Origin of the sequence: Arthrobacter sp. 179, assembly GCF_052379645.1 — a bacterium.
Lineage (GTDB): Bacteria > Actinomycetota > Actinomycetes > Actinomycetales > Micrococcaceae > Arthrobacter_H.
This window is the reverse complement of record NZ_JBQSYU010000008.1, coordinates 56104-111309: the sequence shown is the minus strand read 5'-3', so window position 1 is coordinate 111309 and position 55206 is coordinate 56104. Positions and strand designations below refer to the sequence as shown.

Sequence of the window (55206 nt, the reverse complement as noted above, 5' to 3'; positions counted from 1 at the left end):
CCTATGATGTGCCAGACGCTTATGTTCCGGAAAAAGCACCAACTAAAGCCAAGCGTCCAGCAGGCCAAAAACAAATACAGTCTGAGCCCACGAGTGATGCCACTTCGATCAACGGCTTCAGACCAACCGAGGGGCCTCGGATTGAATACCTTGGAGGCCAAGAAAATAGTGCTTCCTACACGAATGGAAAGCGCCAAGTTAAGTTCGGAGATAAACAACGAAGGTTTTCTCCAGGCACCTACTCCACTGCAGCCTGGATGGTGCTCATCGCCTGCTGCCTTCTCGGTTTGATCAGCTTGGCCGGTGCGCCTATTGGACTTGTCTTTACTGCGCTCTTCGTCGGGGTCGGAGTGCTTATTTTTAGAGGGCAGAAGTTTGTTGCTGAAGCTCTTGAATCTGAGCAGGCGCAGCAGTCCTGGTCGTAGCTCCGCTCCTGGCGCACAGTCGACCGCGGGCGACCTCAGCAGGCAGCGCGACGTAGGTGCCGAAGTCCGAGACGGTGGAAGCTGCCCAGAATCGGACGAACGGCGCATGGTGGGGCAAACGGCCGGGCCCGCGTACCGCACTCATGGTTTCGAGGCTACTGCAGGGACCATCGCCCCACTCCTGAACCCCTTCAGCCCACCGGCCATCACCCGAGGCAACACCCCGGCCACCGCTGCCCTAAACCCTGCCCCTGCCTGGGTCTCGGGTTCAGTCGTGGTGGCCGATGAATCATCGTCCACCACCACGGTCGCGACGGTCCGGGGTGTCAACGAGGCGCAACCTGCCGTCGTCAGGACGCCGCCGGCAGCCGAGAACATGGGTGCGAGTTGCATGTCAGTCTCCGTGGAGACTTGGCTGCTGCGTTGGCGTCTGCCCTGCCACCACGCTAAAACGCCGCCACCTCCTGAACCAGCGAGGCGTCCTCCTGCCTTTCGGAGCAGAAACACGTGTCTGTCGAACTCGGGCACTTAGATCAGGGGTCCGGCCGGTCGACTTTTTGCTCATCAGGAGGCGAGCTCCTTAGCTGCCGAACCCGGGCTCGTATTGCCAGCCTTCGGCGAAGAAGTGTCGTTCACCCAGCGGGTGGTTCGGATGCTTCTCCAACCAGTTCTCCTGGGCGGCGAGCAATTCGGCGGTCGCCTCCCAGGTTTCACCGGTTGAGGGAGGATGCACTCCGGCGTCCCGGGCAATGGAGCGCAGTTCCTGATCCGTGTATTGGGCCAGTTCCTCGGGCCCCAGATGCCGATCCCAGAGGAATCGGGCGAGCTTCTTGGCCTTGGTCGCACGATTATTCATCGCGCGCGCACTCCTCCGGAAGGTACTGGGGTCCTGACTCATACCGTCTTCCTCTCACCGGGGCGCAAAGGATGCAGCCTACCAAGCGAAGGTAGGTAGGCCGTGCAGAGCCCGACTCCCGGTCTACTCCCAGAGAGCGGAGTACCCTCTGATCCACCCACCCGTGACACCCAGACCGAGCACCACAGCTAAAACGGTGAGCACGCCCAGAGCCATGATCCAGTCGGCTCGTTGAAGCCTGATGGGCTTCCAGATCGTTCGTGGAGCCAGCCCCAGGCCACGGGACTCCATCGACTGGGCCATGCGCTCACCCCGGCGGAGGGAGACCACCATCAGGGAGAAGCCAGCCTGGCCGAACTCCCGGATCTTGGGTCGCCGCACCCCCGGTGCCGACTCGGGAGCCCGTACGGCATGGGCCTGGCGGATCGTCTGCCAGGTGCCCGGCATGTCTTGGAGCATCTGGTAGCCGGCCAGGACGGCATGGGAGAGCCTCGGACCCAGTCTGGCCTGTTGATGCAGGCTGTCGGTCAGGGCCACGGCATCGGTGGAGAGGACGAAACCGATCGACAACACCCCCAGAACGAACGTGCGCAGGGCCAGGGAAGTCCCCAGGTTCACTCCCTCGACGCTGACCTGAAGGCCCAGAACCGTGAAGAGTTCCTCCCCCGGCCGGGTGATGGCATTGATCATGAGCATCCCGAGTGCAAACCCCAGGAACGGGATATGGGCCAGCAGCAGCATCCGGGGCGAGGGCCGGCCCCAGATCAGTACGGCGGCCAGCGCCAACGGATAGAGCAGGGCCGGGGTCAGCGGGTCGAAGACGAAGAGCAAGGCGAAGGAGACCACGAAGAGCAGGGCGAGCTTCATGGTGGGGTTGCGACGGCCCAAGGGCGTGGTCGTGACGACCCACGGAAAGGGGGCCGCGCTCACGAGGGCACCGGCATCCGTGCCGCAGCAGCCACTTCTTGATCCAGACCAGCCAGGATGTTCTTGATCTGCTCCGGACTCTTCCCGAGGCCCAGCAGCCAGTCCAGCAGCGGGGGCAGCACGATCCCTGCCCTGGCCAAGACGTCTCGGTCGCCCAGCACGTCAAAAATCGGCCCGTCGGCGATGATGGTTCCCTCGGCGATGACGATTCCCCGGTGGGCCAGGCTCGCGACACTACGCAGATCGTGGCTGGAAAACAGGATCGACTGTCCGTCGGCCGCCGCGTCCCGGAAGGCTCCCATCATCGAGATGGTGGCTTTCCGGTCCAACCCGTAGCCCGGTTCGTCTGCCAACAGGACGTTGCGTGAATGAGCGAGCATGGCCGCGACGCTGAGCCGCCGCTTTTCTCCGCCCGAGAGTCGGAAGGGGTTACTCGCGGCCAGATGCGTCAGCCGGTGTTCGGCCAGCAGGTCATCGATCTTCTCTTGGGCAGGACGCCCGTTGATGAGCGTCGGCAGTCCATGGCCAACTTCTTCTCGGACAGTGGTGGCCACGAATTGGTGTTCGGGGTTTTGGAAGACCAGTCCGGGCCGGTCCCCCGATATCGTGCCGGCTAGTGGTTGCAGCAGCCCGGCGAGCGCGAGCAACAGACTGGTCTTGCCCGTCCCGTTGGCGCCCAACAGGGCGACGATCTCCCCGGAGCGTAGTTCCAAGTCGATGCCTTCAAGTTGGGGGCTGATCATCGCGGGTTCGCGGCGTCGTTTCCGGGCAGGGATTGCCGCCCGGGTGATCGAGAGGCCTCGTGCGGAGAGGACCACGCTGTCGGTGGCCTGCGTCGGCTGCGGAACCGTTGGTTGGCCCTGGGCCCAGTGCAGCAATTCTTCGCGGACGATGGGCGAGGCCAAGCCGCCTTCTGTGCCGAACGCCGCCTGCAGCTCGGTTTCCAACGGTGTCCAGCACCCGGCGTCCACGAGCTGGCGTGCCGATTGTTCCAACACGCTCCGTGTGGGGCCGTCGGCCAGCAGGGCACCGTCGGCGTCGAGCACGATGGCCCGTCCGGGGAGCCCTGCCACGCCGTCGGCTCCCGCATACTCGTCGATGCGGTGTTCCACCAGCACCACGGCGGGGCCACGGTCGTGCACCACCCGGTCGATGGCTCGGCGCACCGATGAGATGCCTTCGGCGTCGAGCATCGAGGTGGGTTCGTCGAGCAGCAGCACCGGTGGCTCCGCGACCAGACTGGCGGCCAAGGCCACCCGTTGTCCTTGGCCGCCGGAGAGTTGCCGTGTTGACCTGTCCTTGAGGCTGGCTCCGTTGACCTGTTCCAGCGCCTCATCGATCAGACTCTCGATTTCTCGTGGGGGGACCGCATGGTTCTCCAGTGGAAGGGCGATTTCCCGCTGCACATCGGGCATGCACATCGCCGATTCGGGGTCTTGGGCCAGGACGCCGACGGTCCGCGATAATTCGGCGACGCCGGTGTGAGCGGTGTCCTGACCAGCGACGAGGACCCGGCCGGTGAACCGTGCCGCCACCGAATGCGGGATGACCCCGGTCATCAGGTTTAAAAGCGTCGACTTTCCGGCCCCCGAGGGCCCCAGGATGATGACCTGTTCGCCTGCTTCTAGACTCAAGGTCACCCGATCCAGGACCGGCGCCGGCCTTCGGGGGTAGGTCACGGTCACGTCCTGAAGCACGACTACCGGCGTACTTTCCGGTTTCATGCTCCCTCGGCGGTTGGCAGGTCCCGGCCGATGGCGTAGTTGTCCACGACGCCGGTTTTGGCCAGCGCGTTAACGGTCTTGCGGGCCAGGAGACCGCCGAGAATGAGCCCGGAGAGCAGTTGAACGATGAGCCGGATGACAAAGAAATCCTGGCCGTACCATCCGAAACGGAAGGCCGAGACGGCGAAGGCCAATCCTGCTCCGAGCAGTCCGGAGCAGGCGTAGGTGAGCCAGCTGAAGGACCGGTAGCGACGCAGGGCGAAGGGAAGTTCGCTGCCCAGACCTTGGATGGCGGCCACCAGGAAGAGCATGGGTCCTGCCGTCGAGCCGAGGAAAACGACCTCCACCCCACCGGCAATGACCTCCGCGAGGATCCCGGCGAAGGGTCGTCTGATGATGGCGACGGCGATCGGGGCGACGATCAGCCACCCGCCGAAGAGCAAGTGCGAGGAGAGGTCCCCGAGCGGGCCCAGGACCAGTGTCAGCCCGGCCGAGGCCTGGACCAGTGCCCAGTAGAGGAAGCCGAAGACGACGCCGAGGACCACGATGAGCATCAGGTCCTTCAGGTCGAAGGAAAAGCGTCGGCGCGTCAGGGACGGCGCCGTTGAAGGCGTGGTTGATGAGTGCACTGTCGTGCCCCTTCTGTTGAGTGAACAGGGCACGGGATTTGGAGTTTTTGCCTCCCTGCGCTGGCATGATCCAGATCAGGTTCGACGGTCGAAGCTTGATCAGCTTCCTCTCAGCCCGGCTCACCGGACTCCCGTGTTCAGCACAGACTGTACACGGGGAAACGAAGTTGTCGAATCGCTGCTGCAGGTGTGTAGGGTGTGAAGCAGTGACACGGGGTGCCAGGATTCCTGGCTGAGAGAACACCCGTTGAACCTGATCTAGTTCGAACTAGCGAAGGGATGTTGCAGGTGCTCATTCGCCTCATGGCCCACCGTGGACGGCCCCGCCGAGTCACGCCCCCACTGCCCGATTCCGCCATGCGTTGCCGGCGTCCACCCTGGCGCTCCGCATCCTGCCGTGGCACCGCCCGGCCAGTTTTTTGATGCCTTCCCGCCAGCTGCCCCGCAGCTGAGGATCCCGCACGAAGCCAGCTATCCGCCGTCGGGCATGCAGACACCTTGCCTCTGCCTTGCGCTGTGTCCGCCGTCTTCTTCACTCATCTCCCCCGGCGATTCTGTCTGCGGGGCTCCCCCCCCTCCAGCACCACCTACCCGCTGCAACCGGCAGCTACGAAAGTGAGACCAGATGAACCTCTCAGACCAGCTTGTCCTCGTCACCGGAGGCGCCCGCGGATTGGGCCGCCACATCGTTGAAGCCTTTGCCGCACAAGGCGCCCGCGTCATCATCAACTACCGCCATTCAGCCCAGGCGGCGGAGGAAATTGCCACAGCCCACGGCCCCGACCAGGCCCTGGCCATCCAGGCGGATGTCACCGACCCGGTACAGGTCGCAACGATGCTCGAAAGCGCACAAGCGCACTTCGGCTCCCCGGTGACCACGGTGGTGAACAACGCCCTGGCCGACTTCTCCTTCAACGGCGATGCCCGCTCGTCGGCCGCGGAGATCGGCTGGGAGGAGTTCGACTCCCAGTTCTCCGGCAGCGTCCGCGGAGCCCTGAACACGACCCAGGCGGCGCTACCGGGAATGCGCGAACACGGCTTCGGGCGGATCATCAACATCGGCACCAACCTGTTCCAGAATCCCGTAGTCCCCTATCACGACTACACGGCAGCCAAGGCGGCCTTGCTGTCCCTGACCCGCACACTGGCCGCAGATCTGGGCCAACACCAGGTCTCGGTGAACATAGTCTCCGGAGGCCTGCTGCGCACCACCGACGCCAGCGCAGCGACCCCCGATGAGGTCTTCGACTTCATTGCCTCCTCCACCCCCCTGCGCAAGGTCACCACCCCGGAGGAATTCGCCGACGCGATCCTGTTCTTCGCCTCCCCCTGGGCGCGTGCGGTCACCGGGCAGAACCTGGTGGTCGACGGCGGATTGGTGAAGAACTAGAGATGAGCGCACATACAACCGACACCGCCGAAACGGCGCCACGCCAACTACATCTCAACGCCTTCCTCAATGCCTGCGGGCACCACCAGGCAGCCTGGCGCCACCCTGACTCTGCGGTCGAACAGCTGGGCAGCATCGAGCATTACGAACGGATGGCCCAAACCGCCGAGGCCGGACTGTTCGACGCCGTGTTCTTCGCCGACGGACACTCGGCGGGGAACCCGTCAGCCGGTCCCCGGTGGTTCTTCGAACCGTTGACCGCGCTGGCCGCCATGGCGCGGAGCACCAGCAGGATCGGGCTGATCTCCACCGTCTCCACCACCTTCTACACCCCGTACCACGCTGCAAGAATGCTCGCCTCACTGGATCACATCAGCGCCGGACGCATCGGTTGGAACGTGGTCACCTCGATGTTCGACGCCGAGGCACGCAACCACTCGATGGATGCCATGCCGCCCAGTCCCGAACGCTATGCCCGGGCTGCCGAGTTCATCGACGTCGCCCTGGCCCTCTGGGATTCCTGGGCCGACGATGCCGTGCTCGCCGACCGCGCCGGGCTCTTCGCCGATCCCGACAAAGTCAGACCCGTAAACCACTCCGGGGAGCACTTCGGGGTGGCCGGAGCCTTGAACGTCCCCCGGGGACCCCAGGGCCGCCCGGTCCTGTTCCAGGCCGGGGCCTCGGAATCCGGTCGCCAGTTGGCGGCACGCCATGCCGAGGGGATCTACGCGGTGGCCTACGATCTGGCCAGCGGGCAGGACTACTACTCGGATATGAAGCGGCGCATTGCCGCCGAGGGCAGGGATCCGGCGAAGGTGGCGATCATGCCCGGCCTAGTCGCCTTCCTGGGATCGACCGAGGGCGAAGCGCTGGCGAAGCAGGCCGAGGTGGATGCACTGCTGCCCACCGAACAGTCACTGGACCAGCTGGGGACGTTCATCGGTCAGGACTGCAGCGACTGGGAGCTCGATGCCCCCGTTCCGGCACTGCCGCCGGCGACGGAATTCAGCGGACCGCAGGGCAGGTACGCCACCATCCTGCGCATCGTCGAGGCCGAAAGCCCCACCGTGCGTCAGTTGCTGGGCCGGATGGCTGCAGGAGGAGGCCACTGCACCATGGTGGGAACCCCCGAGCAGGTCGCCGACTCCATCGAACGCTGGTTCACCTCGGGGGCCGCCGATGGCTTCAACCTGATGCCGCCGATGCTGCCTGATTCGCTGGAGGAGTTCGTGGACCGGGTCGTGCCGGTATTGCAACGTCGTGGGCTCTACCGCACCGAATACCCGACCGAAACGCTGCGCGGGCACTTGGGTCTGGAGCGGCCGGTGGGCTAGATCGTGTTCATGCAGCGAGGCTAGCGACAAGCGTTCAGACCGCCAGCTGAACGGCAACAATCTGCAACACGAATTGCCTCAGTTACTTTTCGAGCCTTATGCGTCCGTGTCACACATAAATACCGGCTGCTGATGGGACGGCATTAGAGCGGCCCCGAGATACAGAGCAAAGCCAATTTCAACGCCAAGGCATGATTCGACCCCCAACTGTCACAAGCGGGAAATATGCTCCACTTATGAAACATCTAACGAGCGCCGTGCGGACGGCCGTAGAACAGAAGAATTGGTACTCCGCGTTGACCCTTGCCCTGACGCTTCCCGACATAGCCAGCAAATTAGCCTGGCCAAATACTAAGCAAGGCACTCGTTTTGTTCGATGGATCGACCAGAACTTCAGTCACAAATACACGTCAAGACTGACCGAATCGTACACAGACAAGGGCACGGTTTGGATCAACGGGATCGATTTCTATGCCTTACGGTGCGCTGTGCTGCACGAAGGATCATTCGACACCGCAGGAAATATGAAGAATGCAGTGGACCGAGTCTTTCGCGAGTTCCAATTCACCAGCCCACTACCAAACGGCAACAGTATTCACTGCAATTCTGTAAACGGAAAACTGCAACTAGAAGTACATAATTTCGCAACAGATGTCGCCGATGCTGTCGACGAATGGACAGACAGCCTCCAACCGGATTCTGAAGTTGTGACTAGAATGAGCGCCCTAATGACGATCACCTCGCTGGCCCGGGAGGACGGATCGTTCGGCTTTTAGGACGTCTATCCCCGCCTCGGTTACTGCTCTCCCCACCTTTCTCACACACGACGGCTTTTCTCCATCCCGCCGAAAGAGGAAGGTGGTGCGACCGTCTCTCAGAACATCGACGGGGTTTTCTAGGAGATCTAGTCGTCATCAACACCACCAACGCAATGACTCATCGGACCAGCTTGGAAACTGGCCCTGATTTGCGTTCTTGTATGCCATCCATCTATCAGTTTTACTGGCTGGCCGATTCAAGACGCACACGGCTCTCAACACGAATGCGGTTCCACGGTCCGCCCTTGGAATCCATTCCTCAAGGCTTTTTAAGCAGCCAGAGCGCGCATTGTTGGATTGATTTCGCTACTTAGGCGTTAGGACGTTCTTGATTGAGGCACCAATACGTGTCAACTACCTATCCGCTCGCTGGCCAGCCGCCCTCGCCAGCGGCAGCATGCGCAACGGGATGGGCGAGTTCAGCACCACCAACGAGGAACTGCGCAACACCGTCCGGGTGGCAATGATCGCGTCCAGGACCCGTTGCAGGTCGTCGTTGGACGTGGCCACGATGGTGGCCATCAGGTCGGACTCGCCCGAGACGGTCTGGAGTTCGAGCACCTCGGGGACCTCGGACAGGGCGGCGGCCACACCGTCGTGACCGGCATCCTGGTGGATCACCAGGGAACAGTAGGCGCGCACCGGGTATCCGAGCCCCTCGGCCGAAAGGTGCGGTCCCCAGCCGGTGACCACCTCTTCACGGGTGAGCTTATCCAGCCGCGACTGCACCGTGGCCCGGGCGACCCCCAGGGTCCGGGAGGCCTCCAGGACCGACATCCGTGGGTCCGAGGAGAACTCCTCCAGGATCCTGGCGTCCAATTCGTCGATCTTCACTAACCCCTCCTAGCTATACAATGTGCACAGTTGATCATTCTTAACTATAGACACTCTGCGCAGATTGTTGGTCCAACCATCGGCGTATTGCGCATGAACTTCCGGGTCATTACGGTCGGAGCAAGTCCACCGAACCACACCCCCAGGGAGTCGAACATGACCGATGCACCCCGGCTTGAGCCGCACGCCGACGAGCTCGGCACCGATGAACTACTGAAGCTGTATTCCCTGATGGTGCGCACGCGGCAGCTCGATGTCGCCGCCATCGCCTGGCAGCGACAGGGCATCCTGCCCGGTTACGCCCCGGAACTGGGCCAGGAAGCAGCCCAGGTGGGCAGCGCCTACGCGCTGGACTTCGCCCGCGACTTCGCCTTCCCCACCTACCGCGAAATGGGCGTCGCCCTGGCCGCCGGGGTCGACATGGTCGAGTACATGTCCACCCATAAGGCCTCCTGGCATGGTGGCCTGTGGAACCCCGCCGAAACCCATGTGGCACCCATCCAGGCCGTCGTCGCCGGTTCGGTGCTGCACGCCGTGGGCTGGGCCCACGGACAGACCGTCGATGGCACCGGCAACGTCGCGCTCACCTACTTCGGTGATGGCGCCAGTTCGCAGGGCGACGTCCACGAGGCCATGAACTTCGCCTCGGTCTACAAGGCCCCGGTGGTCTTCTTCACGCAGAACAACGGCTGGGCCATCTCGGTTCCCACCGAACGCCAGGTCGCCGGCGGCTCCGTTGCCGCGCGCGGGGCCGGCTACGCGATCCCCTCGATCCAGGTCGACGGCAACGACGTCGTCGCCGTGGTCCGCGCCGTACGTGCCGCCGTCGAACACGGCAGGGCAGGCAACGGTCCGGCCATGGTGGAGGCCATGACCTACCGCCGCGGACCGCACTCCACCTCCGATGACCCGGGCCGTTACCGCAGCCTGGACGATGAACGTCGTGACGGCGGCGAGGACCCGCTGAACCGCCTCGAAGCGACCCTGCGTGAAGCAGGCGCCCTCGATGACGCGACGGTAGCCGACATCAGCGAGCAGGCCGGCGAATTCGTCGAGCAGGTCCGCCTCGGAGTCGACGCTCTCGACGCCCGCCCGGGCACGGAGATGTTCGACTTCGTCTTCCAGGAACCCACCGAAGCACTAGCAGCCCAGGCCGCGAACTGGCGAGAGGAATCCGAACATGTCTAACCCGGCCACCGCAACCGTGCAGGAGCGTCCGATGGAGAACACCGTCGTCGAAATGTCCATGCAAAAGGCCCTGAACCGCGGCCTGGACGAACTATTGACCGAAGACCCGCGCTCGATGATCTTCGGCGAGGACGTCGGCGGCCTCGGCGGCGTCTTCCGCATCACCGACGGGCTGCAGGCCAAACACGGCAGCACCCGCGTCTATGACACCCCGCTGGCCGAATCCGGCATCCTGGGCATGTCCATCGGGCTGGCCATGGCCGGCTGGCATCCGATCCCCGAAGTACAGTTCGACGGTTTCGCCTACCCGGCGATCAACCAGATCGTCTGCCAGCTGGGCCGGATGAACTACCGTTCCCGCGGGACGTTGCCGATGCCGGTGACCCTGCGCGTGCCCTCCTTCGGCGGCATCCGCGCCCCCGAAATGCATACCGAGTCCCTCGAGTCGCTCTTCGCCCACGTCCCCGGGCTCAAGGTCGTCTCCCCCTCGACCCCGCACCAGGCGTACCACCTGCTGAAGAAGTCGGTCCTCATGCCCGATCCGGTCATGTTCATGGAGCCGAAGTCCCGCTACTGGCAGAAGGGCGAGGTCGACACCGAGAACCCCGGGGACCTGGAGGGCTCGGTCATCGCCCGCGAAGGCCGCCATCTGACCCTCATTGCCTGGGGCGCCATGGTCGCCCGCTGCCTGCAGGTCGCCGAACTGGCCGAAGAGGACGGGATCAGCATCGAGGTGTTGGACCTGCGCTGGCTCAAGCCCATCGACGCCGCCGGTCTGGCCGCCTCGGTCTCCAAGACCAAACGCGCCGTCGTCGTCCATGAGGGCCCGCGGACCGCGGGGCTGGGCGCCGAAGTCGCCCAGCTGGTCTCCGAGTCCTGCTTCGGGGTGCTCAAGGCACCCGTTGAGCGGGTGACCGGTTTCGACGTACCGTATCCCTCAGGTGACCTGGAGGACGAGTACATCCCCAACATCGACCGCATCCTGTTCGGCATTCAACGAGTATTGGAGTACCGCCGTGGCTGAAATTTCCTTCCCGCTGCCCGATCTGGGTGAAGGCCTCATCGACGCGACCGTGCTCGAATGGCTGGTGGCCGTCGGCGACCAGGTCGAGCGCAACCAGCCGCTCGTCGAGGTCGAAACGACCAAGAGCTCGCTGGAGCTGCCGTCCCCGCAGGCCGGCAAGGTGCTGCGCATCCACGGCGAGCCCGGCGACACGATCAACGTCGGCGAGGACCTGATCGTCTTCGAGGTCCCCGACGACACCGCAGGCATCGTGGGCACCGTACCCAAGGAAGCCGCCCCGAAGCGCCGGGTGCGTCTGAGCGCCAACCTGGACGAGGACTGATCGTGGCCCCGGTCGAAAACACCGGCGCGGACCGGCCGGCCACCGCACATCATGAGGCGGAACACCGGGTGGAGGGCACCGAGAATTCCCTGGCCGTGCGGATCTTCTCCGCCGGGGACGACTCGGCCTCCCGCCCGGTCCTGCTCATCCACGGATTCGCCTCCTCCACCGAACTGAACTGGGTCGCCACCGGGTGGATCACCGCCCTGAACGACGCCGGTCGCAAGGTCATTGCCGTGGATCTGCCGGGTCACGGGCTCAGCCCCGCCCCGGATGACCTCGATGCCTACACCCCCAGCCGGATCCGTGCGGAGCTCCTGCAGATCCTGCAGGACCAGCACGTCAGGCCGTTGGCCGACGGGGATCCAGCCTCGGGGGTGGACGTGTTGGGCTACTCGCTGGGCTCACGTCTGGCCTGGGAGTTCGCCGGGACCCAGGACCAACTGGTGCGCCGGGTGGTGCTCGGCGGGCCGGCCAGCAACGACCCGTTGGCGACCTTCGACCTCGACGCGGCCCGGGAGCACCTCGCCGGCGGTTCCGAGATCGGGGACCCCACGACGGCGGAGCTGGTGCGCATGGCCCAGCTGGTGCCCACGAACAACATGTTCTCGATGCTGTCCCTGATCGAGGCCATCAAATCCGAGCCCTTCGACCCCGCGGAGGCCGTGCCCTCGATGCCGGTGTTGCTGGTGGCCGGCGAACGCGACGAACTGGCGGCGACCTTGCCGACGCTCGTTCAGCTGGCCCAGGAGCACCAGGGTCCCGGGGCCGAGGTCCAGGAGCTGATCCTGCCGGTGCGCACCCACGCCAATGCGGTGACCTCGCGTGCGTATAAGCAGGCGGCCGTGGAGTTCATCAACGGCTAACGCCCCACCCCTGAAGGACAGCAAGGCCGCCCGGCTACCGGGCGGCCTTGCGCCGTCTCCAACAGGTTCATTCCACACCCCTGATCCCCTTGACGTGATGTGGTCCACAGGGCATGATAGATCGTATACGATTTCGTACATCACAGGAGGAACCGTGGCGTTGGAGCAGAATCCCGAAGTAGACACCGGCGAGCAGGGCGCAGTTCGGACCGTACCGGTCGACGAGTCCATGATCGACGCCGTCGGGAAGGTGCTGGCCGTCCATCTGAGCTACGCCTCGCGGGCCGCCCAGCGCGGGCGCACCCCGGAGCATCCCTCCTACTTCATGAAGGCCGCCTCCTCGCTGTCGGTCTCCGGAACACCCGTCGAACGGCCCGCGGGCACCGAGGCCCTGGCCTTCGAAGGCGAGATCGCCCTGGTCATCGGCACCACGGCCCGCCGGGTCTCCCCCGATCAGGCCTGGGCCCACGTCGGCGGGGTCACCGCCTCCAACGACCTGGGCGTCTACGACATGAAGTACGCCGATAAGGGCTCCAACGTCCGCTCCAAATCGGGCGACGGCTTCACCCCCATGGGCCCGGCCATGCTGCCGGCCGCCTCCATCGACCCGGCGAAGCTGCGGATCCGCACCTGGGTCAACCAGGAGCTGGTCCAGGACGACACGACCGCCGGGCTGATCTTCGACTTCGCCCGCATCGTCGCCGACCTCTCCCAGCTGATGACCCTGGAACCCGGGGACGTCATCCTCACCGGCACCCCGGCCGGCTCTTCGGTCATCGTCCCCGGGGACACCGTCGAGGTCGAGGTCGACGACCCGGCCTCGGGGCTGAGCACCGGCCGGCTGACCACCCCGGTCATCCAGGGCACGGCGGCAATGGGCAGCTTCGGGAACCAGCCCCGGCTCTCCGAAACGGATCTGATCGACGCCTACGGCTCCCGCGAGGCCGCCTCCGCGGCCGGCGCCCTCTCCCCGGCCGCCGGCTCCGCCGTCGTCCTCACCGAGGATCTGAAGGCGAAGCTGAACGCGGTGGCCACCGCGACGATCTCGGCCACCTTGCGCAAGCACGGACTGAACAACGTCTCGATCGACGGCCTGCACCCGACCAAGACCGGACACAAGGTCATCGGCACCGCCCGGACCCTGCGCTTCGTCCCCAACCGCGAGGACCTCTTCAAGTCCCACGGCGGCGGTTTCAACGCCCAGAAGCGGGCGATCGATTCGGTGAACGAAGGCGAGATCCTCGTCATGGAGGCCCGCGGCGAAACCGGCTCGGGCACCCTGGGCGACATCCTGGGACTGCGCGCCCAGGTCCGTGGGGCGGCGGCCATCATCACCGACGGCGGCGTCCGCGACCTCACCGCGGTCTCCGAACTGGAGATCCCCGCCTACTACAGCGGTTCGCACCCCGCGGTGCTCGGCCGCAAGCACGTCCCATGGGACACCGACCTCACCATCGCCTGCGGCGGCACCACCGTGCAGCCCGGTGACATCATCGTCGCCGACGACGACGGCATCCTGGTCATCCCCCCGGCACTGGCCGAGCAGGTCGCCGAGGAGGCGATGGAGCAGGAACGCAAGGACGAGTTCACCTTCGAACAGGTCCGCCAGGGCCACCAGGTCGAAGGCCTGTTCCCGATGAACGCCGAATGGAAGAGCACCTACGACGCCTGGCTCGCCTCCGGTGCCTCAACCGTCGGCGTCGACCCGAAGTAGGGGCCCCGTGATCGCCACGAGTAAATCGGAGCAGGCCTACACCCTGCTCAGCGACCGGATCGCCTCCGGTGTCCTGGTGCCGGGCTACCGCCTGGTCCTGGGGACCATCGCCGCGGAACTGGGCTGCAGCGTGGTCCCGGTCCGCGAGGCGATCCGCAAACTCGAGGCCGAGGGCCTGGTCCGTTTCGAACGCAACGTCGGGGCCACCGTCGCCTCCCTGGACACCGACCTGTATCTGCACACCATGCAGACCCTGTCGGTGATCGAGGGGGCGGCCACCGCCCTGGCCGCCCCGCTGCTGAGCAGCCAGGATCTGGCCCGGGCCCGGCAGATCAATGAGTCCCTGCGCCGGACACTCACGGATTTCGATCCGCGCCGCTTCACCGAACTGAACAACCAGTTCCATGCGGTGCTGTACGAGAACTGCCCCAATCCGCACATCCTGGATCTGGTCCACCGCGGCTGGGCCCGTCTGGGCGCCATGCGCTCGACGTCGTTCGGCCATATCCCGGGCCGGGCCCGTCATTCGGTGGCCGAACATGACGCCCTGCTCGATCTGCTCGCCACCGGAGCCCCGGCCGAGCAGATCGAAAAGGCGGCCCGCGCCCACCGCACCAACACCCTCAACGCCTATCTCGAAGCCGCCGGCCAACCGCCGTCGACCCTCTGAACCACCCGTCCACGGAAGGAACACAGCATGAGCAAGCATTTCGTCCCCGAGAACCTGCCGAAGCACCTGCAGCACTACATCGGCGGCCGCTTCGTCGATTCCGCCGGCGGAGAGACCTTCGAAGTCCTCGACCCCGTCACCAACACCACCTATGCCACCGCCGCTTCCGGCCAGCAGGCCGACATCGATGCCGCCGTCGACGCCGCCCGCGAGGCCTTCAACCACGGCCCCTGGCCGACCATGAAGCCCCGGGCCCGCGCCAAGGTCCTGTACGCGATCGCCGACGCCGTTGTCGCCCAGGAGGACCGTCTGGCCGAGATGGAGACCTTCGATACCGGTCTGCCGATCACCCAGGCCCGCGGCCAGGCCCAACGTGCCGCCGAGAACTTCAGGTTCTTCGCGGACCTGATCGTCGCCCAGCACGACAACGCGCTGAAGGTCCCCGGATCGCAGCTGAACTACGTGAACCGCAAGCCGATCGGCGTCGCCGGGCTCATCACCCCGTGGAACACCCCGTTCATGCTCGAATCCTGGAAGCTGGCCCCCGCAATCGCCTCGGGCTGCACCGTGGTGCTGAAGCCGGCGGAGTTCACTCCCCTCTCGGCCTCGCTCTGGGCGAAGATCTTCGAGGAGGCCGGTCTGCCCGAAGGCGTCTTCAACCTGGTCAACGGCTTCGGCGAATCGGCCGGCGACGCCCTGGTGAAGCACCCCCAGGTCCCGCTGATCTCCTTCACCGGCGAATCCACCACCGGCCAGACGATCTTCCGCAACTGCGCCGAATCGCTCAAGGGCATGTCGATGGAACTCGGTGGCAAGTCCCCCGCCATCGTCTTCGACGACGCCGATTTCGACGCGGCCATCGACTCGACCGTCTTCGGGGTCTTCTCGCTCAACGGCGAGCGCTGCACCGCCGGCTCGCGGATCCTGGTCCAGCGCGGCATCTACGACAAGTTCGTCGAGGCCTACGCCGCCCGGGCGAAGAACATCGTGGTGGGCGACCCCCACGACCCCGCCACCGAGGTCGGGGCCCTGGTGCACCCCGAGCACTACGACAAGGTCATGTCCTACGTCGAGATCGGCAAAACCGAAGGCCGGCTCGTCGCCGGCGGCGGCCGCCCCGAGCAGCTGCCCGCAGGCCAGGAGAACGGCTCCTACGTCGCCCCGACGGTCTTCGTGGACGTGGCCCCCGACGCCCGGATCTTCCAGGAGGAGATCTTCGGACCCGTGGTGGCGATCACCCCCTTCGACACCGAGGAGGAGGCCCTGGAACTGGCGAACAACACCAAATACGGGCTCGCCGCCTATGTGTGGACCAACGACCTCAAGCGCAGCCACAACTTCGCCCAGGCGGTCGAGGCCGGCATGGTGTGGCTGAACAGCCACAACGTCCGTGACCTGCGTTCGCCCTTCGGCGGGGTGAAGTCCTCGGGCCTGGGCCATGAGGGCGGCTACCGTTCGATCGATTTCTACACGGACCAGCAGGCCGTGCACATCACGCTCGGCGAGGTCCACACGCCCAAGTTCGGCGCCTGAAAGACAGCAATGACGCTGCCGGGCATCCCACACCCTAAGGAATCATCATGAGCACCAAAACCGTCACCTCTTCGCTTCCGGCCCCCGATATCGTGCGCTGTGCGTACATGGAGATCGTGGTCACCGATCTGGCCAGGTCCCGCCAGTTCTATGTGGACCTGCTGGGGCTGCACGTCACCTACGAGGACGAGCACGCCATCTACCTGCGCTCCTTCGAGGAGTTCATCCACCACAACCTGGTGCTGACCCTGGGCCCGGTGGCCGCGGTGGCCGCCTTCGCCTACCGGGTGAGGTCCCCGGAGGAGGTCGACGCTGCGGAAGCCTACTTCAAGGAACTGGGCTGCCGTACCGAACGCCGCAAGGACGGGTTCGTCCGGGGGATCGGTGACTCGGTCCGGGTGGAGGACCCGTTGGGTTTCCCCTACGAGTTCTTCTACGCCGTCGAGCACGTCGAACGCCTGCACCAGCGCTACGATCTCTACTCCGCCGGCGAGCTGGTCCGTCTGGACCACTTCAACCAGGTCACCCCCGATGTCCCGCGGGGCCGCGAATACCTCGAAGGTCTGGGTTTCCGCGTCTCGGAGGACATCCAGGACTCCGACGGGGTCACCTACGCGGCCTGGATGCACCGCAAGCAGACCGTGCATGACACGGCCCTGACCGGTGGTGACGGGCCGCGGATGCACCACGTCGCCTTCGCCACCCACGAGAAGCACAACATCATCCAGATCTGCGACAAGATGGGCGCCCTGCGCATCTCCGACCGGATCGAGCGCGGCCCCGGCCGCCATGGGGTGTCCAATGCCTTCTACCTGTACATCCTGGATCCGGATGACCACCGGATCGAGATCTACACGCAGGACTACTACACCGGCGATCCGGACAACCCCACGATCACCTGGGATGTGCATGACAACCAGCGTCGTGACTGGTGGGGCAACGCGGTGGTCCCCTCCTGGTACACCGAAGCCTCCCTGGTCCTGGATCTGGACGGGAACCCGCAGCCGGTCACCGTCCGCGAGGACAAGTCCGAGATGGCGGTGACCGTCGGGGCCGACGGCTTCTCCTACACCCGTTCTCCCGGGGACGGAAAGACCGACGAGCCCGGCGAGGACGTCGGGTTCAAGATGGGCCACCAGCTCTAGGAGCGACCGGTCCCGCGGCGGAGCGGCAGGCACAGAGCCTGCCGCGCCGCTTTTCGTCCGCCACGGCCACGGCCAGGGTCACCAGCACGACGAGGCCGATCACCGAGAAGGCCACGGTGAAGGCGGTGGTCCAATCAGTCAGCGCCAGGATCGCGAAGAACACGGCGGTGACCAGTGCCAGGCCCACGGCCGTTCCGATGCGCTGGCCGGTCTGCAGCACTCCCCCGGCACTGCCGGCATATTCCTGCGGAACCTCCGCCAGGGTCAGCGCCTGGTTGGGGGAAATGATCGAGCCCTGCCCCAGCCCCACGAAGCACATGGAGCCCAGCAGCCACCAGATGCTCAGGATGCCGGCGGCTTCGAGTTGGACGACCAGTACCGTGAGCAGCAGCCCCACGAACGCACTGATGATTCCGCCGATGACGATCTTCCGGCCGAAGTCCATGACCCGTTTTCCGGCCCAGTTCGAACTCACCGCCGCCAACAGGGCGGCGGGGAGCCCCAGCAGGCCGGTCTGCAGGGCGCTGAGCCCCAATCCGTCCTGGACATAGAGCGCGATCAGCACCCAGACGCTCGTGACGCCCAAAAAATACAGTCCGGCGATGATGGTCCCCAGGGTGAAGCTGCGGGTCCTGAAGAGTTCCAGATCGACCATCGGGCTGCCGCCGCGTTGCTTATAGGAGCGTTCCCATATGATCCACAGTCCCAGCAGAAGCATTCCGACCGGCAACAGCAGCCAAGCCCAGGCCGAACCCTCCGATTCGACGAAGGGCAACAGCAGGGCCAGCACGCTGAACCCCAACAACAGGGCCCCCACCGGGTCCAGATCGAATTTCTGCATCGGCTGCGGGCTGGTGGGTTCCCTCGTGGCTTCCGCGGCCACGGCACGACGGATGAACAGGGGCCGGGGGAACCACAGCAGCGCCAGGACGACGGCGACGATCCCCACCGGGACGTTGACCAGGAAGGTCCAGCGCCAGCCGGTTTCGGCACCGAAGGTCTCGATGATCAGCCCGCCCATCAGCGGTCCGAAGGCCACCGAGACCCCGACGACGCTGCCCAGCGCCCCGAAGGCGCGTCCGCGTTCACGGCCCCGGAAGTATTGCTGGATCATCCCCACGACCTGGGGGTTCAACAGACCGGAGCCGACGCCTTGGACGAAGCGGGCGATGTTCAGGCTCGTCGGGTCCGGGGCCAGCCCGGCAGCGACCGCCGAGAGCGTGAAGACGGTGACCCCGGCCAGGAACAACGGTCCCCGCCCCAGGATGTCCCCGGTGCGTCCGGCGGCGACCAGGACGATGCCGAAGGTCAAGGCGTAGCCGGACAGCACCCATTGCAGATCCGATTGCGAGGCGTCCAGACCGGATTGGATGGAGGGCAGCGCCACATTGACGATGCTCACGCCCACCAACGACATGAACATCGTGACCAATAGGACGATCAGGATGCGCCACCGGCGTGGATCCGGGACATAGGGGGTCGCGTCGGGGGTGGCGGGGGAAGGGGTCACTGAACCATTCAAGCATTGACCGGCCGCAGACGTCGCCCCTTGCGGTGACCGACCTGCCTGTGGGGCCGGCCCGGAGGCGGATGGCAGCCAACCCTCTGCCGACATGCGGCGACGTCGACCCGCGCCGGCATCGTATCCCGGGATTGTCACCATGGTCCCGTGATGTCTAATAATTGCAGCGGGAAGAGTAATTCCCTAGACTCACCGTGTTGATTCAATCGATGGCAACGGCGACGAGGACGTGATGCGGTCTTGCTGTACTCACGTCGGGTCCGCGACGACACCCAGGAGATGGTGACCGTGAAACACATGAAATTCCTGGTAGGTACCTTATCGATCGGTGCCGTGCTCTTCGGCACCTCGGCCTGCATCCTCGAACCCGACCCCTCACCCTCGAGCTCGGGCGCGGCCCAGTCGGACTCCTCGTCCGCAACCTCCTCCGAAACTGCAGAACCAGCTCCCCCGCCCGAGGCCGCAGAGCTGTATCCGGCCCTGGAACGGACCCCGGACGAGAACGATGAGCTGCCGGTCGAAGCCGACCTGGGAGACATCACGCCGGATAGTGTCCGGTTGTTGGGGTGGTCTTCCTACGCCGCGCAATTCATCGCCACCGACGAGGACGACGACCTGTGCTTCATTGCCTGGGCGACCCCGGGCGACGGGGATGGCACCCCGGTGGACTATGGAACCCCCGGCATCCAATGCCGTCCGGTCCAGGAGGTCCAGGACCAGGGGCTGGCGGTGCGCGTGGACCAGGAGAAGGATTCCGATGGTCTCGTGGCCCACCTGCTCCCGCCGGACATGGAAATGAAGCAGGTCAAGAAGGTCATTCTGGCCATTCCCGGAAACCACGAGGATCTGCGGCCGCCGGTGGAGATCATGGATAATTTCGATCACTCAATCACCCTCGCCATGGGTACCGAGACCGCCGACGATCTGGGGCCCATCGACATCCCGCGCCCGGACGGGTCGACCCTGACCCTGGAACCGACCCCGGAGATGACGAACTAGTTGTACTCGGGGCCGGCGGCGCTTTCAACGCCACGCCCGAGACTGGTCACCCCGTAACTTCCGGGCGATAATGGGGCATGGGACCATTTCGATCAGATTCCCGTCCCTTTTCGGACCGGGACTACGCAGGCCGGCATCTGGCAAGCCATCTCACCGCCTACCGGGACCAACCCGATTCAGTCGTCGTACTGGGCCTGGCCCGGGGAGGCGTACCGATCGCCGCCGCCGTCGCCCGGGCCCTCGACGCCCCCTTCGACGCGCTGGTCGTACGCAAGCTCGGCGTTCCCGACCAGGAGGAACTCGCCTTCGGGGCCCTGGCCGCCCACGGACCGGATCAAGCCGAAGTGCTGATGGACGAGGTCCTGGCGACGCTTCCACCGGAACGACGTCGCAAGGCCGCCCTGGATGAGGTCCGTGAGCGCGAATCCAGGGAACTACGACGCCGCCAGCTTTCCTATCTGCGCCGGCGCGGCATCGACGTCGGAGAGCAGAACGTGATCCTCTGCGATGACGGCCTGGCCACCGGGGCGTCGATGCTCGCGGCCATCAAGGTCATCCGCCAAGGCCACCCCGACCGCGTGATCGTCGCCTCCCCCGTGGGGCCACCGCGGGTGTGTGCGGAACTGGCGGCGATGGCCGATGAACTGGTGTGCCCGTTGCAACCGGAGGAATTCGGTGCGGTCGGTGAGTTCTACGCCAACTTCGCCCAGGTCAGCGACGAGGACGTGCTGCGCCTGCTGGGCGGCTAGTTCAGCACCTCGCAACCACTGACGGCCGCCCCACCCCCCGGACTGGATCCGGGCGGTGGGGCGGCCGTCGTCGTGCCGTGTGTTTCTACTTCTCGACGTAGTCCACGTGGTGTTCAACCATGAGGTCTACCCCGCGGGTTTCCTTCACCAGCGAGACCGCGATCAGGGAGATGATCGAGATGACCACCACGTAGATCCCGATGCTCCACGAGTGCCCGGTCTTCTCCAGCAGCAGCGCCGCGATCAGCGGGGCGAAGGCGCCCCCGAGGATGGCCCCGAGTGCGTAGCCGATGGAGACCCCGGAGTAGCGCACCCGGGCCGGGAACATCTCGGCATACAGTGCCGACTGCGGGCCGTAGGACAGGCCCAGCCCGATGGTCAGGACGAACAGCGCCACGAAGTACCAGTAGATGTTGGCCGTATCGATGAGGAACCACATCGGTACCGCCCAGAGCGCCACCAGGATGTAGCCGATCTGGAACGTCCGCACGCGCCCGATCTTGTCCGAGAGGATGCCCCCGTACATCGTGAAGATCAGCCAACCGAAGGAGGCCAACGCGGTGGCCAGCAGCACCGGGCCGCGGTCCATTTCCAGATTCTTCGAAGCATAGGTGGCGAAGAAGGCGATCAGCAGGTAACCGGCGGCGTTGTTGGCGATGAAGATCAGCGCGGTCAGGACGACTTCACGGGTGTTGTGCTTGAACAGCGTCTTCAGCGGGGCCGAGGACTCCTTCTTGCGTTCCTGCAGGGCGGCGAAGACCGGGGATTCCTCCACCGACCGGCGGATGATGTAGCCCACGAGGATCAGCACGATCGAGAACAGGAACGGCACGCGCCAGCCCCAGGTCAGGAATTCCTTTTCGCCGATCAGGGTGGTGAGCAGCCAGATGGTGCCGGTGGCCAGGATCATGCCGCAGGGGACGCCGATCTGCGGGTAGGCGCCGAAGAATCCACGGCGGTGGTCCGGGGCGTGCTCGACGGACATCAGGGCGGCGCCGCCCCATTCCCCACCTGCGGAGAAGCCCTGCAGCACGCGCAGGAGGATCAGCAGGATGGCGGCCCATCCGCCGATCTGTGCGTGGGTGGGCAGCACGCCGATGAGCGAGGTGGCCATGCCCATCATGACCAGGGTGAAGACCAGCATCTTCTTGCGTCCGAGCTTATCGCCCAGGTGTCCGGCGACGATGGCGCCGAGCGGGCGGAAGAGGAACGAGATACCGATGGAGGCCCAGGAGGCCAGCTGTGCTCCGGTTTCCCCCAGCGGGGCGAAGAACAAGGGGCCCAGGACCAGTCCTGCGGCCTGGGCGTAGATGAAGAAGTCATACCATTCGATGGTGGTTCCGACGAGGGTTCCGGCCAGGACCTTGCGTTCCTCGCGCCGGGTGGCTGCAGTCGGTGCTGCGGCTGACAGGGACATGCGAACTCCAGTGTTCTGCGCTCTCCGCGCTAGGTGCATAACCGACCGAACGGACGGTAAATGTGATCCAACTCATCGTAGCCGAAAAGTTCGTCAATTTCCCGTCAACATTTCACGTATTTCTCTCGGATGACGGCAACGCCTTCCGGCCCGCTCGACCCGGTAGGGAACGCATTTCCGGCGGTATCAGTTCGCCCGTTCCTGTCAAGGGCTTCCGGAGGCTCGTTCAGGATGTTGCGCCCCGGCGGATCACAGGAGTTCTTCGACCCCGAGCTGGCTGCCGGGAATGGTGGTGAAGGCGCTATTGGCGAAAGCCAGGGCGTCCCCGGCGCGGTAGTTGAAGTCCTCGACCTGGCCCAGGTACAGGGTGTGGTCGCCGCCGTCGTAGGCGGCCCAGGGGTTGCAGGAGAAATGCGCCAGCACACCCGCGAGCCGCGGGGCGGTCTCGCCTTCGACCCACACGGGGTCCGGCCCGGGCTTGCCGGCGAAATGCAGGGCCAGGGCCTGCTGCTCGGCGCCGAGGATGTTCACGGTGAAGGGCCGGCCTGCCAGCTCGTCGTGCGCCCGGGTGCTGCGGGCGATGCTGACCAGCACCAGGGGCGGGTCCATCGAGACCGAGGTGAAGGAGTTCACGGTGATGCCATGGCGTTTGGTGGATCCATCGAAGGTCACGATGGTCACCCCGGTGGCGAAGCGCCCCAGGCTGCCCCGGAAATGTCGCGGGTCGGTGGTCCCGATCCGGTGCGGAAGGCCGCCTTCGGCCACTTCGTCCTTCGGGGAGGCGTCCATGCTCGATCCTCCGTCACCGACGATCGGCGTCTTGCCTTCACGACCACCGGTATTCTATATTCGAACTTCTGGTTCCATGAGGGAACTATTCCAAACGTATCCCGGGGTCCTGCAGGGCACAAGAGCCCACACCCCGGTCCTCAAGGCAAAGGCGGTCCCCGTGTCCCAGAACCCCCCGGCCGGCTCCCCTGCGCAGACCCTGTCCCGGGGGCTCCGCGCCCTGGAGATCATCACCGACCGGCCAGAGCCTCCCACGATCGCCGAGCTCGCCGACGAGCTGGGCGTCCACCGCTCCATCGCCTACCGGATCCTGCGCACCCTGGAGGACCATGCCCTGGTCCGTCGGGACAACACCGGACGCCTCGAAGGCGCCCCGGGTCTGGCCTCCTTGGCCCGGGGGGTCCAACGCGATCTGCAAAGCGCCGCCCTGCCGGAGCTGACCGCGTTGGCCAACGAGCTGGGAATGACGGCGTTTTTGGCCGTCTGGGACCACGAGGACTGCATCACCCTGGTCTCCGTCGAACCCCGGCACAGCACCGCCACCGTCATGCAGCGCCCCGGCTCCCGGCACCCGTTGACCCACGGGGCCCCGGGCATCGCGATCCAGTCCGCCTATTCACGCACCGGCTGGGAGGAGGTCGCCCCGAAACATCCCTGGCGCGCCGCCGCGGAGCAGGCAAGGACGGACGGCTATGCCACGAGCCTGGATGAAGTCATCCCCGGGGTCTCCTCGATCGCCGCCGCCCTCCAGGTCCCCGGCCAGACCCCGGCGGCGGTGGCGGTCGTCTATGCCACGGCAGCCCACGACGTCCACGCCGATGCCCTGGGCCGACGCGTGGCCGCGGCCGCGGCCTCCGTCGAGGTCGCCCTGGGCGCATAGCTCCCCCGGGCCTGGGCCGGTCAGGCGCCTTCGGTGCGCGGCACCCGCCCCAGGGCGTAGGTTCCCACCCCGGAGAGGAAGAGGACGATCGCGGCGGCAGCGGCCACCAGGAACGCCCCCTGGGGCCCCACCACATCGGCCAGGACCCCGGCGAAACCATTGCCGATGGCGGTGCCCACGACGATCCCGCTGGCGAGCATCGTCATGACGGTGCCCATCCTTCCGATCGGTGCCACGTCTCCCCCGACGGTGAAGATCGTGACCAGGATCGGCCCGATCGGCAGGCCGATCAGCAACAGGAACACCACCATCGTCCCGATCGTCTGGGGCACCTGCAGCAGCAGGGCCAACGGGATCAGCAGCGCGGCGCATACCGCCCAGCGCACCGGCTGCGCCCAGCCACGGGGCCAGAGCGAGACGGAGAGGGCGGCGACGGCCGAGGTCAGCCCCAGGGCGGCATACAGCAGGCCTCCGGCACTGGCATTGCCGAAGAGTCCCGCATAGGACACGGCGCCGGCCGAGACGGAACCGAAGAGGGTGCCCATCCCGGTCATGCCCAGTACGCAGAGTCCGACGCGCACCACCCGGGCGGTGATCCACCCGGATCCGGGGACCGGCTCGGCGCCGGGCTGCTGGAGTTCAATGGCGTTGGCCGTGGGGTGGACCGCAAAGGCCGGAACCAGGGCCGCGGTCAGCAGGGCGGCCAGGGCCAGCGGGAGCCAGGGGGCCACGAGCGACGCCAGCACACCGACCAACGCCGGCCCCATGACGAAGGTCAGTTCGTCCACGGTGCTTTCATAGCTCAGTGCGGTTTCGAGTTCGCGCCGGCCACGGGAGCGCCCCTGGGTCAGGGCCATCCAGCGCACCCGGGCCAGCGGGCCGACCTGGGGGCAACTCGCCCCGGCGACGAAGGAGATGATGATGACCAGCAGCGGTGACCCGGATTCGATGACCCCCAGGCCGGTAAGGATCAGCGCGGAGACCACGACCGCGTGCAGCAGGGCCGCCGGCACCAGGACCCGACGCTGGCCCCACCGGTCGGCGGCGTAGCCGATCATCGGCGCGCCGATGGCCGAGCCCACCCCCACCGCTCCGGCGGCGACCCCGCCGCTGGCATAGGAGCCGGTCGCGGTGCTGATCAGTGTCAGGGTGCCGATGGTGAGCATGGCCAACGGCAGCCGGGCGAAGAAGGCAAGCGGGAAGAATCCCGGGCCTGCCAGTTCCAGCAAGCTGCGGAAGCTGCCGCCGGAACCGGTGATTGCGTTCTCGGGGGGTGTGCCCGTGGCGGGCGCCGAGGGATCGGTGTTCATGTGTTTCACGGGTCCTTCAAGGTGCGCCCGTCCCAGCCACCCGGAGCGCCCTACCCTGTGCGTTTCCTATTCTACCGTGTCGGCCATGACCACTTCGGCCGTGGATCCGGTGCGCTCCTTGCGGACCCTCAACTGGGCCGGGATGCGTTGCTTCATCTCGGCGACATGGCTGACCAGGCCGACGACGCGGCCCCCGCGGCGCAGCCCGTCGAGGGCATCCATGACCGTTTCCAACGCCCCTTCGTCGAGGGAACCGAAGCCTTCGTCGACGAAGAGGGTCTCGATGTCGATGCCTCCCGACTGTTGTTGGATGACATCGGCCAGCCCCAGGGCCAACGCCAAGGAGGCCATGAAGGACTCGCCTCCGGAGAGCGTCTGGGTGTCCCGACGCTGGCCGGTCCAGGCGTCGAGCACATGGAGCCCCAGCCCGGATTTGGCGTTGCCCTTGGGGCTGTCGTCGTGGACCAGTGAATAGCGTTCGGCGCTCATGACCAGCAGCCGTTCGGTGGCGGCGGCTGCCACGGCCTCCAGCCGGGCGGCCAGGACGTAGGTGGACAGGGTCATCTTGAACCGGTTCTCCCCCATCCCCCGGGCGATATCGGCCAAGGATTTCACCCGCTCGTAGCGCTCCAGCACGGCCCCTTGGCTGGTTTCCAGCCCGCGGAGCCGTTCACTGCGTCGTTCGAACCGTCCGGCATAGGCGCGCAGGACGGCATCTCGTTGGAGCACGGTATCGCGCGACGTCGCGGTGGCGGCGGCGGCAGCCGCGGCGGCCTCCAGTTCCTGCTGGCCCGGGACCTCGAAGCCCGCCTCGACCTCGGTCCTGGCCCGGGCGACCGCGACGGTTCCGGCCAAGGTCTCGATCCGCACCCCCTCGGCGGTGTGGTCGGCGATCCCTGCCTGGGCGCTGGTCCTGGCGTGCGGTTCGAGCAGTGCCGCGGCCCAGCTGGTGTCATCGTCGAATCCGGCCTCCCGGCGTTCGGTCTGCCAGCTCTCGGTGGCTGTTGCCAGGCCGCGCCGGGCCGTCTCGAGCCCACGCGCCGCCCGGGCCAGGTCCTCCAGCACCCGGCGTGCTTCCAACAGCAACCGGTGGCGGGCCTGCAGGGATTCCTCGTCGCCGCGCAACCGCTTCAGCCGGGAGTCCACGGTGGTGATCCGTTGGCCCAGTTGGTCGACGGTTCCTTCCAGGACGCTCAGCGCCGTGGCCTCGGCCGTGGTGCTCGCGCGCAGGCGCTCGAATTCCCCGGTCGCCTCCTCCAGGGCCGTCCGGGAGCGTTGGGCCTGTGCGGCGGATTCGGTCGCCTCGGCCAATGCCTTCTCGGCGTCGGCCAGGGCTTGTTCCGCCTGCTCCGTCGTGGATTCCCCGGCCTGTCCCGCCGCCCGGGAGGCGGCCTCGCGGGCTGCGTGGAGCCCGGAGGCGGCGGTGGCTTCGGCGGCATCGGCTTCGGCGGCCAGCCGTCGGGCATCGTCCTCGTCCTCCTCCTCGACGAGTTCGCCGTCCTCCACCGTGGCGGGGTTGGGGTGCTCGGCCGAGCCGCAGACCAGGCAGGCCTGTCCGGCCACCAGTTCCCGGGCCAATGCCGCGGCCGCCTGGGCCAGTCGGGTCCGCCCGAGGTCGAGCAGTCGTTCCCGGGCGGATAGTTGTCCGTCCTTGGCCCGGGCCCACACGGTGTGGGCCCGGGTTGCTTCGGTGTCGGCGGCGTGGCGGGCCGTGACCGCGGCGACCTGCTCGGCGGCCCGATCGCGGGTAGCCGTCAACGCCGGCAGGGCATCGGCGGTCCCGGACAGGGCGCCGGCCCGTTCCCGCAGCCCCGGCAACGAGGCACCGAGCTTCTCCAGTTCGCCCAGTGCTTCGGCCTGGGTCGCCGTCCGTCGTTGGTGGTCGGCGCGGGCGGCCGCCAATTCGGCTTCCTTCTCGTCCAGCTCCCTCTCCTCGGGCAGGGCCGCTTCCAGCACCGCGGCATCGCCGGTGACCTGCGCAGCCGCTTCGGCGGCCTGACGGGAGAGTTCCGTGGCCCCGGGCTCCGCGGCCCGGCCCTCGGATTCCGGTCCCGCTCCGGTGTCCTGGCCCGTCGCCGCGGCGAGGTAGCTGCCGGCCAGTCCCTCGCCGGCGGCTGTCTGGGCCGATTCCAAGGTCTGCTCCGCGTCCTGGACGGCCTGTTCCGCCCGGCGTCGTGCCGTCTGGGTGGGCTGCAATGCCGCAGCCCGCTCATCCAATGCCACCGTGGCGGCCAGGGCGGCCACCTGCCCGCTGCGTTCGGCATGCGCGGCACGCAACCGCTCCAGTTCGGCCAGCGCCCGGTGGCGTTCCCCGGCTTCGGCGAGCTCGGTTGCGGTGTTCCTGGCCTGCGTCGCGGCGGCATCCGCCGCCGTTCGTTCGGCGTCCAGCCGTGCCGTGTGTTCGTCCAGCCGCGCCTCCAGCAGTGCCAGTAGTTCGGCACTGGGCAGTTCCTGTGGCGCCGGCCGGTCCCCGTCTGCCGCCTCGGGATCGTCGGGGTCCCGGTCGAACGGGGATTCCCCCTCCTCTGTGGTCAGGGAGGCGGTGGCGTCTTCGATCAGTTGGCCGACGGCTTCCCCCCGGGCGCGTTCGGCTTCCTCGGCCGCCGTTCTGGCCGTGGTGAGTTCCTCGGCCAGCAGTGTCTCGACACTTCCGTAGAGCCGGGTGTCGAACAGTGTCTTGAGTAGTTCCTCGCGTTCCTTGTCCTTGGCCCGGAGGAAGGCGGCGAACGCCCCTTGGGGCAGCATGGCGACCCGGGTGAATTCGTCCTTGCCCAGGCCGATGACCCCCCGCAATTCGGCGGCGACCTCATCGTTGCGGGTGGAGATCTCCTGCCACTGACCCTCCACGAGTTCACGCAACCGACTCTGTGCCTGGGCCGTCGTCGTCCGGCCGGCCCCGCGTTTGGAAGGACGTTGCCAGGCCGGTGATCTTCGGACCTCGAATCGGCGTCCCCCGGTGCTGAACTCCAGGACGACCTCCGGCTCATCCGCCGGTCCCGCATGGTCGCTACGCAACGATTTCGTCCCCTCCCTCGCCCCGGGAAGCCCTGCGTAGAGGGCATAACAGATGGCGTCGAGGATGCTGGTCTTGCCGGCACCGGTTTCCCCGTTGAGCAGGAACAGCCCGGCGGCGGAGAGTTCGTCGAAGTCGATGTCCTGCCGGGCGGCGAATGGACCGAAGGCGGCGATCTGCAGGTGGTGGACCCTCATCGTTCCACCTGCCCGCTGGTGGCCTGCTCGAGGATCCGGCCCAACAAGGCGGCCTCGGGCTCCGACGGGGGGCGTTGGCGGACGTGGTCGATGAATCCCGTGCAGACCTCCAATGGGCTCTCGGCTGCCGCCAACCGGTCCCGGTAGCTGCGGTCGACCTCTGCCGGACGGCCTTCGGGCTCGAAGTTCAGGACCAGGGTGCCCGGGAAGCGGCCGCGCAGCCGTTCCATCGCCTGGGAGGGCCGGTCGCGGTCGGTCAGCGTCACTTGGCACCAGGCGGCTTCGGCTCCTGCCAGCCCGGGGTCGGCGAGGAGCTCCTCGAGGGGACCGCGCAGGACGCGCAGTTCGGTGGCGGCGGGCCAGTCCACGGCCTCGACGGAGGAGATGCCCTCGGCGTCTACGTCCAGTAGCCAGGCCCCCTTGCGGTGGGTCGCTTCGGAGAAGGAGTAGGCGATCGGCGACCCCGAATATCGGATGGTCTCGGCCAGGCGCTGCCGGCCGTGCAGGTGCCCCAGGGCTGCGTAGTCCAGACCGTAGAATTCCTCGGTGGGCACGATGTCCAGTCCCCCGATGCTCAGTTCCCGTTCGGAGTCGCTGGCTTGGCCGTTGGCGGCGAAGACGTGGGCCATGACGATGGAGCGGATGGGTTTCTTGGTCCCGGCCCGTCGGGTGGCCAGATCGGCGCGGACCCGATCCATGGCCGCCCGGACCACCGGTTGGTGTCCTGGCTTCTCGACCCCGAACTGCGCCGCGACCATCCGTGGTTCAAGATAGGGCAGCCCGTAGATGGCCAAGGTGAAATCCTCGGCTTCGACCAGGGCCGGGGTATCCAGTTCCGCCGGACGGGTGCGCAGGTGCAGCCCAGCGTGCCCGAGCAGACGGGAGCCGAACCCCAGCCGCAGGGCCGAATCGTGGTTGCCGCTGGTGGCCACGACGGTGGCCCCGGCCTCGCGCAGCCGGAAGACGGCGTCGTCGAACACGGTGACCGCATCGACCGCGGGCAGGGCCCGGTCGTAGATGTCCCCGGCGATCAGGACGACGTCGACCCGTTCGGTCTTCACCGTCTCGAGCAGGGCCTCGACGAAACCGCGTTGGGCCTCCAGGAGCCCGGCGCCATGGAAGGACCGGCCCAGATGCCAGTCGGAGGTGTGCAGAATCCGCATGGCCCCACACTATCGAGCGCCACCGACAGGTGGGACCAGGGGGCCGTCGACCGTGGATCCAGGGCCGCCGGGCAGCAGGACTCGTGGCGGGTTTCTGCGTCGTCGGTGGTCTGTCCGTCACCATTGCTGGCCAGTCTCGGCCGGTGGGGGCACACTGAGGGTATGAGCGAACCTACCGGCACAGGCGTTTCCCGGGATGCTTCCGAGCATCTTGACCCGGCCGGGGCACGAATCCCGACCACGGCCGCAGACATCATGAGCACCCCCGTGGTCACGGTCTCCCCCGGCACCCCCGTCGATCAGATCGCCGCACTGCTGGGCAGGCACCGCATCAGCGCCCTGCCCGTCGTGGAGGAGTCCGGGCATGTGCTGGGGCTGGTCAGCGAATACGATGTGCTCGCCAAGACCGGGACCACCGCCTCCGAAGTGATGAGCCCGGGGGTCATCAGCGTGTCCGTGGACACCCCGATCTCCGATATCCGGGCCCTGCTGGTGGATCAGCGGATGCGTCGCCTTCCCGTCATGGACACCGGCGTCCTGGCCGGAATCGTCAGCCGCCGCGACGTCGTGGCACTGCTGACCACCGAATGGGCGTGTGGAACCTGCGGCGAACCGGCCCGGGGGATGGAACCGCCCGAGAACTGCCCCACCTGCGGGGGCACCGGCATCTTCAGGCTTCAGGAACAGCTCCCCGGCCCCTGACCGCCCCGGGGGCAACGGTACGGAGGCAGTCCAGCAACGGAGGAACATGATGGTTGATCGGAAGGAACAGCGTACTGCCGGGCAGGAGGACGCGCAGACACTGATCGGGTACTACCGGCAGATGGCACTGATCCGCAGATTCGAGTTGACGGCCGACCAGATGTACAAGCGGGCGAAGATCGGCGGGTACTGCCACCTCAACCTCGGTGAGGAAGCCAGCGTCGTGGGACTGATGACCGCGCTGCAACCCCGGGACTACCTCTTCACCAACTACCGCGACCACGGCTATGCCCTGGCCCGTGGAATGAGCACCGGGGCGGTCATGGCCGAACTATTCGGCAAGAGCACCGGGGTCTCCAAGGGCCGCGGCGGTTCCATGCACATGTTCGACACCGAAACCCGCATGCTCGGCGGCTACGGCATCGTGGGCGGACAACTTCCTCCCGCCACCGGGGCCGCACTGGCACTGACCTACCGGGGGGACCCCGGGCCCGAGGCCGAAGCCGTCATGTGCCAGATGGGCGACGGCACCACCAACATCGGTGCCTTCCATGAATCGTTGAACCTGGCGGCCGTCTGGAACCTGCCGATCGTGTACGTCATCATCAACAACGGGTTGGGCATGGCCACCACGGTCGAGGCCGCCGCCGGCGAACCCGAACTATATAAACGCGGCTGCTCCTACCGCATCCCCGGTGAACGGGTCGATGGCAACGACGTGGTGGCCGTCCACGACGCCGCCACCCGGGCCCTGGACCGGGCCCGCCGGGAACGCCAGCCCTTCCTGCTGGAGTTGATGAGTTCACGCCTGCGCGGACACTCGGTGGTCGATCCCGCCCAATACCGTTCCCGGGAGGACGTCGAGCACGCCCAGGCCGCGGATCCGGTCCCGGCCTTCCGCCAGCAGCTGCTGGATTCGGGGGTGCTGGAGGAATCCCTGGCCCAACAGATCGACACCGAATCCCGTGAAGCGGTCAACGCCGCCGTGGCCTTCGCCGAGGCCAGCCCGGATCCGACCCCCGATCAGCTCTTCGACTACGCCTACGCCACCCCCGTCCCCAATTCCCCCGACACCCTGCCCGGCCACCCAGTGACCGGTATGCCATGACCGGCGAAGAAGGAGCCCAGATGACCGACACCACGTACCGGCAGGCCCTGAACGACGCCCTGCGGTCCGAGTTGAGCCGTGACGAGAACGTCCTGCTCATCGGCGAGGAGATCGGCCTGTTCGAAGGCTCCTATAAGATCACCGCCGGGCTGCTGGACGAATTCGGGCCCCGCCGGGTGCTGGACACCCCGATCGCCGAAGAGGGTTTCGTCGGCGCCGCCGTGGGGTCGGCGATGCTCGGGATGCGTCCGGTCGTGGAGATCATGACCTTGAACTTCTCGCTGATAGCCATCGACCAGATCGTGAACCATGCCGCGAAGATCCATGGCATGTTCGGCGGCCAGAGCTCGGTGCCGATGGTCATCCGCATGCCCGGCGGGGGCGGCCAGCAGCTGGCGGCCACCCACTCCCAGAACCTGGAGGTCTGGTACGCCCACATCCCCGGGCTCAAGGTCGTGGCCCCCTCCTCCCCTGCGGACGCCAAGGCCCTGCTGATCGCGGCGATCCGCGACGACGACCCGGTGATCTTCCTGGAGAACCTCGCGCTCTACAACACCCGCGGAGAAGTCCCCGACGGCGACCAGGTCGCCGAGATCGGCAAGGCCTCCATTGCCAAGGAGGGCAAGCACCTCAGCGTCATCACCTATTCGCGGGCCACCACCGTGGCCTTGGAAGTGGCCCGGCAGCTTGAAGAAGAAGGCATCTCGCTGGAAGTGGTGGATCTGCGTAGCCTTCGGCCGCTGGACCGGGAAACCATCTGCGCCTCGGTCCGCAAGACCAGCCGGGCCGTGGTGCTCGAGGACGACTGCCTCAGCTACGGTATCGGAGCCGAGATCTCGGCCACCCTCATGGAGGGGGCCTTCGACTACCTGGATGCCCCGGTCCGCCGGGTGGCGGCGGCCGAGATCCCGCTGCCCTATGCCAAGCCGTTGGAAAGCGCGGCACTGCCCACCGCGAAGGACCTGATCCGGGTCGTCCGCGAACTGCTCGCCGCCACCAGTTTCACACGATAGGAGACCGCGATGCCCGAGGTGAACATGCCCCGCCTGTCCGACACGATGCAAGAAGGTGTCCTCAGCCGCTGGGTCAAGAAGGTCGGGGACGCGGTGAGCGAAGGCGATGTCCTCGCCGAAATCGACACCGATAAGGCCACCATGGATCTCGAGGCCTTCGACGACGGGGTCCTGGAGAAGATCCTGGTCGAGGAAGGCACCATGGTCGCCATCGGGGAACCCGTGGCCTTCATCGGCTCGGGGGCCGGGACCGTGCCCGGTGCCGACGCCCCGTCCCCTGCCGCCCCGAAGGACGCCCCCGCACCGGCGTCCGAAAGCGCCCCCGCGCCACGGCCCGCCGAGGGGACTTCGACGCCCGGGACCATGGAGCCTCGCCCCCCGACCGGGGCCACCGGCGGACGCCTGCTCGCCTCCCCGCTCGCCCGCAGGATCGCCGAACAGCATGGCATCGATCCGGCGTCGATCACCGGGACCGGCCCAGGCGGTCGGATCGTCAGGGCCGATGTCGAAGCCGCGGTGGCCGCCCAGGCCGACACCGCCCCGCAGCAGCCCGCAGGGAAGACCGCGGCGAGCAATACCTCCACGGATGAGACGGAATCGGTGGAGGTTCCCCTGACGATGATGCGCAAGGTGATGGCCGAACGACTCACCGAAAGCGCTGGCGCCCCGCACTTCTACCTGACCAATGTGGTGGCCGTGGACCGGCTCTTCGCCCTGCGCGCCGAGATCAATGAACGCTTCGCCGACACCGGGACCAGGATCAGCGTGACCGACCTGCTGGTCAAGGCGTGCGCCCTGACCTTGGAGGACCACCCCCAGGTCAATGCCTCCTGGGCCGGGGACAAGATCCTCCAGCATCCGCGGGCACATATCGGGGTGGCGGTGGCCCTGGATGACGGGCTGATCGTCCCGGTCGTCCGCAACGCCGCCACCAAGGGCCTCGATGTGATCTCCACGGAAACCCGGGCCTTGGCCACGAAGGCCCGGGACGGCAAGCTGGCCCCGGCCGAATTCAGCGGCGGGACCTTCTCGATCAGCAACCTGGGCATGTTCGGCATCGACAACTTCACCGCGGTCATCAATCCACCCGAGGCCGCGATCCTGGCAGTGGGCGCCACCACCGAGGAGCCCTACGTGCAGGACGGGAAGCTCTCCAGCCGCCGGATCATGAAGATCACCCTCACCTCCGACCACCGGGTCCTGGACGGCGCCGTTTCGGCGGCGTTCCTGCGCGATCTCAAACGCACGCTGGAAGAGCCTTTGAGGATCATCATCTGATCCGTCCTCCGACCGGGCGTCCCGCCGGAGTGGTCGGACCTCTGGACTTTGGCGCCGGGAAGTTGGTTAATGAATTAAGGACCGTCGCCCTCGGGAACGTGGTTCTCGTTGTTGACCAACACGTTCGACGTGTTCTCCACGACATCGGGGCGTCAACGGGCTTCGCCACTCGCCGCGAGGAGGACCGGCCATGCATGAATATAAAGTCATCACCGACAGGATCAAGGACTACCCGGATTTCAAACCCTCGGATCTTGAAGCCAGTCTCAACGAGCATGCCCTGTCCGGGTGGAAGGTCGTCACCTGTTTCACCGACTCGACCGTCTGGCATGAGACCACTGTGACCACCATCCTGGAACGCCAAAGCAACTACACCACCAAGTCCTAGGCCGGCGGGAGGTCACCCGACGATCCTCTGGACCGGTCGGGTGACCCGGACACCGCACCCCCGCACCATGGCGCGGATTTTCCTGCCGGGTCCAGGTGATTCCACGGATCACGGCCTTCGGCGCCTTGGAACCGGCTACCAGATCCGAGGAACCAGGACCGGGGTCCTTGCCTTATAGGCCTCATAGTCTGCTTGGCCGCCCCACTTGGCATCGGACTTCTTTTCCAACAGGGGCACCCCGCTGACCTGGGTCAGGAGCAGAATGACCAGGACCGGTGAAATCAGTGCCACCAGCTGCCATCCTTCAAGTGCCGGGAAGGCGACGATGGCGACGCCGATCCACAGCAGGATCTCACCGAAGTAGTTGGGGTGGCGCGAGGTCGACCACAGGCCGGAGGAAATGAATCCTCCTTTTTTCGACGGGTCGGCGTTGAACCGCGATTTCTGCTGGTCGGCCACCACTTCCAGACCGAACCCGAGCATCCACAGCAGGACGCCAACGAGCGCAAAACCGTCCAGGGGAACTCGGTGATCCGACGTCATGGCCACCCACGCCGCGGCCGCGGTGAAGGTGACCCACAACCCCTGGAGCGTCCACGTGCTCAGGAACCTGACGAAGGAGGGCTTGATCTGGTCAAAACGGTCATCCTTGCCCGCTCGGCTGATACGACGGAACAAGAAGAGTCCGAGCCGCAACGTCCAGATGAGAACTATCGTGGCCAGGATCAGGGAACGCGCGTCGATATCTGGAAGGGCCACAAGAATCATGACGGTAATCGCCACATAGCTCAGCATGCCGGTGAGGTCATAGTACTTTTCGGTCTGCGCCAAAAACGCAGGGATAAAAGCCATCCACTGGATCACGATGGCCATGCCCACGGCCAGGGCAAAGACGGGGATCACTCCCAGGGTGATACCGCCACTGCTGCCGGCAGCAGCAAGCAAGGCTCCGATGATCAGCACGATGGGCAACGTGATCAGCGCCGTGCGCTCAGACTTTTTCACGGAAAAGTTCCTCTCTGCCATGCGGAGCTTTCGCGGAGGCGATGCTACCGATAAAATTTCATTCAATCTTTTGATGATCAAAGAATCTTGACTATACTCGAAGCCTGCTCTTAAGGAACGGAAGCCGCCATGTTGTCCCACCTTTCCGTCGCCACGACCTTGCAGCAAATGTTGATTCTGGCCCGCGAAAGCGAGCGGGAAACGGCTCTGGGATTGGGCCTGAATCTCACGGATTTCCGTGCCCTTTCGGTGCTGACCCAGTCAGGGCCGATGACTTCGGGGAATCTCGCGCTGGAGCTGGGCTCCACCGCGGCCACCACTACGGCCATCACCAACCGTCTGGAGCTGGGAGGCTACCTCACCCGCAACCGGGGCGCGGCAGACAGGCGCCATGTCATGTTGACGGCAACCAACACGGCCTTCCAGGGAATCCTGGACCCGACCCATCCGCTGGCCACTGCCCTCTACGAACAGCTCCAGGGCCTACCCGTTGAGCACAGCACCATCGTCAGCAACTTTCTTGACGCTACCCAAGTCCTGATGCGCAACCACCTGCACACACTGTCTAATGAGGACACCCCGTGAAAGAGTTCACCACGCCGCCCCTGGTGGGTCCAACCATTTATCGAAACGCAACAGAGCTCCTGATGCAACGGCTCAGGACTTCGCCCCACCACATAGCCTTCGAAGTTCGTTCCGCCGGCGCAGCGATCACGGATCCCTGGGACCAAGTGAGCACCAGAGAGTTCGTCGGGCAGGTCCGAGCCCTGGCCAAAGGCTTCATGGCTTCGGGCCTGCAGCCCGGTCAATCCATCGCCATCATCTCGCCCACCCGCTATGAATGGGCCCTGGCGGACATGGCCGCCTGGTTCGCCGGCGCCGTCATCGTTCCCCTCTACGAGACCGCGGCGGTCAACCAGATATCGGCCATTATCACCGACGCCGACGTGCGCTTCGGTGTGGCCGGCACGACGGAACACGCCCGGATACTCAAACAGGGATTCGAGCAAGCCGGCATGGCCGATGGGCGCATCTGGACGATGGATCCGAACACTGAATCGTCCCTGGACGTTCTGGTGCACAGCGGCGAACACATCACCGATGAGGCCCTGGAGCAACGACGGCTGGTGGCCACACTGGATGCGGTGGCAACCATCGTCTACACCTCGGGGACCACCGCTGCACCCAAGGGTGCGCTCATCACCCATGGGAACTTCGTCAACCAGGTACTGAATGTGGCCGGATCCTACGGTGAGGTGGTCCAGGAATCCGGCAACACGGTGATTTTCCTCCCGATGGCCCACGTACTGGCCCGCGGGCTCCAACTGATCTGTCTGGCCAACGGCATGCGCATTGCCCACCTGGGCGACACTCGTGAGGTGGTACCGGCTCTAGGCGCACTGAAACCCACCTTCTTGGTGGTGGTCCCGCGTGTTCTGCAAAAAATACGGACATCCGCTGCAGCAGCCGCCGAGGCAAAACATCTCGGCCCCCTCTGGAAGGTGGCACAGGACACCGCGGTGCAATGGGGCCGGCTGGCAGAGCGTCGCGATACACATCCGGCAGCACGAGCCGGGCTCGGGCTCCGGATCAAGCACGCCCTCTTTGATGGATTGTTCTATGCCCGGATCAGAAAACTGGTCGGTGGGCGCCTGGGCTATCTCCTCTCCGGTGCCGCGGCGCTGGACGCTGAACTATCGCTGTTCTTCCGCGGTCTAGGATTACCCGTCATTGAAGGATACGGACTCACTGAAACCACGGCTCCGCTGACCGGAAACCTTCCTGGAGCAATCACGGCAGGTTCCGTGGGAGTGCCCATGCCGGGAACCACAGTCCGCATTTCGGATCAGGGCGAGGTCCTGGCTCGCGGGGCCGGTGTTTTTTCCGGATACAACAGACCCGCGGACAACACCGAGGCCTTCATCGACGGCTTCTTCCGCACCGGTGACCTCGGCGAGCTCGATGAGCGCGGGCAGCTGACCCTCAAGGGGCGCATCAAGGATGTCGTCGTCACAGCAGGCGGCAAAACCGTTTCCCCCACCATCTGGGAAGGATACGTCGAAAATGATCCCCTCATCGCCCATGCCGTGATGGTGGGAGAAGGCCGCCCTTTTCTCGGCGGCCTGCTGCTCCTTGACTTCGAAGCCGTCATCGATTGGGCCCATCGACACGGGGTCACCCGACTGGCGGGCCTTCGAATCCCCGAGACAGGTGGGGCGGTCACCATCGAGGAGCACGGACTTCTCGAAGTACTCAATCAGACGGTCAGCAAGGCGAATTCGAAAGTGTCCCGTCCCGAGCAGGTCCGAAAGTTCCTCCCGCTGCTGACCGATCTCAGCGAAGCCAGCGGAATCATGACTCCCACCATGAAGCTCAAGCGCGGGATCTTCACCCAACGTTCGCGTCCGTTCGTCGAAAAGATCTATGCGCAGTCACCGGAGCAAGGCTAGATTCGCCGGGCCATCTCCTAGACTGTCCGGGTGAACCAGACGCCGCAAAACCTCGAACCACGCCCCGAATTCTCCGACCGGGTGCTCGCCATCCTGCAGGCCACGGCCGCCGGCGCCACCGCAGCCAGGGCCCTGGACGCCCCGGGTGAGACGGAGACCCTGCAGTTGTTCCTGCTCGATGGCCTCCTCGAAGCCGTCGAATGGGCCAATGACGGGGTCGCCTCCGATGAGGCGGCCTGCCTGTGGCTGGCCGGGCTGCGCTGGAGGCACGCCGTCACCGGTTCCTTCCCCGAAGGGGCCCCGGAACCACTGCCGCGGTGGATCGACGCCGCCTTCGCCGACACCGGTGTGCTCCCGGCCCCGAACCTGGCCCCGGGGGATCCACAGAACCGCACGGCCCTGTCCGACCCGGAGATGGCCAGTACCGGTCGGCCGGCCCACCCCACGGCGGATGGTCCGGGGGTCCTGCCGCGGGCAGCGGTCATGGCCCTGCTGCCGCGGGTCGATGAGGGCACGACGGCACGGCTCGCCTCCGATGCCGCGGCCCTGACCCATGGTGCCCCCGCGGCCCACCGGGCTGCCGCATCGGCGGCGCTGGCGGTCCGGGCCGGCCTGGACCTGGGCGTGGAGGCGACGCAGCGTTGGCAGGAGCTGCTGGAGCAGTTGGCGCAGGACGAGGGGACCTCCTCCACCGCCCTGGGTGCCGCCCTGGCGGCCGCCCTCGAGGAGATGGCCTCCGGATTGTCCGAAACCGGTGGGGTCCCCGGCGTCGTCCGGCGTCTGGGGTCGGCACCGGATCCTGATACGGCAGGCTACGCGGCGGCGTTGGTGGCCTCGGCCCGCGGATATCGGCCGGCGGACGGCCGGCCGCAGTCCGCCGTGGATTCGGTCATCCACCAGATGCACCACCGGTGGGTCGAAGCCGTCCTCGGCGCTGCCCCGGAACCGGCGGGCTGATCAGGCGAGCCGGAACCCGTCGACCAGTTGCAGGAACTCACCTTCCGACAGCAGGGAGATCCCGCGTCCGGCCTCGCGCAACCGCAGGACATGTTTGACCTTGGTCGTCAGGCGGGTCGTGTGCAGATCCCCGGGGACGAAGCCGTCGCCGACGACCAGCACCGTGGTGGCGCGGGTGACCCGGCTGGCACAGGTGGCCCCGTTCTCCGCCGCCCGGTTCTTGGCTTCCTGCCGGGTGATGGACAGGTTCCCGGAAAAGACCACCGTCTCCCCGTAGAGCGGGTGCGCGGGGTCGGCCCCGGGGTTCGGCGGCGGGTTCTCCCCTTCGCTGGGCCAGCCTCCGGCCCAGGTCGGTTGGGCGGGGACCAGCATTCCGGCGGCCAGTCGTTCCCTGGCCGAGACCGTCGCCTTGGACAGGCCGTCCCCCGGCGCGTAGGCCGCGGCATGGCCCATCGCCACGCGGGCGGCGCCGGCGGCCCGGGAGACCGAGTCCACGGCATGCCGGTGGCCGATGTCGATCATGATGGAGGCGCAGGCCCTGGCGTCGGCCAGGGCATCATGGTGGTTCTCCATCGGCGATCCCGCGGCTTCGGCGACGAAGGGCAGCGAATAGGACTGCAGCGAGTAGGTCTTGCGCGCCAGCTTCACGGTGCAGGCGAAATCGTAGGCCGGGCCCGCCAGTTCGGAGACCTCCAGGGCGGAACGGATGACCCCGAGGTCGAAGGCCGCGTTATGGGCCACGACGGTATCGGCACCGATGAAGGAGGCCAGTTCCCCGAAGACCTCGCCGAAGCGGGGCGCGGTGGCCACCATATCGGCGGTGATCCCGTGGATCTGCACGTTGCGCGGATCGAAGTGGTCGAACCCCTCGGGCGGGCGCATCAGCCAGTAGGCCTCATCGACGATCCCCCCGTCACGGACGCGGGTGACGCCAACGGAGCAGGCCGACCCGCGAAATCCATTGGCCGTCTCGAAATCGATCGCCGTAAAGTCCAAAGCCACCCCACCACCTTAGCGGGGCATTGCTGGGAGTCTGCCCACACTTTGTCCCGAAGGCCTCTTTCGTCCCAGCCGGTGGCCAGCCCGCCGGTAAGCTGGACCCTGTGATGATTGACGCCCTGAGCCCGGCCCTGGACGCCGCAGTGACCCTCCAGCCCCAGATGGCCGGCTTGCTGCCGGACTTCCTGAACCCCGATGTCTTCCTGCGCGATCCACGGTTGGCGCCCTGGATCATCCTGCTGGTCTGCGGCATCGTCTTCGCCGAAACCGGCCTGCTGGTCGGCTTCTTCCTCCCCGGCGATTCCATGTTGTTCACTGCGGGCCTGCTGGTCGCCACGGGGGCCATCGACGTGAACCTGTGGTTCTTTGCCGGATGCGTGTTCATCGCCGCCTTCGCCGGGGACCAGACCGGCTATCTCATTGGCCACAAGGCCGGGCCGTCGGTGTTCAATAAACCCGATTCGCGGTTCTTCAGGAAGGAATACGTGGACAAGGCCCACGAATTCTTCGAGCGATTCGGCGGCCGGGCGGTCATTCTGGCCCGCTTCGTGCCGATCGTGCGGACCTTCGTCCCGGTCATCGCCGGGGTCGCGAAGATGCACTATCGCACGTTCATCGCCTTCAACCTCGTCGGGGCGCTGCTCTGGGGGGTCGGAGTGACCCTGCTGGGCCACTGGCTCGGGCAGTACACCTGGGTCGGGAACAACATCGACATCATCTTCGTGGCCATCGTGCTGCTCTCGGTCGTGCCCATCGCCGTGGAACTGATCAAGGCCCGCAAACCCGCCCGGAGCTAGCCGGATGCACGAATCCCCCTGATCCGCGACGGATCAGGGGGATTCCTTGGTCTGGCCGGGCGCCTACACCCGGAAGACTCGGCGACGGATCAGCCGGCCCGCAGCACCTCGACGAGGTGGGGCAGCAGGGCCCTGAAGGCCTGGCCGCGGTGGCTGATCGCGTTCTTCTCGGCACTGTCCAGCTCGGCGCAGCTACGGTCCTCACCGACGGGTTGCAGGATCGGGTCGTAGCCGAATCCCCCCTGCCCGCGGGGTGCTTCCAGCACGGTGCCTTCCAGGCGCCCCAGTTCCACCTGTTCGGTGCCGTCGGGCAGGGCCAGGGCGGCGGCGCAGACGAAGGCACCGCCGCGGTGTTCGGCGGGAACATCGGCCAGTTGGGCCAGCAACAGCGCCAGGTTCGCGGCGTCGTCGCCATGGCGGCCCGACCAGCGGGCGGAGAAGATCCCCGGCGCCCCGCCCAGGACGTCCACCGAGAGGCCCGAATCATCGGCGATGGCCGGCAACCCGGTGGCTTCGGCCACGGCGTGGGCCTTGAGCAGGGCATTGGCTTCGAAGGTCACCCCGGTTTCGCGGACGTCCGGGGCGTCCACGGCACCGGCGTCGACGACCTGGGTGTCCACGTCGAGTCCGGGGACCTGCCCGCGCAGCAGCTCGCGGAGCTCACGCAACTTGCCCTGGTTGTGGGTGGCCAGGACCAGCCGGGGGGACGGCGCCATCACTGCTCGAGGGTTTCGCGCTGGATGACCGCCAGCTCTGCGGTCCCCGACAGGGCCAGATCCAGCAGCGCATCGAGTTCGTCCCGCTTGAAGGGTGCGCCTTCGGCGGTGCCCTGGACCTCGACGAAGTCACCGGATCCGGTGACCACGACGTTCATGTCGGTTTCGGCCCGCACGTCCTCCTCATAGGGAAGATCCAGCATCGGGGTGCCATCGATGATGCCCACCGAGATCGCCGACACGCTGTCGGTGAGCACATTGGCCTTGGCGGCGATGAGCTTCTGGCCGCGGGCCCAGGTGATGGCATCGGCCAGGGCAACGTAGGCGCCGGTGATGGCCGCGGTGCGGGTTCCGCCGTCGGCCTGGAGCACGTCGCAGTCCAACACGATGGTGTTCTCACCCAGGGCCTTGGTGTCGATGACCGAACGCAGCGAACGGCCGATCAACCGGGAAATCTCATGGGTGCGCCCCCCGATCTTGCCCTTGACCGATTCACGGCCGTTGCGGGTGTTCGTGGCCCGGGGAAGCATCGCGTATTCGCCGGTGACCCACCCGGTGCCCTCGCCCTTGAGCCAGCGCGGGACCCCGGAGGTGAAGGAGGCGGTGCACAGCACCTTGGTGTTGCCGAACTCGATCAGGGCCGAACCTTCGGCTTGGAGGGACCAACCGCGGGTGATGGTGACCTTCCGCAGATCGGCGGTTCCGCGCCCGTCGGCGCGCTGGATGGTGGATGCATTGGAGCCTGTAGTCATGGGTCCCAGTCTAATGCCGGACACCGGGGCCCGTATCAGGGGTTCAGGGGCGGAAGGGGTCCCGCGGGGCGGGCCTGTCCTTCGGTTCGCCCAGCCGGTCCCCCGACCACACCCCATAGGTGACCCCGGACACGGCGATCGCCAGACCGCCGTCGTACGTGGTCTTCGCCTCGTCGACCACGGTGTTCACATCCGTCCACACCGGGATATGGGTGAGCAGGAGGCGTTTGGCCCCGGCGGCGGTGGCCATTTCCCCGGCCCGTTTGCCGGTCAGGTGGACCCCGTCGATGCCGTCGTCCCGGCCTTCCTCGAAGGCCGCCTCGCAGAGGAACATATCCGCATCATGGGCCGCCTCGACGAGGCCGTCGCAGGAGTCGGTATCCCCCGAATAGGCCAGCACCGAGGTCCGGGTCGTCCCGTCCTGGAGTGGTTCGGTCGCCTCGACACGGATGGCATAGGCTTCCTCGACCGGGTGGCGGACAGGAACCGCCGAGATGGTGAAGGGTCCAAGCTCGACCTTCTGCCGGGGCACCCAGTGGTGGAAGTCGAAGTCCTCGTGCATGCCCGGGTCCAGTTCCAGCCCGTAGGCGGTGGCCATCCGGTCGGCGGTGGCTTCGGGGCCCCAGACGGTGATCCGTTCCCGGTTCCAGCCGTTCGGGTTCCAGTGCACCGCCACATGGAGCCCGCACAGGTCCATGCAGTGGTCGGGGTGCAGATGGGACAAAAAGATCGCGTCGATGTCCTCCAGATCCATATACCGTTGGAGCACCCCCAGCGCGCCGCTGCCCAGATCCAGCAGGATCCGCCAGATGCGTTCGCCGTCGAACGCGGTGACCAGATAGCAGGAGGCGGGTGAGCCGGGGCCGGGGAAGGAGCCGCTGCACCCGATGATGGTCATCTTCATGGCTGCTCCCCCACGGCGGCTCCTTCGGGGACGACGCCGGCGTCGGGGACGAGCACCTGCGGGATCTCCCCGGTGGGGTGGATGGTTCCACCGTGGGCCATATGCCGTACGGACTGGACCTCGGGGCCCAGGAACCTGCGGGCCAACACCTCGAAGTAGCCGGAGTCGCCGGTGGACATGAAATCGTGGGCGCCGTGTTCGCCGGCTTCGCTGGAGAGCCCGTGGCGCATCAGCGCCGCGTAGACGTCCTTCGCGGTTTCCTCGGCACTGGAGACCAGGGTGACGCCGTCGCCCATGACGTAGGAGATGACCCCGGTCAGCAGTGGGTAGTGCGTGCAGCCCAGCACCAGGGTGTCCACCCCGGCGTCCTTCAGCGGGGCCAGGTACCGTTCGGCGGTGCGCAGCAGTTCGGAGCCGGCGGTGACGCCGCTTTCGACGAATTCGACGAACCGCGGGCAGGCGGCTGCGGTGATCTCCAGTTGCGGGGCCGCGGCGAAGGCGTCCTCGTAGGCGCGGGAGCCGATGGTTGCCTCGGTGCCGATGACACCGATGCGGCCATTGCGGGTCGCGGCGACCGCACGGCGGACCGCCGGCTGGATGACCTCCACCACGGGGATCCCGTAGCGGGCCGTATAGCGTTCGCGGGCGTCACGAAGCACTGCTGCCGAGGCGGAGTTGCAGGCAATGACCAGCAGTTTCACCCCGGCGTCGACCAGTTCGTCCATCACTCCCAGCGCGTTGGCCCGCACCTGGGCGATCGGCAACGGCCCGTAGGGGCTGTTGGCGGTATCGCCGACGTAGAGCGTGGATTCATGGGGCAGCTGGTCGATGATGGCCCGGGACACGGTCAGGCCGCCGACACCAGAGTCGAAGATCCCCAGCGGTGCGGAGCGGTCACGGGCGGCCCGGCGATCCTGCAAGGCATCGCCGGGGGGCTGCGCGGAGGCGTGGCTGTTCATGATCTACCGACCATACTGCCTGTGTCGGCGAGGGGGCAGTAATAAAACACGGATGTCTCCCACGTCACAACGAACCGAGCAGTGCCTGCATCAGGGTTTCCTGCAACCAGGTGACGAAGTTGTAGACCAGGGCCAGATATTCGTCCACGTCATCGACCGTGGCGGCGTCGATGACCGAGGAGATCCGTTCGGCGTCGTCCTCGGTACGCAGATCCAGACGTTCGGCCAGGACCAGACGGACATCGTTCAGGGCCTGGGCGAACTGGTTCGCCGCCGCGGCATCGAAGGCCAGGGCGGACGATTCCATCGCCAATGCGGCGGCCTTCAGCGCGCCGATCTTGCGCTCACGCAGCGTCGTTTCGGTCAATCGACGGTATTCCAGCGAGGCGTCCTGGTCCCCCTGCACCGCATCGGGCAGCAACCTCAACTCGGCGGGATCGGTGGGGGCGGCAAATTCCGCGGCGTGGGTGCGCGGATCCATGCCCACCATCGCCCAGAGCGGATCCGGTTCCTCCCCCGGGGCCGCACCGTCGTCCTCGGGGGCCAGCAGCGTGGCGACGTCCTCGAACAATCCCCTCAGCAACTCGCGTTCGGTCGAATCCAGCCGGGCCGTGAAGCCGCGGGGCGTGGATTTGAAGGCACGGGCCATCGGGTCAGCCCTGGTCCGCGCGCTGGAAGGTCGCCCACAGCCCGTAGCCGTGCATTGCTGCGACATCGGCTTCGACCTGTTCCAGGGCACCGGTGGAGACCACCGAACGCCCTTGTTGGTGGACTTCGAGCATCAGTTGGTCGGCTTTGGTCTCGGAGTAGCCGAAGTGGCTGCGGAACACGTAGCTGACGTAACTCATCAGGTTCACGGGGTCGTTCCAAACCAGCAGGACGTACGGGGTATCCAGTTCCTGCTGCTCGGTCGTCTCGCTGCGTGGCAGGACATCGGTGGGTGCGGTCAAGACAGGCATACCCTCCATTCTACGACGTCAGGGCCCCGGCAGCCGATAGAGTGTGGGTGGGAGCGCGGCAGCGCGGTCCTGAACCGTACGATCCGAGGAGTCCTCCGACCGATGTGGCAGCAGCCGACCTCGCTCTTCACCGACCACTATGAGCTCACGATGCTCCAGGCGTCCCTGCACTCGGGGGCCGCACACCGCCGCTCCGTGTTCGAGGCCTTCGCCCGGCGGCTCCCCGAGGGCCGCCGCTACGGGGTCGTCGCCGGAACGGGACGCATCCTCGAGGGCCTGGAACACTTCCGGTTCGGCACCGAGCAACTCGATTTCCTCTCCGATCGCGGCGTCGTGGATGACACGACGCTGCAATACCTCAGCGGGTTCCGGTTCAGCGGGGACATCTACGGCTATGCCGAAGGCGACCTCTACTTCCCCAACTCGCCGCTGCTGACCGTCGAGTCGACCTTCGCCGAGGCCTGCGTCCTGGAGACCTACATCCTCTCGGTGCTCAACCATGATTCGGCGATCGCCTCGGCCGCCTCACGCATGATGGCCGCTGCCGGGGACCGGCCCTGCATCGAAATGGGGTCCCGCCGGACCCAGGAGCATGCGGCCGTCGCCGCGGCCCGCGCCGCGGTCATCGCCGGGTTCCACAGCACCTCGAACCTGGAGGCGGGCCTGCACTACGGGGTTCCCACCGTGGGCACCGCGGCGCATTCCTTCACCCTGCTGCACGATTCCGAACGGGCCGCCTTCGAAGCCCAGGTCGCCTCCCTGGGGGCCGATACCTCCCTGCTGGTGGACACCTACGACGTCGAACAGGGGGTCCGCACCGCCGTGGAGGTGGCCGGGCCAGCACTCGGCGCCGTCCGGCTGGATTCGGGCGACCTGGTGGAACAGGCCCGCTGGGTGCGCCGGCTGCTCGATGACCTGGGCAACCACAACACCCGCATCATGGTCACCTCCGATCTGGACGAATACGCCATCGCCGCCTTGGCCTCGGCCCCGGTGGACGCCTACGGGGTCGGCACCGCACTGGTCACCGGCTCGGGGGCGCCGACGGCCTCCATGGTCTATAAATTGGTGTCCCGCCAGGACGACGACGGCCATTTCGTCGATGTGGCCAAGGCCGCCAAGAACAAGGTCAGCGTCGGCGGCCGCAAATACGCGGTGCGCCGGCTCAACGAGCGCGGCCGCGCCACCGCCGAGATCGTCGGCATCGGCGAGCCCCCGGCCTCCGATGGGAACGACCGCGACCTGCTGGTCCCGTTGGTGACCGACGGCGTCGTCGCCCGGGAATACACCGGTTCCGCGGGACTGCAGCGTGCCACCCAACGACATCGCGACAGCGTGAAGGAAATGCCGGGTCTTTCCAAGCGGCTGCAGCGCGGTGAACCCGTGATCCCCACCGAATTCGTGGATCATCTATAGGTACCCGACCACCGGGTGCCCAAGGAGGAGAGCAAGACATGGAAACGGCCCTGATCATCGTCGACGTGCAGAACGACTTCTGCGAGGGCGGCTCGCTCGGGGTGAGCGGAGGTGGTGCCACTGCTGCGGCCATCACCTCCTACCTGAACGACCACGGTTGGAAGTACGCCGCCGTCCTGGCCACCCAGGATTGGCATATCGACCCGGGGACCCATTTCTCCTCCGAACCGGACTACGTCGATTCCTGGCCGGTGCACTGCGTCGCCGGCACCCCGGGGGCCGAACTACACCCCGGGCTGGCCCCGGTCCTGAAGGCCGGCGCCTTGACCGCCACCTTCCGCAAGGGCCGCTACGAGGCCGCCTACTCCGGTTTCGAATCCACCCTGGTGGACCCGGAGGATCCGGCGGCCACCTCCGAGGAGGCGGACCGCGAATCCTTGGAGAGCACCCCCGGCGAGTCGCTGGGCGAATGGCTGAGCTCCCGGCATATCCACAAGGTCGACATCGTGGGCATCGCGACCGACTTCTGTGTCCGGGAGACCGCCCTGGACGCGGCGCGGGCCGGATTCGACACCACGGTCCTGGCCCGGCTGACGGCCGCCGTGCACCGGGTGACGGTGCCCACCGTCCTCGGTGAGCTGGCCCGGGCCGGGGTCGCCATCGACCAGGATGCCTAGGCGCCGCCACCCTTTCCGCGAGTGGGCCTACCTGAGCATCCGCGCTTCAACGATGCGTGGTGTTCCCGGGTCGGTCTGTTCGGTCCCATCGAACTCGAAGCCGTTGCGTCGGTAGAAGGAGATGGCCCGAGGGTTGCCCGGTTCGACCCAGAGCATGGCTGCCTCTTCGCCGAGCACCCCGTTGAACAGATCCTGTCCGACGCCGGTTCCGTGGCCGCTTTGGAGCACATATAGGCAGAACAGCTGACGTTCGCGCGGTGGCACGGACTTCGCCGTGGGCACGCTCGGGCCGGAGAACGCGAAGCCGAGGGGTTCGCCGTCCTGCTCGGCCAGGCGGACCTCGAAGTCCTCCCGTTCCTGGCCGAGGATGTGCTCCCACATCCCCTGGCGCTTGCGGCGGTGCTCCTCGGTGAAGAAGCCCTCGGGCAGCAGGTGCTCATAGGTCTGTTGCCACGTGGCCACATGCAACCCGGCCAGGGCGGGGGCATCGGCGGCAGCAGGGCGTCTGATCGTGTAGGCCATCGGTTCATGATGCCATGTCGACTACGGGTCCTGGGGGCATTGCCGTCAGTGGAGTTCAGAGCCCCTGTTCGGCCGCCTGCTCCAGGAGCCATTTCTCGGCGTCCGGCCACGCGACCTGCAACTGGCTGTTGAGCCTTTCGTGGTCGTACCCGTCGTACTGTTTCCAGCGCACTCCCCGACGAGCCAGGCCTTCGCCTAGTTCATGAGGGGGCATGATCATTCCCACGGCATCCTGATCCTGCGCGCCCCAGAAGCCGAAGAGTGGACAAGGCATGAGATCGACTAGTGCATCGGGCGCCAGTTCGGCCAGATCACGATAGAATTCCGCCCCGGCCCACAGATCGAACCGTTCGTTGTACCGCTCCCGGATCGCCGGGTCCTTTTCCAATCCCGCCAGCTCGGCGTCGACGTCGCGCGAGGTGATCCCGTAGTCACCGAGCAGGGGGAACCCACCCGAAGCAACAGCTGCCACCGACCCGTATTCGGCCAGCTGAAGTGCCAGCCACGGTCCGAAGGCACCAGTGAAGGAGTAGCCGAAGACCAGGAACCGTTCATGGCCCAATTGGTGTGCCACCTGCCGCAGGTCGGTGGCCCAACGGTTGGGCAGATAGGGAGCACCCGTGCGTGTGCTGGTTGCGAAGTCCCGCGGGGAAGCGACGATGAGCGTGAACCGGCGCGCCATCAACCCCTCCATTTCCCGGGACCAGGTGAAGTTGCACTCCGGCGCCAGTAGCGCAGGTCCGGAGCCCGCTACACGGAACGCGATCCTGGCTCCATCAAGCGTCATGAATCCCATGCCACTGACCGTAGGTGACTCGACCTTCCCTGCCAATACCGGTGGGCTGCTGCGCGAAGGCCTCGACCACCGGATCGACCAGTGGGACCCAGTCGCAGGCCACCGTCGCACTAGACTGCCTGAATGCTCTCCGCCGAAATCATTGAAGCCGCCACGGCGTGGACGTCACCTCGCATCGTGGAATGGTCTCCTTCCCTACACCGCAACCTCAGCGAATGGCTTGAACCCAGTATGGCCCTGGTGGGTGATGCAGCATGGGGAGCGCAGATCCGCGATCTCGTCCAGTTGCCCATTGACGATCCGCTCCAATGGGCCAATCGCCGCATCCCCCTTCCCGGCGGAGAGTGGGCAATCGCCGGCATCCGTTTCAGGGTCCGTGATATCAGCAGGCCGTTTGTCGACATCATCGCCACCTCCCTCGCCCCGGAGCCCTCCCAGTTGGCGGCCCTGGCCGACGTCCTGCCGCATTTCACCGCCTTCTCACCCCTCTGCCTTCGCATCCACTGCCCCGATCCGGAACAGACCCTCTCCGAGCTGGCACGGTGCGGTACCTATGCCGGGCACGCGGCCACTGACTTGCTCATTGTCGCCGGACTGTTGGAAACCCTTAAATGGCGCGCCATGCCGAGCAGCACGGAGAGCGTCGAGCTTCGAGCCGTCGATCCTCAAGCAGCGGCAGACCGTGTGGCCGCGATATACGACGAGCTGGAACATTCGCGCCCCGGCATCAAGTCCTGGGCGTCCCCGGCCGACGTCGATCTTCTGTCCAGCGCAGCCACAGAAAATCTGCTGTTCGAGGTGTGTTCGGATTCTGAGCCGATCGGTGTCGTTGCCGCTGCCCGCGAGAACGCTTACGGCATGTCGGGATACAGCGTCCAGGAGCTGTGCCTCAACGCGGAGCACCGTGGACGCCGGTTGGGCCGGGCCGTACTGCTCCAGCTCTGCGGCCGGTTGCCGATCGCCTCGGTCGGCGACGTGCTCTGGGGTCACATCCACCCCGACAACAAGCCTTCCCTGGACAATTCGCTCTCCATTGGCCGTGAGGTCGTCGGAGGGCATCTGTGGCTGAGCCCCGCCGGCTACGAGGGGATGCCGGCATGATCGGCGAACCGAGAGCTGGCTCCCTTTGCGCTGCCCCGGCGTCCGCTCCGGTGGAGCCGGTGATTCGGCGGGTCACCACCGAGGATATCGGCGCGCTCGTCAGGCTCCGGGCCGTCATGTTCGAGACCATGGGCCAAGCGTCCTCTCCGGAAGCTCCCTGGCTGGCCGAGGCGTCGCAATGGTTCACCGACCACTTGGGTGTCGATGCCTGTGCGTACATCGTCTATTCCTTCGGGACAGCAGTGGCGGCGGCGCTTGGCTATGTCCACACCACACCACCGTCGCCGGCAAGCTGCGCAACGGTGACCGGGCACCTCTCCAATGTCGTCACCCTCGAGGGCCATCGCCGCCGTGGACATGCCCGTGCCTGCGTCCAGGCGCTCCTGGAGTGGTTCCGCCATGAAACCTCGGCGGCCAGGGTGGATCTGGCGGCCAGCGAGGACGGTCTGGCCCTCTATGAATCCCTGGGGTGGGTGCGCCGGGAGCAACCCACCTTGCGTTTATCCCTCCACCGCGACTGAACGGGATCGTCCACCCGAACGGGTCATCCCGAGGCGGTCAGCGAACGACGGCGAACCGTTCCAGGACGACCATGGTGTCGTCATCGGGTTCGAAGTCCGCTCCGAGTTCGGCCCGGATCTCGGCGGACGTCCAGAACTCCAGGTGGTCGGCCCGCCATTCGGCCACCGAGGTATGGCCTTCACCTTCGGCCAAGGCATGGTCGAGGGGCACATCTGCCAGCCGCACGAAGTCGACGCCGGTGGTCTCCACGGCGAAGAGCCTTTCGCCGTCGGAGCCGACGACGCAGCCCGCGTCGCCGACAACCGGCAGCGTCCCATCACCGACCTCGTATTCGCGCATCAATGAGCTGGTCGAGGTTTTGGCGCCGGATTCGATGGCAGCAATCAAGCTGTCGCGTAGCGGCCCCGGGAAGGCAAATTCAATGCTCGGAAGGTCGTCGTTCATTGGCACAGCTAACCAGAACCTCACGGTTCCCCACTAGTCGACGGCCCCTCCGGCACCCGCCAGCAGCGCCGCGAGTTCCTCCAGGGCCTCCTCCCCCGTCAGGTCCCGGGCCAGCAACGGCAGTTCGGTCATCGGTACCGCGGGGAGGTTCCGGCGGAGCACCTGCAGTGAAGCGTCTTCGAGTTCTCTGCGTTCGGCCAGGAACGACCCCGCATCCGCGGGTGATCTGCGGTTGACCACCAGGGAGGCGACGTCGATCCCCAAATCGCGCAATTGCCGCACGATGTCCAGGGACTCGGCCACGGGCATCTTCTCGGCCAGACTCACGATCACGAAACCGGTGGCGGTCTCGTCGGTGATCGCTTCCCGCATGCGGGAGAACCGGTCGCGGCGGGCGATCAAGGTCCGGCGCAGCTCCGAATCCGTTGCCGCCTGGGGGTCTTCACCGCCGACGAGCCCGCGGGCGGCGGCGGCGAACCGCTCGGATCTGGACCGACTGGCGAGCAAGGATTCCGTCCATCCCGTCAGCTTTTCCGGCAGGGTCAGCAAGTGCAGGGTATGCCCCGAGGGAGCCGTGTCGAACAGGACCAGGTCATAGTCGGCGGCTCCCAGATCGATGAGCTCGGCGATCCGTTCCAGGACTGCTGATTCGTGGCTGCCCGGCGCGGTCTTCGCCAGGTCGAGATGCTGCTGCGCGGAGCGGTGCAGTTGCTCGGGAAGGAGCTTCATCATCGTGGCGCCCACCGACTTGAAGTGGCGCTCGATGGTGGCCTGCGGGTCGATTTCCACGGCATCGACATACCCCGTGGCAGCGGTACACACCCGGGTCGCGGTATCCGAGAGCTTCAGGTCCCAGATATGACCGAGGTTATGCGCAGGATCGGTGGAGACGAGCAGGACCCGCCCGCCGCTGCGGGCCCGGGCCAGCGCCAAGGCCGATGACACGGAGGTCTTGCCGACGCCTCCCTTGCCTCCGACGAAGAGTACTTTGCGTTCGCTAGCGAGTTTCAGCAACATCCAATATGGTCCAATGGCGATCGGGGAATGCCGACGCGACGATGCCAGGCATGGAAGTCCTCCCAGACGGCCGGCATCAGTTCGGCGGTGTAGTAGGCGGCGGGGTCGGGGACCCCCAGGGCTTCACCCAGGACGGCGATCATGAACAGATCGTCTTCTTCCTGTTGTTCCCGTTTGAACATCTGGCGGTACGGTCCCACATAGAACTCGTACAGTCCCTCCCGGAAAGCGGACCAGCGCCGGGAGAACTTGTCCCGGCGCCGGTCGGTCGATGCTGGTTCCATCGGGCTAGAGGTCTTCCCTGGTCGCCGTCAGTTCGGCATCGGCCCCCTCGTGCTCGGGAACCATCTTCGTGGCGTTGCGCATGGCAAGGATCGCTTCGACGGCGACCCAGACACTGGCCACGATGATGATGACGTCCAGGGCGAAGAGCATCCAATCGGGGTTGGCGGGGTCGGTGAAGCTGCCCAGTTGTTCGATCGCGGCCCAGAAGGCCATGACGAAGATGATCACCAGCGGAATCAGCGCCGTGATGGGGTTGCGTCCCTTGCGGATCAGGATGACCGCGATGATGGACAGGCTCAGTGAGGCCATCAGCTGGTTCGTGGTGCCGAACAGCGGCCAGATGCGCAGACCGCCTTCGCCGCCCAGGCCCTGGGAGAACGTCAGTCCCAGTCCGAGGACCACGACGATCAGGGTCGCGGGGATCTTGCCGATCTTGACCTTGAACGCCTCTCCGGCTTCCTGGACCACGAAGCGCAGCAGCCGCATCCCGGTATCCATGGTGGTGGCCGCGAACAGCACCGCCATGGTCGCCAGCACCGTGGCACTGAGCGACGCCGGAAGGCCGATGCCGTTCTGCATCAGGTTCGCGCCGCCTTCGACGAAGGCGTTGACCCCGGCGGAACCGAACTCGCTGTAGATCTCATTCCATTCGGCCACGGACTTGAAGCCGCCGATGACCGCGAGGATCGTCCCCAGGGAGAGCAGGCCTTCGCCGACGGCACCGAAGTACCCCACGAACCGGGCGTCCGTCTCCTTGTCGAGCTGCTTCGAGGTCGTACCGGAGGCGACCATGCCGTGGAAGCCCGAGATGGCGCCACAGGCGATGGTCACGAACAGCAGCGGAATCATGCTCGGTGTTCCGTCGGGAACGTTCATGTTGATGGCCGGGGCGACGACATCCGGGGGTGAGGCGGAGAACAACGTGGCCAGCAGGACCGAGCCGAACAGCAGGATCAAACCGACGAAGAGCTGGACGCCGTTGATGTAGTCACGCGGCTGCAGCAGGACCCATACCGGCAGCAGTGAAGCAACCGCCCCGTAGATGAAGAGGGCCAGGATCCAGAAGGTGGCCGGGGACATGCCCAGCGTCGACTCGGGCAGCACCACTGGCATCTTGTCGCCCACCACGATCAGTGCGTACAGGACGACGACGCCGACCACGGTCACGGGCAGCAGCGACCAGCGCAGCCGGTAGACGGCCACGCCCACCAGGAGGGCCACGACGATGGCGCCCCAGACGGGGATGACGGCTCCCGGCGTGCTGATCAGCAGGTTCTTGATGACGACGGCGAAGGCCGCGATCACCATGAGCAGGACCAGGAAGATGACAACGAGGAAGAGGTTGGCCCCGCGTTTGCCGATGTAGCGGGCCGAGAGCGCTCCGATGGAGCGTCCCTTATTGCGCGTCGAGGCCCACAGCGTACCGAGGTCGTGCATCCCGGCGAAGAAGACGGTGCCGAGGGTGACCCAGAGCAAGGCCGGAAGCCAGCCCCAGATCACCGCGATCGCGGGCCCGACGATGGGCGCGGCCCCGGCGACCGACGTGAAGTGGTGGCCCCACAGGATGAACTTATTCGTGGGCATGTAGTCCACGCCGTCCTTGAGTTCATGGGCCGGGGTCACGAAGCTGCTGTCGAGTTTATAGACCCTCTGCGCGAGGAACTTGGAATAGACCAGATAGCCGGCCGCCATGACGGCCAAACCAATGATCATGAGTATCAGGGAACCCATGAAGTTCTCCCCTCCTTGGTGAGCTATCGCGGCCGGCTAGTGCTGAACAGCCCTGCGGTGTCCGATAGTGCGAGTGAACCGAGGCAGGTTTGCGACGGCGGCCGAAGTGATGTCGGTCATATACTTGTCGACAATATCAGGGGCCCCCGAACGGGTCTTCATGTTTCGGGGTCGATCACGTAATGAACGCCTCTAGTCAGCGGAGCCTTCCACCCCTTTGCCCACGAGCCCATGCGACCGGCCCGTGATGGCCTCGTGGGCGAGTTCCATCAAACGGTGGTCACGCGATTCCTCATGGGCGGTGATCGTCACCACGGCGTCGCTGATGTCATCGACCAGGATGTACTGCCCGTACTTTCCATCCAAGCGCCACGCATGACCCGGTCCCCGCCAGGCCGCCAGTCCATAACCGTCGAAAGGGGCCTCGGCTCCGGTCGGGAACCAGTTGGCGTGCATCCTGTCGATCCACGCCGCATCCACCAACCGCTCTCCGCCCCATTGGCCCCTATCGCGCAGCACGCGCCCGATGCGCGCCAACTCCTCGGTCCGCAACTCCAAGCCGCTGCCGCCGCTGATCCACCCTCGTGGACACCGCTGCCATTGCGGATTGTGAATCCCCAGGGGTTCGAAGAGCCGCGGGATCAGCCAGTCGCGCACATCACCAACGATGCTGCCGAGCATGCGCATCGCCACATAGGTACTGGCATTGGAATACTGGAACACGGTCCCCGGCCCGCTACTGGGGCTGGCCAGCATCTCCTGCACCGGATCGGGCCCGGGCACCTCCACGATCCCGAAACACTGGAAGTCGATTCCGCTGGTCATGGCCAGCAAGTGCCCCACCGATACCTGGTCGACCCCGGGCCCGAGCTCGATTTCCGGAAACAGCCCCGGAACCGTCGTGGCCGGGCTCAGCAGTCCTTCGTCGACGGCCATGCCGATGGCGAGGGCACACACCCCCTTGGAGACCGAATAGATGTTTTCCCGGTCATCGCTTCGCCATCGATGCTGCGCTTCGTCCTCCCCCATGAGGACGTGCACCCCGTAGGCGCCGAGTCGTTCCTCCTCGACGGAGGAGACGAAACGATCCAGGACAACTGAAGCGGGGGTCATCGGCCCAGTCTTGCAGTTCCGCCGTGGGACGCCGTCACCCCGGGTTTCTGATACGTTGTTGAACATGTTCAGTGAACACGTTCAATCACGTGAGACCCAACGTCGGGCAACCCGGCGGAAGGTCATGACCGCGGCGGAAGCCCTCTTTCTCAAACACGGCTTCAAGGCAACCACCGTGCGCCAGGTGGCCACGCAGGCCGGGGTGAGCATCGGCACCGTGATGGCCGAGGGCGGCAAGGAGGCACTGCTCGTCTCCGTCTTCGAGGAGTGGATCTCCGGTGTCCACGACCACCGCCCCCTGCCCCCGGAACCTCCGGGCTCGGGGGAATCCGGTGCCCGGACGGCGGATGCCATCACCACCCTGGTCGGGCCCTTCATCGACCTCTTTGCCGCCAACATGCCGCTGGCTCGGGACTACGGGGCGGTCCTGCTCCGCGGGGGCCCCGGTTCCGGGATCTTCCAAGCCCTGGCGGCCACCCTCAAAACGGAGTTCTCCCATGTCCTGGAAGGACATGGCATGCCCCCGGGCACCGCGACCCAGACGGCGACGGCCATCTACTTCGCCTATCTGGGGGTACTCCTCTCCTGGGCCGGTGGCGCCCTGGATCAGCACACGGTCCGTGAGGAGCTCACCTCCGTGGTGGCTTCCCTGCTGGATCCCGAGGACCGTTGACGTGATCCTGCTTCCTGACCCCTGGTGGCCCACCTTCTTGCTCGCGCTGATACTGCTCGCAGATGCCGTCCTTTCCATCCACCCACCGAAGTTCATTCGGGACTGCCTGGATGGGGTGGGCTTTCCCTAGAACTGGTGGTGGGCGCTGATTCTCATCAAGTTCCTCGCCGTGGCCGGCCTGCTGGTGGGGATCACCGTCCCGGGTATTGCCTGGGCTGCCAATCTGGCGGTCATCGCCTACTTCCTGGCGGCCGCCATCGCACACCTTCGCGCTCGCTTCCTGAGGCATGAGTTCTGGCTCAACTGTCTGGGTATGTTGGTTCTCTCCGCGTCGGTCCTCCTGGTCTCCTACTGGAACTAACCGGTCCCAGCCCCGCATGCCACCGTGGCCGGGACGATTCGGGGCGTGTACTCTCGGGTTAACGGCACCCGAGCTCCTCGTGCCGTCTGGAGGTGAGTCGCAATGTTCGGATCAATCGGCCAG

Annotated in this window: 58 protein-coding genes and 2 riboswitches (2 of these 60 cut by a window edge); of the genes, 31 read left to right on the top strand and 27 right to left on the bottom strand. The window is 66.2% G+C overall.

The window, feature by feature from the left end:
- Window positions 1-425, top strand: partial view of a hypothetical protein gene (locus tag ACT3UE_RS07385; RefSeq protein ID WP_444566489.1) — the final stretch only. The gene continues 832 nt to the left of window position 1, outside the view; only the last 425 of its 1257 coding nucleotides appear in the window; the start codon falls outside the window, past its left edge; its stop codon occupies window positions 423-425.
- Between the two features lie 141 nt (window positions 426-566).
- Here ACT3UE_RS07385 and ACT3UE_RS07380 read toward each other — a convergent pair whose 3' ends face one another.
- The 5 genes from ACT3UE_RS07380 to ACT3UE_RS07360 form a co-directional block, all read right to left on the bottom strand.
- The gene (locus ACT3UE_RS07380; RefSeq protein ID WP_444566488.1) at window positions 567-818 is read right to left on the bottom strand and encodes a hypothetical protein; all 252 of its coding nucleotides are present in this window, start codon (window positions 816-818) and stop codon (window positions 567-569) included.
- 187 nt (window positions 819-1005) lie between these two features.
- Window positions 1006-1281 (bottom strand): hypothetical protein, encoded by a 276-nt coding sequence (locus tag ACT3UE_RS07375; RefSeq protein WP_444566487.1) that lies wholly within the window; start codon window positions 1279-1281, stop codon window positions 1006-1008.
- A 123-nt stretch (window positions 1282-1404) separates the two neighbouring features.
- Window positions 1405-2211 (bottom strand): energy-coupling factor transporter transmembrane component T family protein, encoded by an 807-nt coding sequence (locus tag ACT3UE_RS07370; RefSeq protein WP_444566486.1) that lies wholly within the window; start codon window positions 2209-2211, stop codon window positions 1405-1407.
- Window positions 2208-3887 carry an ABC transporter ATP-binding protein gene (locus ACT3UE_RS07365; RefSeq protein ID WP_444566485.1) on the bottom strand — a complete coding sequence of 560 codons (1680 nt, stop codon included), beginning with the start codon at window positions 3885-3887 and terminating at the stop codon, window positions 2208-2210. Before ACT3UE_RS07365 ends, ACT3UE_RS07370 begins: the two co-directional genes overlap by 4 nt.
- Before the next feature lie 41 nt (window positions 3888-3928).
- The gene (locus tag ACT3UE_RS07360; RefSeq protein WP_443390490.1) at window positions 3929-4561 is read right to left on the bottom strand and encodes an ECF transporter S component; all 633 of its coding nucleotides are present in this window, start codon (window positions 4559-4561) and stop codon (window positions 3929-3931) included.
- A gap of 35 nt (window positions 4562-4596) precedes the next feature.
- Window positions 4597-4706: riboswitch (TPP riboswitch) on the bottom strand.
- Between the two features lie 57 nt (window positions 4707-4763).
- A riboswitch (TPP riboswitch) is annotated at window positions 4764-4858 on the top strand.
- A gap of 328 nt (window positions 4859-5186) precedes the next feature.
- On the opposite strand from ACT3UE_RS07360, the gene ACT3UE_RS07355 reads away from it, so the two are divergent.
- The 3 genes from ACT3UE_RS07355 (at window position 5187) to ACT3UE_RS07345 (ending at window position 8061) form a co-directional block, all read left to right on the top strand.
- On the top strand, window positions 5187-5951 hold the full coding sequence (locus ACT3UE_RS07355; RefSeq protein WP_444566484.1) for a 3-oxoacyl-ACP reductase: 765 nt from the start codon (window positions 5187-5189) through the stop codon (window positions 5949-5951).
- Window positions 5952-5953: 2 nt separating this feature from the next.
- Window positions 5954-7285 carry an LLM class flavin-dependent oxidoreductase gene (locus tag ACT3UE_RS07350; protein WP_443390488.1) on the top strand — a complete coding sequence of 444 codons (1332 nt, stop codon included), beginning with the start codon at window positions 5954-5956 and terminating at the stop codon, window positions 7283-7285.
- A gap of 236 nt (window positions 7286-7521) precedes the next feature.
- A complete protein-coding gene (locus tag ACT3UE_RS07345; RefSeq protein WP_443427212.1) occupies window positions 7522-8061 on the top strand; it encodes a hypothetical protein in 540 nt (179 codons plus the stop codon).
- 396 nt (window positions 8062-8457) lie between these two features.
- Here the strand turns inward: ACT3UE_RS07345 and ACT3UE_RS07340 are convergent, their stop codons facing one another.
- Window positions 8458-8937 carry an Lrp/AsnC family transcriptional regulator gene (locus tag ACT3UE_RS07340; RefSeq protein WP_444566483.1) on the bottom strand — a complete coding sequence of 160 codons (480 nt, stop codon included), beginning with the start codon at window positions 8935-8937 and terminating at the stop codon, window positions 8458-8460.
- Between the two features lie 156 nt (window positions 8938-9093).
- Between ACT3UE_RS07340 and ACT3UE_RS07335 the strand changes: the two genes are divergently transcribed.
- From ACT3UE_RS07335 to hpaD, 8 genes are all read left to right on the top strand, one after another.
- Entirely contained in the window at window positions 9094-10125 is a 1032-nt protein-coding gene (locus tag ACT3UE_RS07335; protein ID WP_444553512.1) for a thiamine pyrophosphate-dependent enzyme, read from the top strand.
- Window positions 10118-11149: an alpha-ketoacid dehydrogenase subunit beta gene (locus ACT3UE_RS07330; protein ID WP_444553513.1), complete on the top strand. Its 1032-nt coding sequence runs from the start codon at window positions 10118-10120 to the stop codon at window positions 11147-11149. The genes ACT3UE_RS07335 and ACT3UE_RS07330 overlap by 8 nt, the downstream gene beginning before the upstream one ends.
- Entirely contained in the window at window positions 11142-11471 is a 330-nt protein-coding gene (locus tag ACT3UE_RS07325; protein WP_444553514.1) for a biotin/lipoyl-containing protein, read from the top strand. The genes ACT3UE_RS07330 and ACT3UE_RS07325 overlap by 8 nt, the downstream gene beginning before the upstream one ends.
- A gap of 2 nt (window positions 11472-11473) precedes the next feature.
- Window positions 11474-12337, top strand: a complete 864-nt coding sequence (locus tag ACT3UE_RS07320; RefSeq protein ID WP_444553515.1) for an alpha/beta fold hydrolase — start codon at window positions 11474-11476, stop codon at window positions 12335-12337.
- Between the two features lie 160 nt (window positions 12338-12497).
- On the top strand, window positions 12498-14051 hold the full coding sequence (locus ACT3UE_RS07315) for a fumarylacetoacetate hydrolase family protein (RefSeq protein WP_444561239.1): 1554 nt from the start codon (window positions 12498-12500) through the stop codon (window positions 14049-14051).
- Between the two features lie 10 nt (window positions 14052-14061).
- Window positions 14062-14721 carry a GntR family transcriptional regulator gene (locus ACT3UE_RS07310; RefSeq protein ID WP_444553607.1) on the top strand — a complete coding sequence of 220 codons (660 nt, stop codon included), beginning with the start codon at window positions 14062-14064 and terminating at the stop codon, window positions 14719-14721.
- 27 nt (window positions 14722-14748) lie between these two features.
- Entirely contained in the window at window positions 14749-16254 is a 1506-nt protein-coding gene (gene hpaE / locus ACT3UE_RS07305) for a 5-carboxymethyl-2-hydroxymuconate semialdehyde dehydrogenase (protein WP_444553516.1), read from the top strand.
- A gap of 47 nt (window positions 16255-16301) precedes the next feature.
- Window positions 16302-17399 carry a 3,4-dihydroxyphenylacetate 2,3-dioxygenase gene (gene hpaD / locus ACT3UE_RS07300; protein WP_444553517.1) on the top strand — a complete coding sequence of 366 codons (1098 nt, stop codon included), beginning with the start codon at window positions 16302-16304 and terminating at the stop codon, window positions 17397-17399.
- On the opposite strand, the gene ACT3UE_RS07295 is transcribed toward hpaD, so the two are convergent.
- Complete coding sequence (locus ACT3UE_RS07295; RefSeq protein WP_444566482.1) at window positions 17377-18909, bottom strand: MFS transporter; 1533 nt, start codon at window positions 18907-18909, stop codon at window positions 17377-17379. The two genes, hpaD and ACT3UE_RS07295, sit on opposite strands and share 23 nt — an antisense overlap.
- A gap of 300 nt (window positions 18910-19209) precedes the next feature.
- Here ACT3UE_RS07295 and ACT3UE_RS07290 point away from each other — a divergent pair, with 300 nt between their 5' ends.
- Both ACT3UE_RS07290 and ACT3UE_RS07285 read left to right on the top strand, forming a co-directional pair.
- The gene (locus ACT3UE_RS07290) at window positions 19210-19920 is read left to right on the top strand and encodes a hypothetical protein (RefSeq protein ID WP_444566481.1); all 711 of its coding nucleotides are present in this window, start codon (window positions 19210-19212) and stop codon (window positions 19918-19920) included.
- A gap of 77 nt (window positions 19921-19997) precedes the next feature.
- The gene (locus tag ACT3UE_RS07285; RefSeq protein ID WP_444553519.1) at window positions 19998-20669 is read left to right on the top strand and encodes a phosphoribosyltransferase; all 672 of its coding nucleotides are present in this window, start codon (window positions 19998-20000) and stop codon (window positions 20667-20669) included.
- A gap of 85 nt (window positions 20670-20754) precedes the next feature.
- Here ACT3UE_RS07285 and ACT3UE_RS07280 read toward each other — a convergent pair whose 3' ends face one another.
- The gene (locus tag ACT3UE_RS07280) at window positions 20755-22086 is read right to left on the bottom strand and encodes an MFS transporter (RefSeq protein ID WP_444553520.1); all 1332 of its coding nucleotides are present in this window, start codon (window positions 22084-22086) and stop codon (window positions 20755-20757) included.
- 249 nt (window positions 22087-22335) lie between these two features.
- Window positions 22336-22875, bottom strand: a complete 540-nt coding sequence (locus ACT3UE_RS07275; RefSeq protein ID WP_444553521.1) for a flavin reductase family protein — start codon at window positions 22873-22875, stop codon at window positions 22336-22338.
- A 160-nt stretch (window positions 22876-23035) separates the two neighbouring features.
- On the opposite strand from ACT3UE_RS07275, the gene ACT3UE_RS07270 reads away from it, so the two are divergent.
- Window positions 23036-23755, top strand: coding sequence for an IclR family transcriptional regulator (locus ACT3UE_RS07270; protein WP_444553522.1), 720 nt, complete (start codon window positions 23036-23038; stop codon window positions 23753-23755).
- Between the two features lie 20 nt (window positions 23756-23775).
- Here the strand turns inward: ACT3UE_RS07270 and ACT3UE_RS07265 are convergent, their stop codons facing one another.
- The 3 genes from ACT3UE_RS07265 to ACT3UE_RS07255 form a co-directional block, all read right to left on the bottom strand.
- Window positions 23776-25065 (bottom strand): MFS transporter, encoded by a 1290-nt coding sequence (locus ACT3UE_RS07265; protein WP_444553523.1) that lies wholly within the window; start codon window positions 25063-25065, stop codon window positions 23776-23778.
- Between the two features lie 66 nt (window positions 25066-25131).
- Complete coding sequence (locus tag ACT3UE_RS07260) at window positions 25132-28275, bottom strand: AAA family ATPase (protein ID WP_444553524.1); 3144 nt, start codon at window positions 28273-28275, stop codon at window positions 25132-25134.
- Entirely contained in the window at window positions 28272-29438 is a 1167-nt protein-coding gene (locus tag ACT3UE_RS07255; protein ID WP_444553525.1) for an exonuclease SbcCD subunit D, read from the bottom strand. The genes ACT3UE_RS07260 and ACT3UE_RS07255 overlap by 4 nt, the downstream gene beginning before the upstream one ends.
- 162 nt (window positions 29439-29600) lie before the next feature.
- Here ACT3UE_RS07255 and ACT3UE_RS07250 point away from each other — a divergent pair, with 162 nt between their 5' ends.
- The 5 genes from ACT3UE_RS07250 to ACT3UE_RS07230 all read left to right on the top strand — a co-directional run bounded on the left by ACT3UE_RS07250 (window position 29601) and on the right by ACT3UE_RS07230 (window position 33927).
- Window positions 29601-30140, top strand: a complete 540-nt coding sequence (locus ACT3UE_RS07250; protein WP_444553526.1) for a CBS domain-containing protein — start codon at window positions 29601-29603, stop codon at window positions 30138-30140.
- Window positions 30141-30186: 46 nt separating this feature from the next.
- On the top strand, window positions 30187-31248 hold the full coding sequence (gene pdhA, locus ACT3UE_RS07245) for a pyruvate dehydrogenase (acetyl-transferring) E1 component subunit alpha (RefSeq protein WP_444553527.1): 1062 nt from the start codon (window positions 30187-30189) through the stop codon (window positions 31246-31248).
- A 20-nt stretch (window positions 31249-31268) separates the two neighbouring features.
- On the top strand, window positions 31269-32261 hold the full coding sequence (locus ACT3UE_RS07240; protein WP_444553528.1) for an alpha-ketoacid dehydrogenase subunit beta: 993 nt from the start codon (window positions 31269-31271) through the stop codon (window positions 32259-32261).
- Between the two features lie 9 nt (window positions 32262-32270).
- Entirely contained in the window at window positions 32271-33539 is a 1269-nt protein-coding gene (locus ACT3UE_RS07235; RefSeq protein ID WP_444566480.1) for a dihydrolipoamide acetyltransferase family protein, read from the top strand.
- 190 nt (window positions 33540-33729) lie between these two features.
- Entirely contained in the window at window positions 33730-33927 is a 198-nt protein-coding gene (locus ACT3UE_RS07230; protein WP_444553530.1) for a DUF4177 domain-containing protein, read from the top strand.
- Window positions 33928-34062: 135 nt separating this feature from the next.
- On the opposite strand, the gene ACT3UE_RS07225 is transcribed toward ACT3UE_RS07230, so the two are convergent.
- Complete coding sequence (locus ACT3UE_RS07225) at window positions 34063-34932, bottom strand: DUF1295 domain-containing protein (RefSeq protein ID WP_444566479.1); 870 nt, start codon at window positions 34930-34932, stop codon at window positions 34063-34065.
- 129 nt (window positions 34933-35061) lie between these two features.
- Here ACT3UE_RS07225 and ACT3UE_RS07220 point away from each other — a divergent pair, with 129 nt between their 5' ends.
- The 3 genes from ACT3UE_RS07220 (at window position 35062) to ACT3UE_RS07210 (ending at window position 38339) form a co-directional block, all read left to right on the top strand.
- Entirely contained in the window at window positions 35062-35517 is a 456-nt protein-coding gene (locus tag ACT3UE_RS07220) for a MarR family transcriptional regulator (RefSeq protein ID WP_444561563.1), read from the top strand.
- Between the two features lie 62 nt (window positions 35518-35579).
- On the top strand, window positions 35580-37382 hold the full coding sequence (locus ACT3UE_RS07215; RefSeq protein WP_444561564.1) for an AMP-dependent synthetase/ligase: 1803 nt from the start codon (window positions 35580-35582) through the stop codon (window positions 37380-37382).
- 30 nt (window positions 37383-37412) lie between these two features.
- Window positions 37413-38339 (top strand): ADP-ribosylglycohydrolase family protein, encoded by a 927-nt coding sequence (locus tag ACT3UE_RS07210; RefSeq protein WP_444553533.1) that lies wholly within the window; start codon window positions 37413-37415, stop codon window positions 38337-38339.
- Here ACT3UE_RS07210 and ACT3UE_RS07205 read toward each other — a convergent pair whose 3' ends face one another.
- Window positions 38340-39341: an exonuclease domain-containing protein gene (locus ACT3UE_RS07205; protein ID WP_444553534.1), complete on the bottom strand. Its 1002-nt coding sequence runs from the start codon at window positions 39339-39341 to the stop codon at window positions 38340-38342.
- 104 nt (window positions 39342-39445) lie between these two features.
- Between ACT3UE_RS07205 and ACT3UE_RS07200 the strand changes: the two genes are divergently transcribed.
- Entirely contained in the window at window positions 39446-40135 is a 690-nt protein-coding gene (locus ACT3UE_RS07200; protein WP_444553610.1) for a VTT domain-containing protein, read from the top strand.
- Between the two features lie 89 nt (window positions 40136-40224).
- On the opposite strand, the gene rdgB is transcribed toward ACT3UE_RS07200, so the two are convergent.
- The 6 genes from rdgB to clpS form a co-directional block, all read right to left on the bottom strand.
- On the bottom strand, window positions 40225-40851 hold the full coding sequence (gene rdgB, locus ACT3UE_RS07195; protein ID WP_444553535.1) for an RdgB/HAM1 family non-canonical purine NTP pyrophosphatase: 627 nt from the start codon (window positions 40849-40851) through the stop codon (window positions 40225-40227).
- Window positions 40851-41603: a ribonuclease PH gene (gene rph, locus ACT3UE_RS07190; protein WP_444553536.1), complete on the bottom strand. Its 753-nt coding sequence runs from the start codon at window positions 41601-41603 to the stop codon at window positions 40851-40853. The genes rdgB and rph overlap by 1 nt, the downstream gene beginning before the upstream one ends.
- Before the next feature lie 43 nt (window positions 41604-41646).
- The gene (locus tag ACT3UE_RS07185; protein ID WP_444553537.1) at window positions 41647-42507 is read right to left on the bottom strand and encodes an MBL fold metallo-hydrolase; all 861 of its coding nucleotides are present in this window, start codon (window positions 42505-42507) and stop codon (window positions 41647-41649) included.
- Complete coding sequence (murI, locus tag ACT3UE_RS07180) at window positions 42504-43466, bottom strand: glutamate racemase (RefSeq protein WP_444553538.1); 963 nt, start codon at window positions 43464-43466, stop codon at window positions 42504-42506. Before murI ends, ACT3UE_RS07185 begins: the two co-directional genes overlap by 4 nt.
- Before the next feature lie 64 nt (window positions 43467-43530).
- Window positions 43531-44115: a DUF2017 family protein gene (locus ACT3UE_RS07175; protein ID WP_444553539.1), complete on the bottom strand. Its 585-nt coding sequence runs from the start codon at window positions 44113-44115 to the stop codon at window positions 43531-43533.
- Window positions 44116-44119: 4 nt separating this feature from the next.
- Complete coding sequence (clpS, locus tag ACT3UE_RS07170; RefSeq protein ID WP_444553540.1) at window positions 44120-44425, bottom strand: ATP-dependent Clp protease adapter ClpS; 306 nt, start codon at window positions 44423-44425, stop codon at window positions 44120-44122.
- A gap of 102 nt (window positions 44426-44527) precedes the next feature.
- Between clpS and ACT3UE_RS07165 the strand changes: the two genes are divergently transcribed.
- Both ACT3UE_RS07165 and ACT3UE_RS07160 read left to right on the top strand, forming a co-directional pair.
- Window positions 44528-45841: a nicotinate phosphoribosyltransferase gene (locus ACT3UE_RS07165; RefSeq protein WP_444553541.1), complete on the top strand. Its 1314-nt coding sequence runs from the start codon at window positions 44528-44530 to the stop codon at window positions 45839-45841.
- Window positions 45842-45879: 38 nt separating this feature from the next.
- The gene (locus ACT3UE_RS07160; RefSeq protein WP_444553542.1) at window positions 45880-46518 is read left to right on the top strand and encodes an isochorismatase family protein; all 639 of its coding nucleotides are present in this window, start codon (window positions 45880-45882) and stop codon (window positions 46516-46518) included.
- 27 nt (window positions 46519-46545) lie between these two features.
- Here the strand turns inward: ACT3UE_RS07160 and ACT3UE_RS07155 are convergent, their stop codons facing one another.
- Together ACT3UE_RS07155 and ACT3UE_RS07150 are read right to left on the bottom strand one after the other, a co-directional pair.
- Window positions 46546-47040, bottom strand: coding sequence for a GNAT family N-acetyltransferase (locus tag ACT3UE_RS07155; protein ID WP_444553543.1), 495 nt, complete (start codon window positions 47038-47040; stop codon window positions 46546-46548).
- A 55-nt stretch (window positions 47041-47095) separates the two neighbouring features.
- Entirely contained in the window at window positions 47096-47836 is a 741-nt protein-coding gene (locus ACT3UE_RS07150) for an alpha/beta fold hydrolase (RefSeq protein WP_444566478.1), read from the bottom strand.
- Window positions 47837-47959: 123 nt separating this feature from the next.
- Between ACT3UE_RS07150 and ACT3UE_RS07145 the strand changes: the two genes are divergently transcribed.
- Both ACT3UE_RS07145 and ACT3UE_RS07140 read left to right on the top strand, forming a co-directional pair.
- Window positions 47960-48937 carry a hypothetical protein gene (locus ACT3UE_RS07145; protein ID WP_444553545.1) on the top strand — a complete coding sequence of 326 codons (978 nt, stop codon included), beginning with the start codon at window positions 47960-47962 and terminating at the stop codon, window positions 48935-48937.
- Window positions 48934-49458 carry a GNAT family N-acetyltransferase gene (locus ACT3UE_RS07140; RefSeq protein ID WP_444553546.1) on the top strand — a complete coding sequence of 175 codons (525 nt, stop codon included), beginning with the start codon at window positions 48934-48936 and terminating at the stop codon, window positions 49456-49458. The genes ACT3UE_RS07145 and ACT3UE_RS07140 overlap by 4 nt, the downstream gene beginning before the upstream one ends.
- A 37-nt stretch (window positions 49459-49495) precedes the next feature.
- Here the strand turns inward: ACT3UE_RS07140 and ACT3UE_RS07135 are convergent, their stop codons facing one another.
- From ACT3UE_RS07135 to ACT3UE_RS07115, 5 genes are all read right to left on the bottom strand, one after another.
- Window positions 49496-49903, bottom strand: a complete 408-nt coding sequence (locus ACT3UE_RS07135; RefSeq protein WP_444553547.1) for an ASCH domain-containing protein — start codon at window positions 49901-49903, stop codon at window positions 49496-49498.
- A gap of 33 nt (window positions 49904-49936) precedes the next feature.
- Complete coding sequence (locus ACT3UE_RS07130; protein ID WP_444553548.1) at window positions 49937-50920, bottom strand: ArsA family ATPase; 984 nt, start codon at window positions 50918-50920, stop codon at window positions 49937-49939.
- Entirely contained in the window at window positions 50911-51204 is a 294-nt protein-coding gene (locus tag ACT3UE_RS07125; protein WP_444553549.1) for a cory-CC-star protein, read from the bottom strand. Before ACT3UE_RS07125 ends, ACT3UE_RS07130 begins: the two co-directional genes overlap by 10 nt.
- Window positions 51205-51208: 4 nt before the next feature.
- Complete coding sequence (locus ACT3UE_RS07120; protein ID WP_444553550.1) at window positions 51209-52936, bottom strand: carbon starvation CstA family protein; 1728 nt, start codon at window positions 52934-52936, stop codon at window positions 51209-51211.
- 192 nt (window positions 52937-53128) lie between these two features.
- Window positions 53129-54049 carry a serine hydrolase domain-containing protein gene (locus tag ACT3UE_RS07115; protein WP_444553551.1) on the bottom strand — a complete coding sequence of 307 codons (921 nt, stop codon included), beginning with the start codon at window positions 54047-54049 and terminating at the stop codon, window positions 53129-53131.
- Window positions 54050-54113: 64 nt separating this feature from the next.
- Between ACT3UE_RS07115 and ACT3UE_RS07110 the strand changes: the two genes are divergently transcribed.
- The 3 genes from ACT3UE_RS07110 to ACT3UE_RS07100 all read left to right on the top strand — a co-directional run.
- Window positions 54114-54722, top strand: a complete 609-nt coding sequence (locus tag ACT3UE_RS07110) for a TetR/AcrR family transcriptional regulator (protein ID WP_444553552.1) — start codon at window positions 54114-54116, stop codon at window positions 54720-54722.
- Window positions 54723-54891: 169 nt separating this feature from the next.
- Window positions 54892-55083, top strand: coding sequence for a hypothetical protein (locus ACT3UE_RS07105; RefSeq protein WP_444553553.1), 192 nt, complete (start codon window positions 54892-54894; stop codon window positions 55081-55083).
- A gap of 102 nt (window positions 55084-55185) precedes the next feature.
- Window positions 55186-55206, top strand: the 5' end (the start) of a protein-coding gene (locus tag ACT3UE_RS07100) for a hypothetical protein (RefSeq protein ID WP_444553554.1). 153 nt of this gene lie beyond the right edge of the window; 21 of the gene's 174 nt are visible here — the first part of the coding sequence; the start codon lies at window positions 55186-55188; its stop codon lies off the right edge, out of view.

Bases quoted from the DNA above. Each gene is read 5' to 3' on its own strand.
- ACT3UE_RS07140 (WP_444553546.1), top strand. From the start codon at position 48,934: ATGATCGGCGAACCGAGAGCTGGCTCCCTTTGCGCTGCCCCGGCGTCC.
- ACT3UE_RS07250 (WP_444553526.1), top strand. From the start codon at position 29,601: ATGAGCGAACCTACCGGCACAGGCGTTTCCCGGGATGCTTCCGAGCAT.
- pdhA (WP_444553527.1), top strand. From the start codon at position 30,187: ATGATGGTTGATCGGAAGGAACAGCGTACTGCCGGGCAGGAGGACGCG.
- hpaD (WP_444553517.1), top strand. From the start codon at position 16,302: ATGAGCACCAAAACCGTCACCTCTTCGCTTCCGGCCCCCGATATCGTG.
- rdgB (WP_444553535.1), bottom strand. From the start codon at position 40,851: ATGGCGCCGTCCCCCCGGCTGGTCCTGGCCACCCACAACCAGGGCAAG.
- rph (WP_444553536.1), bottom strand. From the start codon at position 41,603: ATGACTACAGGCTCCAATGCATCCACCATCCAGCGCGCCGACGGGCGC.
- ACT3UE_RS07335 (WP_444553512.1), top strand. From the start codon at position 9,094: ATGACCGATGCACCCCGGCTTGAGCCGCACGCCGACGAGCTCGGCACC.
- ACT3UE_RS07285 (WP_444553519.1), top strand. From the start codon at position 19,998: ATGGGACCATTTCGATCAGATTCCCGTCCCTTTTCGGACCGGGACTAC.
- ACT3UE_RS07355 (WP_444566484.1), top strand. From the start codon at position 5,187: ATGAACCTCTCAGACCAGCTTGTCCTCGTCACCGGAGGCGCCCGCGGA.
- ACT3UE_RS07330 (WP_444553513.1), top strand. From the start codon at position 10,118: ATGTCTAACCCGGCCACCGCAACCGTGCAGGAGCGTCCGATGGAGAAC.
- ACT3UE_RS07155 (WP_444553543.1), bottom strand. From the start codon at position 47,040: ATGGCCTACACGATCAGACGCCCTGCTGCCGCCGATGCCCCCGCCCTG.
- hpaE (WP_444553516.1), top strand. From the start codon at position 14,749: ATGAGCAAGCATTTCGTCCCCGAGAACCTGCCGAAGCACCTGCAGCAC.
- ACT3UE_RS07135 (WP_444553547.1), bottom strand. From the start codon at position 49,903: ATGAACGACGACCTTCCGAGCATTGAATTTGCCTTCCCGGGGCCGCTA.
- ACT3UE_RS07160 (WP_444553542.1), top strand. From the start codon at position 45,880: ATGGAAACGGCCCTGATCATCGTCGACGTGCAGAACGACTTCTGCGAG.
- ACT3UE_RS07215 (WP_444561564.1), top strand. From the start codon at position 35,580: ATGCAACGGCTCAGGACTTCGCCCCACCACATAGCCTTCGAAGTTCGT.
- murI (WP_444553538.1), bottom strand. From the start codon at position 43,466: ATGAACAGCCACGCCTCCGCGCAGCCCCCCGGCGATGCCTTGCAGGAT.
- ACT3UE_RS07220 (WP_444561563.1), top strand. From the start codon at position 35,062: ATGTTGTCCCACCTTTCCGTCGCCACGACCTTGCAGCAAATGTTGATT.
- ACT3UE_RS07185 (WP_444553537.1), bottom strand. From the start codon at position 42,507: ATGAAGATGACCATCATCGGGTGCAGCGGCTCCTTCCCCGGCCCCGGC.
- ACT3UE_RS07120 (WP_444553550.1), bottom strand. From the start codon at position 52,936: ATGGGTTCCCTGATACTCATGATCATTGGTTTGGCCGTCATGGCGGCC.
- ACT3UE_RS07150 (WP_444566478.1), bottom strand. From the start codon at position 47,836: ATGGGATTCATGACGCTTGATGGAGCCAGGATCGCGTTCCGTGTAGCG.
- ACT3UE_RS07175 (WP_444553539.1), bottom strand. From the start codon at position 44,115: ATGGCCCGTGCCTTCAAATCCACGCCCCGCGGCTTCACGGCCCGGCTG.
- ACT3UE_RS07130 (WP_444553548.1), bottom strand. From the start codon at position 50,920: ATGTTGCTGAAACTCGCTAGCGAACGCAAAGTACTCTTCGTCGGAGGC.
- ACT3UE_RS07275 (WP_444553521.1), bottom strand. From the start codon at position 22,875: ATGGACGCCTCCCCGAAGGACGAAGTGGCCGAAGGCGGCCTTCCGCAC.
- ACT3UE_RS07235 (WP_444566480.1), top strand. From the start codon at position 32,271: ATGCCCGAGGTGAACATGCCCCGCCTGTCCGACACGATGCAAGAAGGT.
- ACT3UE_RS07255 (WP_444553525.1), bottom strand. From the start codon at position 29,438: ATGCGGATTCTGCACACCTCCGACTGGCATCTGGGCCGGTCCTTCCAT.
- ACT3UE_RS07280 (WP_444553520.1), bottom strand. From the start codon at position 22,086: ATGTCCCTGTCAGCCGCAGCACCGACTGCAGCCACCCGGCGCGAGGAA.
- ACT3UE_RS07115 (WP_444553551.1), bottom strand. From the start codon at position 54,049: ATGACCCCCGCTTCAGTTGTCCTGGATCGTTTCGTCTCCTCCGTCGAG.
- ACT3UE_RS07375 (WP_444566487.1), bottom strand. From the start codon at position 1,281: ATGAATAATCGTGCGACCAAGGCCAAGAAGCTCGCCCGATTCCTCTGG.
- ACT3UE_RS07350 (WP_443390488.1), top strand. From the start codon at position 5,954: ATGAGCGCACATACAACCGACACCGCCGAAACGGCGCCACGCCAACTA.
- ACT3UE_RS07260 (WP_444553524.1), bottom strand. From the start codon at position 28,275: ATGAGGGTCCACCACCTGCAGATCGCCGCCTTCGGTCCATTCGCCGCC.
- ACT3UE_RS07110 (WP_444553552.1), top strand. From the start codon at position 54,114: ATGTTCAGTGAACACGTTCAATCACGTGAGACCCAACGTCGGGCAACC.
- ACT3UE_RS07125 (WP_444553549.1), bottom strand. From the start codon at position 51,204: ATGGAACCAGCATCGACCGACCGGCGCCGGGACAAGTTCTCCCGGCGC.
- ACT3UE_RS07230 (WP_444553530.1), top strand. From the start codon at position 33,730: ATGCATGAATATAAAGTCATCACCGACAGGATCAAGGACTACCCGGAT.
- ACT3UE_RS07265 (WP_444553523.1), bottom strand. From the start codon at position 25,065: ATGAACACCGATCCCTCGGCGCCCGCCACGGGCACACCCCCCGAGAAC.
- ACT3UE_RS07240 (WP_444553528.1), top strand. From the start codon at position 31,269: ATGACCGACACCACGTACCGGCAGGCCCTGAACGACGCCCTGCGGTCC.
- ACT3UE_RS07200 (WP_444553610.1), top strand. From the start codon at position 39,446: ATGATTGACGCCCTGAGCCCGGCCCTGGACGCCGCAGTGACCCTCCAG.
- ACT3UE_RS07345 (WP_443427212.1), top strand. From the start codon at position 7,522: ATGAAACATCTAACGAGCGCCGTGCGGACGGCCGTAGAACAGAAGAAT.
- ACT3UE_RS07165 (WP_444553541.1), top strand. From the start codon at position 44,528: ATGTGGCAGCAGCCGACCTCGCTCTTCACCGACCACTATGAGCTCACG.
- ACT3UE_RS07380 (WP_444566488.1), bottom strand. From the start codon at position 818: ATGCAACTCGCACCCATGTTCTCGGCTGCCGGCGGCGTCCTGACGACG.
- clpS (WP_444553540.1), bottom strand. From the start codon at position 44,425: ATGCCTGTCTTGACCGCACCCACCGATGTCCTGCCACGCAGCGAGACG.
- ACT3UE_RS07145 (WP_444553545.1), top strand. From the start codon at position 47,960: ATGCTCTCCGCCGAAATCATTGAAGCCGCCACGGCGTGGACGTCACCT.